Raw genomic sequence first — 56,989 nt, 5'->3', positions numbered from 1 at the left:
CCGTCCTGCGCGGTACGGATCGGGCGCGCCCAGGGCTGGTCGAGCCGGGTCAGCACATCCTGCGCGCGGGCGTCCCGGAGCAATTGCCGGCTGACTTCCAGGCCACCGAGCAGCAAGGCGCTGCCCTGCACACGGGCCTGCTCGGCCTCAAGTGAACGGGTAAACACACTCTGGCGTGTGAGCATGCCAGCGGCGATCACCGCAACCACGGCCGTGATCAGCAAAGCGCTGATAATCGCCATGCCACGCTGTTTCGCCACGGTGGGCGACGGCGGTTTCATGGCGGCGCTTAGAGCTGCCAGGATCCGATATCGGCATTCACACCGTCGCCGTCAGGCTGGCCATCGGCGCCGAGGGAGAAGATATCGACTTCGCCGTTCGCGCCAGGATTCAGGTAATGGTAAGGACGGCCCCACGGGTCGTTGGGCAGGCGCTCCAGATAGGAGCGCCAGTTGGTATTTTTGGCATCTGCGGGGCGCTCGACCAGCACCTTGAGGCCCTGGTTCATGCTGGGATAGGTGCCGTGGTCGAGGCGATACAGCTTGAGTGCCTGCATCAGGCCAGCGACATCTTGCTTCGCCGCAATCGCCCTGGCCTGGTCTGGGCGGTCAAGCACTTTAGGCACGACAATCGCGGCCAGAATGCCGAGGATGACCACCACCACCATGATCTCGATCAAGGTGAAACCTTGCTGGGCGCGGCGGGCGCGAGGCCCACCCTTGCTGCGTGCGAAATCCATATCCACCATCCTTGGCTTGATCCTAATTCGGCGCGCAGTGTAACAAAACTAACTATCTGGATAGCAAAAATAATTGGCCACTGCCGACGGCTCCGCGAGTGCTATTCTGCGGCGTGTTTTTACACCACGAGTGACCCATGGAGCTGTCGCGCAAGGAGCAAGGTTTTACGTTGATCGAGGTGCTCGTCGCCTTGGCGATCATTGCCGTGGCGATGGCGGCGGCGGTGCGCGTGGCGGGCTTGATGACCCAAAGCAATGGGTTGCTGCGCGACCGTTCGATGGCGCTGCTGTCGGCACAGAGCAGGCTCGCCGAACTGCGCCTGGAGGCGCGACTGCCCACCGGACGCAAGGCGTTCGAGTGTGACCAGGGAGCGTTGCAGTTGCGCTGCGAACAACGCATCACTCCCAGCGCCGAAGGACGCCTGATGCGCGTCACCGTGCTGGTGTCGCAGCGCAAGGGCGAGGCACCGCCGTTGGCGCGCCTGGAAACGCTGCTCAACCCACCATCAGGCACACACGAATGAGCCTGCTCAGGGTTGGGTCAATCGCGGCAGCACCAGCGCGTCCGGCAACGTGCTGACCTTGATGCGCTGGGGCTGCGCACCACGCTCGATCACCACGGCATCGCCTTCGATCGCGGCCAGGCGCACACCTTGGGCCAACGACTCACCCACCAGAAAACTGCGCGGTGGGCCATCGTTCAGGCTCAGAATAGCGACCGCACCCCGCGCCCCGGCCATCAACCCGGAGACCTTGATATCCACCGCCGCCGGCTGGCTGGAAAACCACTGCAATGCCGACGTATCAGGGCGTGCGGCCAACACCTGTGGCGTGACCTGCGGCACCTGGGACTCGGCCGGTGTCAGCAACACCGAAGACCAGACCAGCACACCGGCGAGCGCCGTGACCAACGCCACGGCCTGCAACAGGCGCGGCGCCGATAAAGCAAAGAAAGCAACCAAGATACAACCTCCTTGTTGTCCAGCCGGGCAGTCTACAGGAGAGCGTCACAACGAAGGAGCGTTGCGTGATGACCAAGCACAACCAACACGGCTTCACCCTGATCGAACTGATGGTGGTGCTGGTGATCGTCGGCATTGCCAGCGCGGCGATCAGCCTGAGCATCAAACCCGACCCGTTGCAGATGCTGCGCAAGGACGCCAACCGCCTGGTCCAGACCCTGCAAATCGCCCAGGCCGAAGCCCGCGCCGATGGCCGTCCCATCACCTGGCGCGCAGACGCCAAGGGCTTTCGTTTGAGCCGTCGCAACGACACCGGCCCAGGCCTGGATCACTTCATGAACGACCCGCAACTGCGTCCTCGCCCCTGGGAAACACCGTCCATGACGGTACGTGTCATGCCCAGACAACCGGTGGTGCTGAACGCCGAATGGTTCGCCACGCCCTTGCAGTTGCAACTCTCGGACGGCCAGCACCGCCTCACCGTGCAACGCACGGCCACCGGCCAACTACGGGTGGCGAGTGAACCATGAAAACCGACCAGCGCGGCTTCACCCTGATCGAAGTGATGGTGGCGATCATGCTGATGGCCATTGTCAGCCTGATTGCCTGGCGCGGCCTCGACAGCGTGAGCCGTGCCGACAGCCATCTGCAGGCCAGCACCGAACAGACCGAGGCGCTGTTACGCACCTTGAACCAGTTGGACCGCGACCTGGCCCTGCGCGCCAGCGTGGAACTGAGAACCCCAGCCCTGACCCCTGACGAGCAGCCCGAAGGCACCGCCGCCATCAGCCTTCGCAGCGCCGACAATCAGGACTTCCAGTTGAACATCATCCGCAGCGCAGCGTCACCCGAGATCGGTTTGCAGCGCGTGCGCTGGTGGTTGGACGGTGACACGCTGTACCGCGCCACCTCCGTGACCAGGGATCGATACCCGTTGCCGGCGCCGAAAAAAGCGGTAGCGGTGCTGTCCTCCGTCAGCGACCTGCAAGTGCGTATCTGGGAGCCGGGCCAAGGCTGGCGCCAACTCGCCGGCAACCGCAAGGAAGATCCCATCGGCCTGGAGATCAACCTGACTCGCAGGACATTGCAGGGCGAGGAACGCTACCGGCTCGTCGTGGGGCCACTCCAGTAACCTCAGCTGCGTGTTGAGTACGCCGCCAAAGCAGGCACGCCGCAGGCATTGACCGGCGGTATCCGCCCGCGCCAGGGCTGGGCACGTTCCAACTGCGCGGCCAGGGCAAAGAGCGTGGCTTCCTCACCAAAACGCCCGGCGAAGTGGGCGCCCATCGGCAGGCCGGCGGCGCTCCAATACAACGGCACGGACATTGCCGGTTGCCCGCTGGCATTGAACAACGCGGTGAAGGGCGAGTAGCTGTGGAACCGCTCGATCAGTTCATCGAGGCTCAGGCGGTCGTCCTGCAGATCCAACTCACCAATCGGTGCCGGCGCGCGGGCCAGGGTCGGCGTGAGGATCACGTCGTAATCCTGCATGAACACCGCCAACTGCCGTCCCAGCGCGTGTATCCACTCCACGGCACCGGCATATTCGGCACCGCTGACATCGCCCTTGCTGCGCAAGATGATCCGGGTGCGCGCTTCAAGCTCCTCGGGCTGCACCGCAACGCCGCGCATCTGGCCCAGCACGTCGAGATAGTGACGTGTACTGGCGCCGATGATGGTGAAGACCTGATCGAGAAATTCCGGCAGTGCCACCGGCAATTTCACCGGTTCAACCCGATGGCCCAGGGATTGGCACAGCCTGGCCGCCTCCTGCACCGATGCCAGCGCTTCGCTGGAGGTCGGCCAAGGTCCGAGCTGCTCCACCAGCGCGATGCGCAGCGGTCGCGGGTCACGTTGCAACGCCAAGACATAGGGCTGCGCCTGCACCGGTGCCGCATAGGGCGCACCGAGGTCGATCCCGGCCGTTGCATCCAGCAAGGCGGCGCTGTCACGCACCGACAGGGTGATCCCATGGGGCGTGCCCATGCCGGCCCAGCCTTCGCCGACCATCGGCCCTGACGGCAATAATCCGCGACTCGGCTTGAGGCCGAACACCCCACAGCAGGACGCCGGTACACGCAAGGAACCGCCGCCATCGTTGCCGTGGGCGAACGGGACCACACGTGCCGCCACCAGCGCGGCCGCGCCACCGCTGGAACCGCCTGCGCTGTGGCCGGTGTTCCAGGGGTTGCGCGTGGCGCCGAAGCGGGTGGATTCGGTGGAATACGACGTACCGAATTCGGGCGAAGTACTGGTCCCGGCGATCACACAACCGGCCCGGCGCAAACGCGTCACGATTTCCCCTTCAAAGTCGGCGCGGAACCCGCCCAGCGCCACGGAACCATTGGTCATCGCCGCGCCGTTGACCGGCGAAAACAGGTCCTTGATCAAGGTCGGCACGCCAGCGAACACGCCTTGGCCGGGCTGCGCAGTGCGTGAAGCTTCCCGCGCAGAATCGTACAGACGCTCGGCCACCGCGTTGAGCTGCGGCTCCACCCGCTCAATACGATCAATCACGGCTTCAAGCAGCTCGCCGGGTTGCACCTCACCACGGCGGACCCACTCCGCCAGCCCGGTGGCGTCTTCGGTGTCCAACAAATTCTGGATGTGCATGTTCCTCTCCTCTTGATTACGAATGACTTGGCCCGATGGCACCGGGGACCGCTTTGCGTCGCGCATAAAAGCCTGCCAGTGCCCAGACCGATGCCGCGGCAAAACTGGCCAGTGCCAGCCACTGGATGGAGGCGCGCAGGTCGCCGGAGTAGACACTCAGCAGCGCCACCACCAACGGGCTGACAAATTGGCCGAAATACAGGCAAGACGTGAACCCGCCCAGGCCGCGTCCACGTGTCCGGGCGCTCAGGGCATTCATCACCGGCGCCATTACGTTGGGCACCAGCAGCCCGGCGCCCAGGCCGTGAATCAACACCGCCACCAGCACCGCGTTGTAGCTTTGCCCGCGCATCAGCAGCCACAGCCCTGACCCCAGCAAGGTCAGCAACAGCGCGTTGCAACCGGCGATCCCGATGCGTCGACGCAACAGTGGCCAGGCCAGCGAGCCGCCCAGGGTCGCCAGCAGGCCCAACCCCGCCGACAGCCCGATCAGCGTGCTCGACGTCACGCCCAGGCCGACCAGCAGAATCGGCGCCTGGATCGGCACGATAAAACTCAGGACCATACCGCTGAGAATCAACAGGTAACCGAGCACCAGGGGCACCACGGCAACCCTGCCCTCCTCCGGCACGTCGACAGACTGCTGGCGGGTTTGAGGCTCCCACAGCACCTTCATCATCAACGGCACCAGCAGCAATGGCAGCAGGTACAACAGGAACGGCAGGCGCCAGGAATGCTCGCCCAGCGCGCCACCCAGCACGAAGAACAGCGAGCCCACCAGGCCGATGGTCACCACTTGCCGGTTGATGTAGCGCAGCCGTTCCTCACCGTGCCAATAGTCGGCAATCAAGGTGGCGCAACAGGTCATCACCGCCGCTTCGGCGCAGCCGAACAACAGGCGCACACCGACGATGGCCTGCAAGTTGTCCAGCAGTGCCGGCAAGGCGCCGAGCACGGCATACAACAAGGTCGCAATGACCAGCAATGCCTTGCGCCCGACCCGGTCGGCCAGCCACCCGGCCAACGGCGCGCACAGCGCAATCGCCAGCGCCGGGCCGGTGACCGCCAGCGGCACCAGCACGTCGGCGCGGGGTTCCAGTGGGCCAAACGTCGCCCCCAGCTTGGGCAGGATCGGCGCAACCATGACCGCGCCCATGACGGTCAGGCTGCTGCCGAGCATCAGCACCAGCCCTTCGCGGCGACCGCTGGCCTGCCGGGGTGCTGCACACTCAGAACGTGATGGATTCATGACCAGCCCCTTAGAAACTCTGAGAAATACGCAGCGCCACGGTGTAACCCTCGGCACGGTTGCGCGCGTCGGTTTCCTTGTAGGCATGCAGCCAGATCGGAGGCAGGCCCGGCGAGAAGTAACTCACCGCCGGCCCGACCGCCAGCACCCGCGCCCGGTTGCCCGATTGCAGCCCTGGCGCATCGTCATCGCTGAACTGGCGGTAGTAGTAACCACCCACCCCCACCGTCCACGGCCCGAGATGCTGGCCCACGGCAAACTCGTGGCGGTACTCGACACCGTTTTTGTAATCGGTTGCAGGGTTGCGCGTGTTGACGTCGACTTCAAAGCTTGAGGAAACCTCGAAGCCACTGTCGCTGAGGTAGGTGGCGTTGACGATCGGCGAGAACGTCCAGTGATTGAGACCGGGCGAAATCAGCCGGTTCTTGTCGTAGTCACCGGTCGGCGCCTGGATCTGCAATTGCGTGTTGATGAACAGATTCGGCGAGAGGTTCCATTGCAGGATCACCGGCAAGAATTGCACATCAGCCAAGCGAAACGGGTCGGCTTCCAGGCTCAAGGGCCCCATCGGCGTCGGCACCTTGACCGAAGCGTCCATCTTGAAAAACGGCACCACCACGCCAAACCCATAATTGGCACCCAGGATGGTGTGATCGGTCATGCGCATGTAGGCGACGCCAATCGACAAGACGTCCAGCGAGAAATGGTTGTCGACAGAACGGCCGTTGCGGTCTTTCTGCACATTGGCCGAGTAGAACGCCGTGCGCAGGCCCAGGGTGCCGAACGGCGTGGCGGGCGGCATCATCCCCGCGCCAAAGTCATACACCCCGACCGCCGTAGTCGGCGCGCCGTTCTCGGTGGCCTGCACGCCGGCGCAGCAGCCGAGCAGCCCCAGGGTGAACAGCATCTTGCCTGCGGTGCGTGCGTTATTGTTATTGCTCATCGAATGCCCCTCCCATCAAGTGGTGTGGGTCATCCTAGGCAGCAGCGCAGTGGGCGGGTTATCCGTTTTCAGCAGAGTTGCGTGCGACGCAGGGTCTGTGACGGGCTTTCGCCAAACATGGCGCGGTAATCACCGGAGAACCGGCTCAAATGCCAGAAACCCCAGCGTGCGGCCACGTCCTGGACGCCCTGGGATTGCGTGCTCATTCGCAGTTCGCGACGCACTGCATTGAGGCGCAGCGCACGCAAATACGCCACCGGATTGATCCCCAGGGTTTCCTGGAAACAGTATTGGAGTTTGCGCCGGCTGGCACCGATGTGGTTGCACAGGTCGAGGATCGACAACGGCTCGTCGAGGTGACTCAGGGCATATTCGCGAGCACGATCAACCATCCGTTTGCGGGCCGTGGGGGTGAGCGTCGGCGCCTCGTCCGGCGCAATCAATTCGAGCAAGTGCAGCATGACCGCATCGCGCAGGCCACGGCGGATCGAGTCGTGACCCAGCAACGCCTCACGCCGCTGGTCACTGCCCGACAGGTCGTCGAACCACGCCGCGAGTTCACCTTGCACAGACGACTGGCCCAAGCGGTAACACTTGGGAAGATCGGTAATTCGAAAATGGCTGCCCTGGCGTTGCAAGACATGCTCCAGCGCCTGCTCTTCAATCGCCACGCTGAGCAGATCCAGGTGCTGGGGCGTGTGCAGTTCAGGAAGATTATCGCCACGGGCAACCAACAGGCTGGACTCATAAATCGGATGCCCCGAGCAATACACCGGGCCGTGGGCACTCAAGGGAATGCTGAAGGTGATCGCACCGTTCCAGGCCGCACCGCTCTTGATCAAGGCCTGATTAGAGCGGTCGCGCACCAGTTGCATCCAGCCCGAGCGGAACTCGATCAGTTCGCCTTCAAAGGCTCCCGGCGAGACTTGGTCGTAGCTGACGTGCCAACCCCCCAGGTTGCGCGCATGTTCATCGATGTCACGGGTCAGGAAACGCTGGAGAGGTAATGCCGATCCGACACCCGGTACGGGCACAGGCATCTGCCCATTTTTATTATTCATTGACCCCACCTTTCTCGGTTTCACGGTTTACGGTCGGGAATCACGCAAGTTCCATTCCGCGTTCAAGCTGTGCGGCGTATTTGTGCCGAAAACGGATAGCCGGCGCTCGCGGCGCCTCGAACGTTGAACGCGAATTACTGGATCCACAAACAAATAAAACGACCGATAATCGCCCAACAAAACAGCGGATACGCCTTGACTCTTCAACCAGCGAACAATTTAATGGATCCATTAAATAAAAATAACGCTCAGCCTGGAGAGTCACCATGTACCCCAAGAACACGTGGTATGTCGCCTGCACCCCCGATGAAATTGCGCACAAACCCCTGGGTCGACAGATCTGTGGCGAAAAGATGGTGTTTTATCGTGGTCAGGAAGGCGCCGTGGTCGCGGTCGAGGACTTCTGCCCCCACCGTGGCGCGCCGCTTTCGCTGGGCTATGTCGAAAACGGCAACCTGGTCTGCGGTTACCACGGGCTGGTGATGGGCGGCGACGGCAAGACCGTCGACATGCCCGGCCAGCGGGTGCGTGGCTTTCCCTGCAACAAGACCTTTGCCGTGGTGGAACGCTACGGCTTCATCTGGGTCTGGCCTGGCGATCAGGCCCAGGCCGACCCCGCACTGATCCATCATCTGGAATGGGCCGAGAGTGACCAGTGGGCCTACGGCGGCGGCTTGTTTGATATCCAGTGTGACTACCGCTTGATGATCGACAACCTGATGGACCTGACCCACGAAACCTACGTGCATGCTTCCAGCATCGGCCAGAAGGAAATCGACGAGGCGCCGCCCGTGACCACGGTGAACGGTGACGAAGTGGTGACCGCCCGGCACATGGAAAACATCATGGCTCCGCCGTTCTGGCGCATGGCCCTGCGCGGCAACAACCTGGCCGATGATGTGCCGGTGGACCGCTGGCAGATCTGCCGCTTCACCCCACCCAGCCACGTGCTGATCGAAGTCGGCGTGGCCCATGCCGGCAAGGGCGGCTACGACGCCGCGCCCGAGCACAAGGCCGCGAGCATCGTGGTGGACTTCATCACCCCGCAAACCGACACCTCGATCTGGTACTTCTGGGGCATGGCGCGCAACTTCAACCCCAAGGATGAGGCGCTGACCGCGAGCATCCGCGAAGGCCAGGGCAAGATTTTCAGCGAAGACCTGGAGATGCTCGAACGCCAGCAACAGAACCTGCTGGCCCACCCGACGCGCAACCTGCTCAAGCTGAATATCGACGCCGGCGGTGTGCAGTCGCGCAAGATCCTGGAGCGACTGATCGCTCGCGAACGCGCCGGAGAGCCAACATGATCGAGGTCGTGGTGACGTCCCGGCGCACTGAAGCCCAGGACATCTGCAGCTACGAACTGGCCCGCGTCGACGGCGCGCCGCTGCCCCCTTTCAGTGCCGGCGCGCACATCGATGTGCACCTGCCGGATGGGCTGATCCGCCAATATTCCCTGTGCAATCACCCTGAGGAACGTCATCGCTACCTGATCGGCGTGCTCAACGATCCTGCCTCCAGGGGCGGTTCACTCAGCCTGCATCAACAGATCCACGAAGGCAGCCGCCTGACCATCAGCGAACCGCGCAACCTGTTCCCTCTGGCCCACGACGCCCGGCGCAGCCTGCTGTTTGCCGGTGGCATCGGCATCACCCCGATCCTGTGCATGGCCGAGCGGCTGGCCCATACAGGCGCCGATTTCGAACTGCATTACTGCGCCCGCGCCAGTGAGCGTGCGGCGTTTGTCCAGCGCCTCAAGGCGTCGCCGTTTGCCGAGCGGGTGTTCTTGCATTTTGACGAGCAGCCTGACACGGCGCTCGATGCCGCCCAGGTATTGGCGGCCCCCGAGGCCACTGTGCACCTGTACGTCTGCGGCCCCGGCGGCTTTATGCAGCATATCCTCGACAGTGCCCGCGCCCAGGGCTGGCAGGAAGACTGCCTGCACCGTGAATACTTCTCGGCGGCGCCGGTGGACAGCAGCGCTGACGGGTGTTTTTCGGTGAAGGTCGCCAGCAGTGGCCAGGTCTTCGAGATACCCGCCGACAAAAGCGTGGTGCAGGTCCTGGAAAGCCACGGCATCGAGATTGCCGTGTCCTGCGAACAAGGGATTTGTGGCACCTGCCTGACCCGCGTGCTGGAAGGCATACCGGAGCACCGCGACCTGTTTCTCACCGAGCAGGAGCAAGCCGTGAATGACCAGTTCACGCCCTGCTGCTCGCGGGCGAAAACGCCGTTGCTGGTGCTGGATATCTGAACCGCGTCACGACGCGGGCAGGATCACCTTCATGCGCGCGTCGGCGGTGGCTGAGCTGAAAATCTCGGCGTAGCGCAGGGTCGCGTTGGCATGTTCGCGCATGATGGCTTCGGCCCGCGCACCCTGGCGGTTGACCAGCGCGTCGAAGACCGAATGGTGTTGCATATGGGCATAGTTGAAGCGCCGGTATTCGCGAACCATGTCTTCGCGGTCCACCGCCAGCGCGGTCACCGAGGCGAATGGCAGATGGTCATTGCGCGCCAGGGCGTCGGCAATGGCGGGGTTGTGGCTGCCTTCGACAATGACTTGGTGAAAACGCATGTTCAGGTCGTGATAGACCTCAAGATCGTCCTCGGTCACATAGCCTTTTTCGAACAGTTGATCGCCCTCGACCAGGCAGCGCTCCAGCGCGGCGCGTGCCTCGCTGGATAATCCCAGCTCGGCGGTTTGACGTGCAGCCAGGCCTTCGAGCACGCCGCGCACTTCAACCGCGCCGGCGATGTCGCTGGGGCTGACCGAGCGCACCTGATACCCGCGCCCGCCAAACGGCACCAGCAGCCCTTCCTGTTCAAGGGTGCGGAACGCCATGCGCACCGGCATGCGCGACACATCGAAACGTTGCGCCGTGGGGATCTCCATCAGGCGCTCGCCTGCGGCCAACTCCCCGCTGGCGATCATCTTGCGCAGTGCAACCAGCACCAATTGACCGGGCTTGCTCATCCAGGCAACTTCCAGAACTCGTGGGCCGCCATAGTACCGCAAGCGCCTGCCGCCGTCAGACGAACGCCAGCGCGGCCCGCGCGCCGTCTATCGCGCCCAGGTGCTGAGCCAGCCGCGATGGCAGGTAATCAAAAAAGAACCCGGCGCTTTGCAGCTTGGCGCCGCGCACCGGATCTCCTTCGGGCAATGCCCTGGACACCCGTGCGGCCCGCGCCCAGGCAAACGCCAGCAGCGCAACGCCACACAGCTGGAGGAAGTCCGGCGCGGCGCGATAAGGGTATTCGCTGTCTTCCTGGGCATGCTCACGGATGGCACTCACCACCGCATCCAAAGCGTCGCTCAGGCTGCCCAGTGCCAGGCAGAACGCCGCGCATTCGACATGCTCGCTGCCCTGCGCGGCTTCGGCACGCAACTCGTCCAGCAGCAGGCCGAACGAGCGACCTTCATCCCCCAGCACCTTGCGCAGCAACAGGTCATTGGCCTGGATCTCATTGCTGCCCTCGTAGATCATCGCGATACGGCTGTCGCGCAGGGTTTGCTCAATGGCGAACTCGGCGACGTAGCCGTAACCGCCAAAGACCTGCAAGGCATTGCTGGCCTGGCGAAAACCCTGCTCGGTGAAAAACGCCTTGATGACCGGGGTCAGCAACTGCGCCAATGGGTCGGCCTGATCCAGCAGGTGCGCCGCCCAATACCCAATGGCGCGCATGCCCTCGCTGGTGGTGCGCAGCTCCAGCAACACGCGGCGCATGGCCGGGTGATAACGGATCGGGTCGGCCGCCTGGGCTGCCACTTCTTCTGGCCTGGACGGTGCGCGCATCTGCACGCGCTCAGTGGCGTACTGCCGGGCGTTCTGCCACGCCGCTTCGGCATGTCCCAGGCCTTGCAGGCCCACGTGCAGGCGCGCCGAATTCATCATCACAAACATCGCCGCCAGGCCGCGGTTGGCATCACCGATCAGCCAGCCCTGCGCGCCCTCGAACACCAGGGAACAAGTGGCGCTGCCCTTGATGCCCATCTTGTGTTCAAGGCCGTCGCAACGCACGCCATTGGCCTGGCCGTCGTCCAACCGCTTGGGCACCAGGAACAGTGAAATCCCGCGACTGCCCGGCGGCGCATCCGGCAGGCGCGCCAACACCAGGTGCAGGATATCGGGCGTGAAGTCATGCTCGCCGCCAGAAATAAACAGCTTGCTGCCATTCAGGCGGTAACTGCCATCCGCCTGGGGCTCGGCGCGACAACGCAGCAAACCGACGTCGCTGCCGGCCTGGGGCTCGGTCAGGCACATGGTGGGCAAGGCCTGGCCGCTGACGATCTGCGGCAAGTAGCGCGCCTGCAACCAGGGTGCGGCGTGGGTCTTGAGGCACAGGTAGGCGCCGTGGGCGATACCGGTGTACATGGCCCAGGCGTGGTTGCTGGCATAGAGCATTTCTTGCAAGGCCGCGTCCAGCAGCTGCGGCAAGCCCTGCCCGCCTACTGCCTCGGCGCACGCCAGCCCTGGCCAGCCACCGTCGACGTAAGCCTGATACGCCTCGGCAAACCCGTCCGGGGTGCTGACCTGGCCCGCGTGCCAGCGGCAGCCCTGACGATCCCCACTGCTGTTCAGCGGCGCCAGCACGCCCTGGCTGAAGCGGGCGGCCTCCTCCAGCACTTGCATGGCCAGGGGCAGGTCCAGGGTTGCCCACGCAGCGGGCGCCTGCAGCCAATGTTCGAGGACAAACTGCATATCGCGCAGGGGCGCCTCATAGCTCCACATCGGGACACCTCATCGAATTAAAGTCTTGTGTTCAAGCGCGCCAGGCGGGGTTCTCGATCAGCAGCGCCATGCCCTGCCCGCCGCCTACGCACGCGGCGGCAATGCCGTAGCGCAGGTTGTGCCGGCGCAGTTGCCGGGCCAGCGTCATGACCAGACGCAGACCGCTGGCAGCCAAGGGATGCCCCAGCGCAAGTGAGCCGCCCAGGACGTTGAGCCGGGCGCTGTCCAGCTCCAGCTCCTGGGCCACCGCGAGCACTTGGGCGGCCTGGGCTTCGTTGATCTCGACGCGGCCGATTTCGTCCAGGCGCAACCCGCTGCGGTGCAGCAACAGGCGGATCGCCGGGGCCGGGCCGATGCCCATGAACGCCGGGTCCACGCCGACCACTGCGCTGGCCACCAACCGGGCCAGGGCCGGGCGCGTGCAGTCCGAGGCGCGTCCCACCAACGCTGCCGCCGCGCCGTCGACCACCGCACAACTGTTGCCAGCGGTCTGCACGCCATCGGCATGCACGGCGCGCAAACGTGCGAGTGCGTCAAGGTCGGTGGGCCGTGGGTGGCTGTCCTCGGTCACCGCAGCGGCCCGATGGGCCAGGGTGAGGCGCCGGGGTTGGTAACCGTCAAGCTCGAACACCTGGTTATCGACGGGGACGATCTCTTCAACCCAGGCGCCCTCACGCTGGGCCTGCAATGCGCGCTGATGGCTGTCACAGGCGTACCGATCAACCGTCTCGCGGCTCAGGCCATAACGGCGCGCGAGGTTATCGGCGGTGGCAATCATGTCCAGGCCGGGGGCCGGGTCGTAGAGTGCCTCCCACAGAAAATCCTTGAATTGCACCTCGCCCCCCAGGCGAAACCCGCCCCGGTGGGTGTAGGCCGCAATCGGGTTGCGCGACATCGATTCCGCCGCCACGCACAAGGCCAGTTGCACCTCGTCGCGCAGTTGTTCAGCGGCCTGGCGCAGCAGCTCGAAACCGGTGGCGCAGATGCGCTGCACCCCCAGCGCCGGGACCGATTGCGCCACACCGCTGTACAACCCGATGTGCCGTGGCAGCAAGTAGGCATCGAAGCTGGCCTGGGCCATGGAACCCGCCAACACGCTGTCCACCGCCTGCGGATCGATACCGGCCCGGGCCAGCACTTCACGGCCGACCTTGATCCCCAGGTCGATGGGCGACACGTGGGACAGCGCGCCGCCGAGATCGATCCACGGCGTGCGCACCGCCTCGAAAATCGCCGCGTCGGCAAACGCCGAATACTGCCCGGCCCCGCTCAAGGCTTGGGCCCGGCGCGCAGGATCGTTGGATCTTCACCGCGATACAGCGCCTCGACCTTGGCCGCACGCCATTGCAGTACGGCACGCTGGTTGATCGAACCTTTATCGGTGATTTCCCCCCGGTCGATGGATGCCGGCTCGTCGAGCACGGCGATCCATTCCAGGCGACTGGCATTGCCGGTGGCCTCGCGATTCAGGCGCTGCAACCAGTCGCCGAACCATTGGCGCACCGGCGCGCTGGCCAGCACCTCGGCGTCGCTGGCATCAGCGCTCAAGCCCGCCAGACGGCGGCATTCGTAAGCTCTGGGGAACACCAGCGCGCCCAGGCACTCGCGGTCCGGCGCGGCAATCACCAGGTCCTGCACATAGGGCGAGCCTTCGAGCACCGCACGATTGCGCAACGGGCCGACGCTGACAAATACCCCGGACGACAGCTTGAAGTCTTCGGCAATGCGCCCGTCGAACATCAGCCCCAGTTGCGGCTGACGGGGATCGGCAAGCTTGATCGCATCACCGGAACAGTAGAAACCCTGCTCATCGAACACTTCGGCGGTTTGCTCCGGCGCCCGCCAGTAGCCCGGCATGATGTGCGGTCCGCGAAAGCGCCCTTCGAACTTGCCGTCCAGCGGCACCAAAGCCACCTCGCAGCCCGGCGCGGGCAAGCCGATGTAGCCGGCCATGGACAACGGCCCGGTGGTGAAGGTGCAGGACGGCGCGGCTTCGGTCATGCCGAGCCCGGCCATCATGCGGATGCGCTCACCGCAGTGCAGCTCGGAAACCCGGTCGAGGCGGTCCCAGATACTTTGGGACAGGCCCGCCGCGGCGAAGAAGAACAGTTTCATCCGCGCAAAGAACCGTGTGCGCAACTCGGCGTCCTGCTCCAGGGCGCTGACCAGTTCTTCCCAACCCTTGGGCACGGTCAGGTAGGCGGTGGGCGAAATTTCCTTGAGGTTGCGCAAGGTCTCGGCAAACCCCTGGGCCGTCGGCTTGCCGTCGTCGAGGTAAAACGTGCCGCCGTTGTAGAGCACGATGCCGACGTTGTGGCTGCCGCCGAACGTGTGATTCCACGGCAGCCAGTCCACCAGCACCGGCGGTTCCTCACCGAACACCGGAAAGGTCTGCAACAGCATTTGCTGGTTGGCGCAGAGCATGCGCTGGGTGGTGATCACCGCCTTGGGCAGTTTGGTCGAGCCCGAGGTGAAGAGAAACTTGGCGATGCTGTCCGGCCCGGTAGCGTCAAACGCCGCTTGCGCCTCGGCGCCAGCCGGTGTGTTCAGCAAGCTGTCGAAGCTGACCCGAGTGCGCCCGGGCACCTCACCGCGCACCGAGATCAACGGCGTCTCGGCCGGCAATACCGCCTCGATGGCGCGCTGATAGGCAGCCGCATCACTGACAAACACCAGCCCCGGTTGCAGCAGGCCACACACATGCCGCAGCTTGGCGAAATCCTGGGACAGCAGCGAATACGCCGGCGATACCGGGCAATACGGAATACCGGCGTACATCGCGCCCAGCGCCATCTGCAAATGTTCGATGTCGTTACCCGACAACAAGGCCAGCGGCTTGTCCGCCGACAACCCGTAACTCAGCAAACCCTGGGCAATGGAACGCACGCTGTCGAGCATCTCGCGGTAGCTGACGTGGCGCCACTCGCCACCGGCCTGGCGTGCGGCGATAAATGTCTGCTCGGGCCGCAGTTGGGCCCAATGCACCAGGCGGTCGAGCAAGCGCGTGGGCAACTCGGCCAACGGCTCCAGGGAACGCATATGCAACACGCCCTGCTCTTCAGTGACCTGCACCGCTGCGTGGCCGATAGACACTTCGCGGTAGCGCGGCGCGGACGGGGGTTGCGGTCTGAATTCGGAACTCACAAGGGTGTCCTCCATCAAGGCGGATCAACGCCGCCTTGTTTTATTGTTATGTCGCGGTGCCGGCTCAGATCGGGTAGTGCCGTGGCCCGTTCTGCAAGGTCACCCAGCGCAACTGCGTGAAGTGCTCGATGGAGGCCTTGCCGCCAAAACTGCCATAGCCGCTGGACTTGACCCCGCCGAAGGGCATCTGCGCTTCGTCATGCACGGTCGGGCCGTTGATATGGCAAATGCCCGATTCCACCCGCTGTGCCAGGGCCAGGGCGCGGCCGGTGTCACGGCTGAAAATCGCCGCCGACAGGCCGAACTCCGAATCATTGGCCAGGCGCAGCAACGCTTCGTCGCCGTCACCGCGCAGCAGTACCGCCACCGGGCCGAAGGACTCTTCGCGGTACAAACGCATGTCTTCGGTAACGCCATCGATCAGCGTCGGTTGCAGGATGCTGCCGTCCAATTGACCGCCCGCCACTAGCCGTGCGCCCTTGCCCAGCGCATCGTCGATCAGCGCTTTGATGCGTGTACCGGCGCTGGCATCGACCAGAGAACCCAGCACCGAATCCGTCGCCGCCGGATCACCGGCGCGAAGGGACGCCACCTTGGCCGCCAGCTTGGCGACAAAAGCATCGGCAACCTTGGCATCGACAATCAGGCGCTCGGTGGACATGCAGATCTGTCCTTGGTTGAAGTAGGCGCCAAAGGCGGCAGCCTCGACGGCGGCGTCGAGGTCGGCGTCATCCAGCACCAACAACGGCGCCTTGCCGCCCAGCTCCAGCAACGCCGGCTTGAGATGGCGCGCCGAGAGCTCGCCGACGATCCGCCCGACATGGGTCGAACCGGTAAAATTGACCCGCCGTACGGCCGGGTTGGCGATCAGCCGTTCGACGATCGCCGCTGCATCCGCCGGAGCGTTGCTGATGACGTTGACCACGCCATCGCCCAGGCCGGCGTCCTGCAAGACCTGGCCGATCAGGCGGTGCACTGCCGGGCTCAGCTCCGAGGCCTTGAGCACCACGGTATTGCCGCAGGCGAGCGGCATGGCAATGGCGCGGGTGGCGAGGATCACCGGGGCATTCCACGGCGCAATGCCCAGCACCACGCCGCAGGGCTGACGCAGGGCCATGGCGAAGCTGCCGGGCACATCGGAAGGGATGACATCGCCGGTGATCTGGGTGGTCATCGACGCCGCTTCGCGCAGAATGTTGGCCGCCAGGCGCACGTTAAAGCCATACCAGTTGGCCATGGCGCCGGTCTCGCCGGCGGCCGCGATAAATTCATCGCTGCGCGCCTGTAACTGCTCGGCCGCCTTGAGCAACCGGGTACGGCGTTCGTTGGGCGCGAGCGCTGCCCAGGCGGGGAACGCGGCCTGGGCAGCGGCCACGGCGGCGTCGGCATCTTCCAGGGTGGCGGCGGCGACCCGCGAGACCACTTCACCGGTCACCGGGTTGCGACGCTCGAAGGTTCGGCCGTCGCGTGCGGGGCACGACTGGCCGCCAATCAACAGGGGCACGTCCAGCATGGTGATTCCTCTTTATTGTCTTTATCGGGAATACGTTCAAGCAGGGTAAAACGGTGCGGCCCGCAGGCCGCGTCCTTCAGCGTTTATACGCCTGCAGGCCAGGCTTGATGCTCTTGTCGTCGAGGAATTGCTTCATGCCCTGTTCGCGACCGCCTTCGGTGTCGAGCAAGCGCGATTGGTCGAGCTTGGCGTACAGGTAATCCTCGTTCTGCTCCCAGGTCAGTTCGCGGCAGCGCTTGAAGCCATGTTTGGCGGCACGCAGCACCACCGGGTTTTTCTCCAGCAGGTTGCGCGCCAGCTCAATGGTGACTTCACGCAGTTGCGCCAAGGGTACGCTTTCGTTGACCAGGCCCATTTCAGCGGCTTTCTGCCCGCCGAAGGTCTTGCCGGTCATGATGTAGTAAAGCGACTGGCGATGGCCCACGGTGTCGGCCATGGCCTTGCTCACCAGGTTGCCCGGCGGAATGCCCCAGTTGATTTCCGAGAGGCCGAAGGTGGCTTCGTCGGCGCAGATCGCCAGGTCGCACGCCACCAGCGGGCTGAAGCCGCCGCCGAAGCACCAGCCATTGACCATGGCGATGGTCGGCTTGGCGTACATGCGCAGCAGTTTCCACTGCCATTGCGAGGCTTCGCGGCGGATTTTTTCCTGGAGGATCTCCGGGCCGGCGTCCACTTCGCGGAAATATTCCTTGAGGTCCATGCCAGCCGTCCAGGCTTCACCGGCGCCGGTCAGCACCAGCACACCGGCGGCGGGATCCTGTTCCAGGGTTTCCAGCACGTCGATCATTTCCCGGTTGAGGGTCGGGCTCATGGCGTTGCGTTTTTCCGGGCGATTGAGAATGACCCAGGCGATGCCTTCCTCGATCTCAACCTTGACGGTGGTCCAACGGCCTTCGTAATTGCTCATGGCGGTGTGCTCTTGTTCTGGGTTTGAAGATGATTCGAAATTAAACCGCAAATATAGTTATGTCAATTAACTATTAATCAACGTAACCAATATTTAACGGCAGTGAAAAAACCGGCATAGCCACAGCGCGCCAACCCCGGCAAACTAGATAGCCTTCTTAACCGCTACTTTCTGAGGATTGCACTGCCAATGGCCAAGCCTTCCAACATCGCCGCCACCAGCCAGGCCCTGCCCGACAATGACGAGGTACAGCCGCCGCTGGATTCGGCCCTGGACGATCTGATCGGTTATGCCATGCGCCGCGCCCAGCTCAAGCTGTTCCAGAACCTGATCGGCCGACTGTCCGACCACGACCTGCGCCCCGCGCAGTTCTCGGCCCTGGCGATCATCGAGCAGAACCCCGGCCTGATGCAGGCCGACCTCGCCCGCGCCCTGGCCATCGAACCGCCCCAGGTGGTGCCATTGCTGAACAAGCTCGAAAGCCGCGCCCTCGCCGTGCGCGTGCGCTGCAAACCGGACAAGCGCTCTTATGGGATTTTCCTGAGCAAACCGGGCGAAGCCCTGCTCAAGTCCCTCAAGGACATCGCCGCGCAGAGCGACCTCGACGCCACCGCAGCCCTGGACGTCGAGGAACGTGCAGCGCTGCTGCGCTTGCTCAAGAAGGTCTATCAGGACTGATCCCGCGACCTACCACAGCGCCACGGTGTAGAGCACCAGGAAGCGGGTCTGGTTCTCATCGCGAAACGCCGCGCCGCCAGGGAAGTCGTTGCGGTAGATCGATTTGCGCGCCATCAGCCCGACGTTCTTCAGCGGGCCACTCTGGATCACGTAGCCCAACTCCATCTGGAACTCGCGCTCCTTGCGGTCCTCGGCATTGAACGCCGCCAGCTCGATGTTATCGCCGCGCACATAACGCAGCCGCCCCTTCAGCCCCGGCACCCCCGAGGCCACAAAGTCATAGTCGTAGATGGCCTGCCAGGTGCGCTCCTTGGCGTTGAGAAAATCCGAACTCATGGTCAGTTCGCTCATGCCCATCAGCTCGGTGCCGGAGATGTACGGTGTGGCCGTGTCCCCGCTGGAATGCATGTAGCCCAGGCTGACGCGATGCCCACCGAAGCGGTAGCCGAACAGTGCCGAGAGGTTGCGGTTATCTACATTGCCCGCCTTGGCGCTGCCGTCCTCGCGACTGAAAAAACTGCGCAGGTCGCTGGTGAAGACGCCCTCGCCCAGCGGCAGGTTGTGCAGCAACGCCAGGGTGTCCTGTTGGTAGAGGTCCGCCACTTCGGCGTGATAGGCGCGCAGGCTGAGGTCTTTATTGACCTGATAGTCACCGCCGACGTAAGCCAGGTGTGAGGTGGTCGCTGTCGCGTTGAACCGCCGATTGGGCGAGGCGATGGTCATGGCCTGGTAATCGGTGGAGTCGCGCTTGTTGATGCGGTCGATATAGCCGGTATTGAGGGTCAGCCCGTCGATGTCCTTGGAGCTCAACGTGGCGCCACGAAAGGTCTGGGGCAGCAGGCGCGATGGGCTGGCGAAGGCGAATGGCAGGAAGATCGACACGTCACCGGCCTTCACGGTGGTTTGGGCAAACCGCAATTTGGCCGTGGGCGCCAGGCGCGAGTATTCGTCGGCGGCGCGCTTGTCGCCGGCCGACACCGGCAACAGCTCGGTGCCGCTGCGGTCTGGCGACGAGTCGAGCTTGACCCCCATCAGCCCGCGCACATCCAGGCCAAAACCCACGGTGCCAGGGGTGTACCCGGACTCCAGGTTGAGGATGAACGCCTGGGCCCATTCGCGCGCGGCGGTCTTGGCGCCGTCGTCCTTGTAGTCACGGTCCAGGTAGTAGTTGCGCAGCGTCAGGGTGCCATGGCTGTCGTCGATGAACCCCGCCGCCCACAGCGGAGTGGGCAGCACACCGAGCATCAGCAGTGCACTGATCAGGCGTGGAGTGCGATTCGACACACAGCAGGGCGCCGCGACGGCGTCCGTGGGGAGGTTTGGCATGTTCGATGTCCATTTTTTGTTGTTGTTTTTGGGGTGGTACACACTTGGCCCAACGGGCTTGGCGGACAGAGAATGGAAACAGCCGCGGCGCTTCGTCAACCGCCACTGACCGATAATCGAACGTTAATAAACCTACCTATTTTCCTGTTGCCTACCCGCACTCATCCCAAACCGCTGAGTTAGAGGGCTTGCTCCATGATTTCGCGCAGGGGTTCGGCGCCGTTCTTTTTATAGTTATATTTGTTATCTTAATTGCCAGCAGCCGGTCAGGCTCGCCACCACAACAAAAACAACAATGAGGTTTGCCCATGAACAGTCCATCGCGTCGTTCGACGCTGACGATCGCTTTGTGTTTTATCGTTGCGCTGATCGAGGGGTTCGATCTGCAGGCGGCCGGCACCACCGCTGCCGGGCTGCGCCACAGCTTTGCCCTGGATCCGAAAATGCTCGGCTGGGTGTTCAGCGTCGGGATCATTGGCCTGCTGCCGGGGGCATTTTTTGGCGGGTGGATCGCCGACCGCATCGGCCGCAAGAAGATCCTGGTGATCGCGGTGCTGCTGTTCGGGCTGTTCTCCTTGAGCACGGCATTTGTGCAGAGCTACTCAAGCCTGTTGCTGGTGCGCTTCCTGACCGGCCTGGGCTTGGGCGCGGCGCTGCCCAACCTGATTGCGCTGTGTGCTGAAGCGGTGAGCGAGCGCAATCGCGGCACCGCGATCAGTGTCATGTACTGCGGCGTGCCGCTGGGTGGCGCATTGGCCGCCGTGGTGGCGATGTTTTCCAGTGAGCACTGGCAGACCACGTTCATCATCGGCGGCCTTGCGCCTTTGCTGGCCGTGCCGCTGATGATCCTGCTGCTGCCCGAATCCACCGCCTTTCGCCAACAGGTCGACCACACCCAAGGCGCCCGCCCTTCCACGGGCCAGGCGCTGTTCGGCGAGGGTCGCGCCCGTACCACGTTGGCGTTATGGCTCAGTTATTTCTTTACCCTGACCGTGATGTACATGCTGCTTAACTGGCTGCCTTCGTTGTTGCTGGAGCAGGGTTTCAGCAAACCCCAGGCGGGCATGGTGCAGATGCTCTTCAACATTGGCGGCGCCCTCGGCTCACTGCTGGGCGGTGTGCTGCTGGACCGTTGCAATGCGCTCAAAGTGGTGCTGTTCGTGTACGCCGGGTTGCTCGCGGCGTTGGCCGGGGTCGGTTTGTCGGTGGGCATCGTGCCGATGGCCATCGCTGGCTTCGCCGCCGGATTGTTTGTGATGGCGGCGCAATTGGTGCTGTACGCCAGCGCCCCGCCCGCCTACCCCACGGCGGTGCGTGCCACCGGCGTGGGTGCGGCCGTGGCCATCGGCCGACTGGGCTCGGTGGCCGGGCCGCTGGCGGCCGGGCAACTGCTTGCGGCAGGTGCCGGCACCGCCGGCGTGCTGCTGGCGACCTCCCCCGGCGTGGTGATCGCCGCACTGACCATCATCAGCGTGATGGTGCGTGCGGCGCCCCGGAACCTGCCTAGAACTGGTGCAACCAGTTAAGCACCAGCTTGTTGCCCTGAGTGCGGTTCACCGCTTCCTGCTCAAAGTACGCATTCACCGACAGGACATTCTCCTTGTTGAATGCGTACACCAGGCCTGGGCCGATGGCCCAGACCTTTTCCCGCCGCCCACTCACCCCATGCCCGTCCACCTGGGTGTCGGTGATCTGCTTCAACCAATAGCCATTCAAGCCCACGCTCAGTTGCTGGTCGATTGCGTACTGCAGCGTCAGGTTGGCATGCAGCGCCTGCCCGGCCTGGGTGTCGGAAACATCGCCAAAGCTGGCCGACGGTTGGTCATTCTTGCCATTCCACAGGTACATGAACCGCCCGCTCGTCGACCACTTCGGGTTGAACCAGTACGTCGCCGCGTAGTAAGGGTTGAAGGACCAGAAGTTGCTGCCGGGGTTGATCGAGCGCTTGCGGTCATAGGCACCGACCGGAATCGCCACATCGACTTCGACCCGCTGGGTCAGCAGCGGGCTGCCATCGGCGCGGCTCAGGGTCGGCAATTGCAGGAAGGGACCGACGACCACGTCGCCAAAGCCTGCACGGGAACTCAGCGCCGCGTTATTCAAACCATCGTCCACATCCACGTGGGCTAGGGATGTGTTGATCACGGTGAATCCGGGCATCGCACCATTGGCCAGGGGTTGGCCGACATAGATGATCTGCGTGGTAGGCGCCACCACTTCCACGTCCTGCCTGGGCAAGGCCAGCTTGTTGCCGTTGGCATCATTGAAGCGGCTGGCGCGCGAATACGTCAGGTATTCCTCCAGGTACCAACCGGGCCCGGCAGGCGCTGGCGAGCCATCGTAGAAACTGGTGCTGCCCAGGTTGAGTCCGGGCAGGTCGTAAGCGTGTGCAGCGGATGACAGTGCAATAAACGTGATGGCCGCAACCGGCCGCAAGATAGGCTTGAGCATCCTGGATGTCCTGTATTTTTGTTGTTGTTCAAGACCCCCGGCACGGTGGCTCCGCGCCGGGGCATGGCGCTGAAGCGCGCCCTACACGTAGGCGGCCGCCAACCCGCCGTCCACCGGCAGGTTGACCCCATTGACCCAGCGCGCCGCGTCCGAACACAGGAACGTGATCACCGACGCCACCTCATCGGCCAGGGCCGGACGGGTCATGCGCTGGCTGTCCTGGGCCACCCGCTCCGGGCCGAGCATGCTGACGAAATCGCCGAGGATCGGCGTGAACACCGGCCCCGGCGCGACGCAGTTGATGCGCACCGAATGGTCACGAAACCAACCCTGGGATTGCTGCAGGCTCCAGACAATCAGCGCCTCCTTGAAGTATTGATAACAAGTGGCCTGTTCGACCGGATTGGCCGCCAGCCACTGCTGCCCGGCGCTGAAGCTTTCGGTCGCCGCCAGCGCTTTGTGCAACGCCAACCGCTGCGGCCATTGCGCGCCGAGCACCGAGGCCACATTGACGATGCTGCCGCCCTTCGGCATGCGTGGCAGCAGCGCTTGAGTCAGATGGCGCAAGCCCAGGTAATTGACCTCGGCCACCGTTTGCACCGGCGCCGTGCCAGGCACGCCAGCAATGTTGCACAGCGCATCGACCCGCTGCGGCAGACGCGTCACCAGTGCATCGATGCTGGTGGGATCGCTCAGATCAGCATGGAAAAAGCCATCGAGCGTCAACTGTGGTTCATGGCGATCGACGCCGATCACGGTGGCGCCCTGGAAGCGCGCCAAGCGCGCGACCTCCGCACCAATGCCCGAGGCCACGCCGGTCACGATCAGGGTTTTGCGGTACAGGTTCATGTTCAAGCCCTCTTATTGTTTTGTTGTCTAGGCAGGTGTGAGCCGAGGCTCAGAAGGGATAGCGGGGCGGCGAGTTTTTTACGGTGACCCATTGCCACTGGGTGTATTCATCCCAGTCGGCCGGCCCGCCCACGCTGCCGCCATTGCCCGAGGCGCCGCGCCCACCGAAGGGGTTGACGCATTCGTCGGCAACGGTCTGGTCATTGATGTGCAGCAGGCCGCAATCCAGCCGTTCGCCCATGGCCATGGCACGCCCTACCGAGGGCGAAATGATCGCGGCCGAGAGGCCGTACTCCGTGCGGTTGGCCAGTTCGATGGCCTCCTCGTCCGTGGCAAAACTGACCACCGTGGCCACCGGGCCGAACACTTCGTCCTCAAAGGCGCGCATGCCCGGCCGTACGCCACTGAGCACCGTGGGCTGGTAGAACAGCCGGTCATATTCGCCACCGGCCTCAAGCCGTGCGCCTGCCTGCAGGCTGTCGCTGACAATCTCGTGCACGCGCTGCAGTTGGCGCTGGTTGATCAATGGGCCGAGTGCGGCCTCGCCCCGGGCGGCGTTGCCCACGGTGAGTGCCCGGGCCTTGTCCACCAGCTTGCGGGTAAGGCTGGCGGCGATGGACTCATGGACCAGAATCAACCCGGTGGCCATGCAGATCTGCCCCTGATGCAGCCACGCGCCCCACGCGGCATTGCTGGCGGCCAGGTCGAGGTCGGCGTCTTCGAGAATGATCAACGGGTTCTTGCCGCCCAGTTCCAGCGCGACTTTTTTCAGGTGCCGCCCGGCTGTCTCAGCCACTTTGCGCCCTGCCGCCGTAGAGCCGGTGAAGGCGATCATGCGTACATTGGGGTCGCGGCACAGCGCCTCACCGGCCAGCGCGTCGCCGGGCAATACGTGCAGCAGGCCCTTGGGCAAGCCCGCTTCCTCGAAGAGTCGGGCGATGAGAAAACCACCGCTGACCGGCGTCTGCGGGTCGGGCTTGAGCACCACCGCATTGCCTGCCGCCAGGGCCGGCGCCACCGAGCGCAACGACAGGATCAGCGGGAAATTGAACGGCGAAATCACCCCGACTACGCCGTGGGGCTGACGCCGCGCATAGGACAAGCGCCCCGCCTCGCTGGGCAGCACCAGCCCGTGAGGTTGGGACAACAGGCCCGCCGCCTGATGCAGCAACACGATCGCCTCGCGCACTTCGTGTTCGCCCTTGAACAAGGCGCCCCCGGTTTCCCGCGCAACGTACAGCGCCAGCTCGGCGAAGGACTGCTGCGCCACGTCCGCCGCCTTGCGAAACACCTCGGCGCGCTCCCGCGGACCGAGGGCGGCCCAGGCTGACTGGGCCAAGGCCGCGCTGCGACTGGCCACGGCAACATCGGCCGGGCTGGCCATGGCGCAGCGCATCAGCGGTTCGCCGGTGGCGGGTTCGATCACAGGGATCACGGCGCCCGAAGCGGGGATCCAATCGCCGTTGAACAGGCATTCGGACGCAAGGGCCCGCTGTAACAGGTGGGTGGTTTCAGACACTGACATGGCAACTCCCGGTTCTTGTAATTGTCATCGCCTGCACAAGTGCAAACGCCGCATCTGGGCTTGAGCAAAGGCTGTGCCGCTTGCGCACGGCGGCGCTGACATAAACCATCGAGGGCTCTGGGCCGGGGCTTTTCGCACAAAGCTTATTCACCGGCCGCCGGTTGGCGGCAAAAACCGGGGTGCTGGCACTTGTTCAATTGATAAGGTTATGTTTAGTAACTATCTGAGCAGTTACTCATTTCGTTCAATCGCTTTGCAGGGGCATAACAATGACTAATCCCCACAGCACGCCAGCCGATGCGCCCTACCATCCACGGGGCGACAGCCGCCAACTCAGCGACAGCAGCTCGCCGACGCCTGCGGAACTGACCGACTGCCTGTTCTTCTCTCCCGAAGACGGGCGGATCTGGCTCAACGACCAACGCATGCTGCTGCTGCACAGTTCCTCGTTCGGCGCCCTGCGCAGGGAAGTCATCGAGCGCCTGGGCCTGGAGCAGGCGCGTGGCCTGTTCACCCGTACCGGCTACGCCTCCGGTGCGCGGGACGCCAGGCTGATCCGCGAGCGCTGGCCACACGCCGATGCGGCGGCCGTGTTCCGCGCCGGCACGCATCTGCATACCTTGGAGGGCATGACCAAGGTCGAGCCGCTGCACTTCAAGTTCGACGCCGACTCGGGCTTTTATGAAGGCGAGTTTCTCTGGCACCACTCCTGCGAGGCCGATGAGCACGTGGGCGCGTACGGCATCGGGCAGGACCCGGTGTGCTGGACAGAAACCGGCTATGCCATCGGTTTTGTCAGTGGCCTGTTCGGGCAACTGGTGATTTTTCGTGAAGTGGAATGCCGAGGCATGGGCCACAGCAGTTGCCGGGTGGTGGGCAAGACAGCCGAACAATGGGGTGACGTCGAGCAGGACCTGCGTTACCTCAACGTGTCCTCAGCCATCACCCACACCGCCGCCGCCCCCGCACGCCACAGCCCGGTCGACCGCATTGCCGACTCCAGCCCGTCTCAACCCATGGTGGGCGCCAGCGCGGCGTTCAACGCTGCGATGCAGGCCCTGCAACGCGTTGCGCTGACGCCCGCCACCGTGCTGATCAGCGGTGAGTCCGGCGTGGGCAAGGAAATGTTCGCACGCCAGTTGCACCAGCTCAGCCGTCGCCACGATGGCCCGTTCGTGGCGCTCAATTGCGCGGCCATCCCGGACAACCTGATCGAAGCTGAACTCTTCGGTGTGGAACGCGGTGCGTACACCGGTGCCACCCACTCTCGCCCAGGGCGTTTTGAACGGGCGCAGGGTGGCACGCTGTTTCTGGATGAAATCACCTGTCTCAGCCTGGCCGGGCAAAGCAAACTGCTGCGGGCGTTGCAGGAGCGCGAGATCGAACGGGTCGGCGGCGTGCAGGGCATCAAGGTGGATGTGCGAGTGGTAGCGGCCACCAATATCGACCTGCGCAAAGCGGTGGCTGAAGGCACGTTTCGCGAAGATCTGTTCTATCGGCTGAATGTCTACCCCATCGCCCTGCCGCCCTTGCGTGAACGCCGCGATGATATCCCGCTGTTGATCAACGCATTCCTCACCCGCTTCTGCCAGGAATACGCCCGTACGCCCGTGGGCCTGACCATGCGCGCCCTGAAAGTGCTGCTGCGCTACGACTTCGCGGGCAATGTGCGCGAGCTGCAAAACCTGATCGAGCGCGGCCTGATCGCCAGCGACGAAGGCCAGGCCATTGATCTGGTACACCTGTTTCGCAATGAGCCGATGCCGGCGGACCCTTACGGCCTGGACGACCATGGCAGCCTGTCCAACACCGCGCCCTCGCAGCGCCCTGCACTGCTGGACACTCTCGGCCAGTTGGACCAGGGGTTTTCCATCGAAGGCCTTGAATCACGCCTGATCACCGAAGCGCTGCAACAGAACGCCGGCAACCTGGCGGCGGCGGCGAGGCTTGTGGGGCTTAGCCGCGCTCAATTTGCCTATCGGTTGAAGAAGCATCAGCGGCAAACCTCTTGAACGGTAATTAGTGCTTTAAAAGCTTTACCCAATTAAGTATTTTGCAGGCATATCGAGCCCCCTTTGAATCGTGACCAGGAGCACCCGTGACCGGACTGCGTGAACGTCAGAAAGCCGAGCGCCGGCAAGCCATCAGCCAGGCGGCCATCGAACTGTTTGAGCGCCAGGGTTTCCAGAACACCACCATCGAGCAGATCGCCAGCCAGGCTGGCGTGTCGGCGCCCACGGTGTTCAAGTATTTCGGCAATAAGCAGGAGATCATCCTGGAAATCCTGCACCACGCCGACCAGCGCGCAATCACCGACACTCGCAGCCTGATCCATGACTTCGAGGATCCGGTCGATGCGCTGTGCCACCTGGAACGGCTGCTGACGGGCTACGCACTGGAAGTCATGCACCCCAGCCTCTGGCGAGAATTGCTGCCGCTGATCCTGTTCGGCGGCACCAACGCATTACCCGCCGGCTACCGCGCCATGAACGATGCGCTCAGGGCCGAGATCAGCCAACTGCTGCGCGAACTGCAACTGGCCGGCAAGCTGCGCCCGCAACTCGATGTGGAACTGGCGGCGTTCCTGTTGAACGACTATTCACATTTGCAGCTGTTCAGGCTGGTGAATCAGGAGCAACCGGACATTGACGCGCACTCGCTGCAGGTCAGGCGTATTACTGAGCTGTTGTTCTATGGCATGCAGGCTTGAATCCATGGCCGACCTGGCAGCATGGCGGATTGACTGACACCCTGGGATCGGCTGTGTCGCCGACGCAGCCTCGCTTACGCTCGACAGCTACGACGGAGGGGCAGTTACGCGTGATCATAGTGAGGATAGTCGTCTGTCAGGCCGTCACGGGAGCAAAGGTCTCAGTAAAACCGATAACAACGAATCACTACTTGGTCGACACTGGGGTAATGCACCAGGCCGATAAAACTGGAACGCCCAAGCCAATCCAATCGTCCCTTGGGCACCTGGAACACCGGCGTGCAGGTGCAGCGGTATTCCGCCTCCGGAATCGGCCACTGCCCCTCACGTTCCAGTTGGCGCCCGTACTCAGTCATGTTCAGAACACCCCGGTTCCGCAGGTTGATCAACTCGCCCTGGTCGGTTTTGAGGCTGTAGCGCGCATCCAGCTGACCGACGCCATCCGGGCGCAAGACAAACAAGTCTTCGCCGCCCGCCAGGACTTGGCCTCTGACACCGACCCCGTCGAAATCACCGCCCACAATCGGGTAGTTGCAGCGCACGCCTTCAACGCTGTCACCCAGCATCACGCCAGGCCCTATCGCCACGCGCAACGTCAGCACGCGCTGCAGGTTGGGCGCGATATCCAGCAAGTCCAAATGTTCACTCATGGCACCCTCCAGGCCCGGCGCGCACACACCGGGCCACACTGATCAGCGGTTGGTCTTGATGTTGGTCCAGGTGCGAGTACGAATGCGCTCGATCGCGGCTGGAATCGGTTCAAGCGCGAACAGCGTCTTGCGCGCCTCCTCCGGCACGTACATGTTGGGGTTGTTGCGGATATTCGCGTCCACCAGTGCGGTAGCGTCCTTGTTCGGGTTGGGATAGCCGATCTTGTTGCTGATGCGGGCAATCACTTCCGGGCGCAGGATGTAATTGATGAACGCGTGGGCCTCAGCGACGTCGGGAGCATTGGCCGGAATCATCATCACGTCCGACCACATCGGCGCACCTTCCTTGGGCAGTGCCATCTCGACCTTGACGCCTTTGCCGGCGGCATCCGCCAATTGCTTGGCCAGCGCGACGCCGCCGGACCAGCCCACGCCCACACAGATATCACCGTTGGCCAGGTCCATGCCGTAGCGCGACGAGTTGAAGTAGGTGATGTAGGGACGGATTTTCATCATCACCGCCTGGGCCAGCGGATAGTCCTCGCGTTTCTGGCTGTTGGGGTCCAGGCCCTGATAGTGCAAGGCGATAGGCACGATCTCGTTGCCCGCGTCGAGAAAACCCACGCCACAACTGGCGAGTTTGGCGAGGTTCTCTTCCTTGAAGATGACGGCCCAGGTGTCCATTTTGACGTCGGGGCCAAGGGCTTTGCGCACCTTGTCGACGTTGTAGCCGATCAGCGTGGTACCCCACAGGTACGGCGCGGCGTAACGATTGCCTGTGTCACCCACGGCTTCCAGGGACTGCATGAACTGCGGGTCCAGGTGTTGCCAGTTCGGTAACTGCTTGCGGTCCAAGGGCTGGACGGCGCCAGCGGTGATCAGGTGCCCGAGATTCGCGGTGCCGGGGAACACCACGTCATACCCGGAATTGCCCGTCAGCAGCTTGGACTCCATGGTTTCGGCACTGTCAAACACGTCGTAAATCGGGCGAATGCCAGTGTCTTCCTGGAAGCTCTTGAGCACTTCCGGCGGCAGGTATTCGATCCAGTTGTAGATCCGTACGGTTCGTTCTTCAGCCACGCAAACGCCACTGATCAGCAATGAGGCAACCGTACCCAGCAAGGTGTGACGCAAAAACCTGTTCATGATGAAACACTCCAGCGCGGCCACGATGGCTCGCGGCACTTAATAGCGATAGGTGAAATACATTTCCAGCGCACTGAATGTCTGGTCATCGCCAAAGACCTGCTTGGCAGCGGCCAGTGGCTTGACCCAGTTATAGGACAGCGACGTATAGAACGACGGCGTGGGCGTCCAGTCGACAAATACCACGCTCTCATCGGCAAAACGCCGCTCACTGACTGCGGCGCCCAGGTAGTTTTTCTCGTCCAGCCAGAACTGGTAGTGAATCGTGCCGAGGGTCACGGTATCGCTGAGGTGGGTCTTGAGCGAGAACTGCTGGACCTTTTCGTTGCTGTTGAACAGCAGGTAATTGCCGACCACGTCGCCGACGAGCCACGTGCCCCAGTCGAGAAAACCTTTGCTCAGTGGGTCCCAGGCTTTCTGGCGGTTGTCGGTGAGGTTGTCATCCCCGGAAAAGCTCGCGTAGCGATAACCGATGATCGGTGTCAGCGGCAGCGTGCTGAAGGCGTAGTCGGCCTGGGCATACCAGGCGTTGGCAGCGTAATCGGCACCCTCGCCGCTGCCACGCTCCACGGCGTACTCGGCGTTGAGCGTCAGTGCTTGCACACCGGGCACCTTGGCGTTGAGCGCTCGCACGTTGTAGACCTGCATCCCGTCACGAAGACGCGGGAACGTGCTGCCTTTTGGCCCCAAGGCATGGACCTTCATGGCCATCGCCCCTAGGGTTACCTGGTCATCGAGGTTGTAATCGAGGTTGACGCCGGTCATGCGGAAGTCGCCCAAATCGTCGTCGGTGCGCAAGGTAAATGCCTGGGATTTGAATGCGCCATGGTTCCAGGCCAGGATCGCCGAATCCTTGAACGCGGTGCGAGGCCCCAGCCAGTAGGCGGCGTCCTTGTACTGGTCGAGGTTGCCGTCCATGACGATGAACCCCGTACCGATCATGTAGTTCTGGCGGCCTGCGGTGAGCGTCCATTCGCCGGTTCGAACACCCGCGTAGAGTTCTTCGACGGCGGCCTTGCCGTCGGAGCTGCGGGTGAAGCCGCCCGCGTCGCCGTCGCCGAAGGTGCTGGCCGCCACCAGGGAGCCGCCCGCCAGCAGGCTGAAGTCGGGTTGCAGCGCATAATCAAGCTTGACGCCGGGTTTGACGTAGAGCTCTTGCCAGTTGATGTTGGCGCCGCCATTTTTACCGCTGCGGGCATCAACCTGGCCACTGCCGAAGTTGACGCCACGGGTAAACAGCGTGCCACCGCCCGCCGTGAGATTGACTTCACCCTTGAGATTGCCGTCCTCAAAGGTGTAGCCCGCCAGCGCGACGTGGGTGGTCAAGGGTAAGCCGACCGCTAAGAGCGCCCGGGAAAAACGCTTGGTGAAAACCATAAGAAGCTCCTGTGGAATTATTGTTGTTACAGGGCAGTCAATGGCGACGCAGCGCGCCGCCAACACCTGGGCGGGCCAGGTGAATAGAACGCAAGACTCTTATTGTTTGGCGAGTTTCAGTGGTTCAGGTGGGCGGCAATGGCGCGCAGCATGCGCACGCTGTCGGCATCGAACGGGCCGACCGCCTCCGCCAGGGAGGATTGCTTGACGATCACCACGCCGGAGGGCTTGTCGATGAACAAGTACTGGCCGTGAATTCCGCCGGCCATCAGCGCTTGGCTGTGGTCGTTGAACACGTACCACTGGCTGCGATAGGACGCTCCCGGCGTCCAGCTGGAAAACTCGTCATTCTGCGCATAGATCGCCGGATCGGCGCCGGCAGCGATTCGGGCCACGGTGTCAGGCGACAGCAACTCAAGACCGTCGTGACGGCCATCGTTGGCCAGTAACCGACCGAAACGCGCCATGTCTCTCAACGTGGCGCTGAAGCCCGCCCCCGCCACATTGCGTCCCCAGGCATCGGCCATGAAATAACCATCACGGTCGCACCCCAAGCGCTTCCAGATCGCCTCCAGCATCTGACTGCAGGCCTTGCCCGAGGCACGTTCCATGACCCAGGCGAGGGCCTCGGTGGTCGCGGTCACATAGTGGAAAAACCCACCGTGGCTGCCGCGCTTCTTGAGGGACGGCAAGTACTGATACAGGGATTCGAACTGTGCGTAAGTCGCAGGCGCCGGCTGAAAACCGCAGGCGTAACCGTACTGCGAACTCTCTGAGTTGGGATCGTCATAGACCTCGCTGTAGTCGATGCCTACCGCCATGTCGAACAACTGGCGCACGGTGGCATCGCCAAACGCGCTGCCCGCCAGTTCGGGGACGTAGTACGCAGCGGGCAACTCGGGCCTGAGTACACCCTCGGTGACCAGTTGCTCGCCCAAGGTGCCGATTAGCGACTTGGTCACCGAGAACATGATGTGTCGATCACAGGCGCGCTGCCCGTTGAAGTAACGCTCGAACAGCACCGTGTCGCCCTGCATCACCAAAAAGGCGTCGGTCTGGCTGGCGACAAGGTGATCGATAACGCTGATGCTCAGCCCACATTCACTGTCAAAGCACAGCGATTCCAGGGCTTTGGGCGCGTCCTTGAGCGTACCCACGGGACCTGGGCCTGCCGCGACATCAATGGAGGGCCGCAGCCGCGCCAGGTTACGGAACCCCCACTGGTTGAAGGGCGCACGCATCCAGTTGTGCCACGTCACCCGGTGTTTCAGTTCGGCAGGAAAGCCCTGCATCAGTGAGGGGGCAACGCCTGTTGCCAATGACGATTCGTTTGCCTCGACGTAAAGAGTCGCTAGCGAGGACGCGATTGTTTGACTCATCGGGATAACCCTGAAGATGACTCTGCATGACAGCAGATGCCCAGGAATAATTATCCGATAATTTATTTTAGTCAATAAAACTTTTTACGAGGTAATCTGAATTTCACAGGACATCGAGCTACCGCGCTATCACCAGCCAGAGCAGGCATGAACGATTAGCCAAGCCTCATAATTTTACCGACACGTGAGGTTTGAGATAGCCAGAGGACAAACAACGCCAGCCTGGGCTTCAGCGGTTTATCGCAGAAACGAAAAAAGACGCCGTAGCGTCTTTTTCAGTGTGCCCTCATCTGGCGTAAATCGCGCCCTGAAGAAATCATTGCCTGGCTTGGCGAATCACAAGCTGCGTCAGACGGCTCTTGACTCGGAAGCAGAACTCACGAATTTGAAATTGATAAGCCGGCATCACCATATCGTTAATATCCGGGCTTATGGAGTCTTTGATTTCCATGTATTTACCCGTCTTGCTGGCGATTGCCTGGTATTCCGCCTCGTATTTATTGTACGACGCCTTGTTGTAAACCTTCAAAACATCGAGCTCTTTGCGGCATTGCTCAGCGCTATAGATGTTTGAGCTCGCTTCTGGTTCTGGCTGAGTCGTATGGGGCGAGACAGCGACCGGGGCCGCAGCAGCGGCAGACTCATACCGCACCGAATAACCCTCAGATGGGTTTGCGGCTGCAGGGGTGGAGACTTCAGCTGGTGATTGCTGGACGACGACAGGTTCTGGAGTCACTCCAGGTTTTTCTGGAGTTTTCGTAGCGCATCCAGAGAGGGCGAGCCCTACCGATACAACGATGCCACAAATTTTATTCATCGGTTTCACCAAGGGGTAATTATGGTTGGCTGAGTCATTACGTTCGGGGTAAAGGTAAGAACTCATTCAATGATCGAGGGTAAAGTTTCTACCAGCCTCAAGGCACTCAGCCTCTCTTCCTTGAGTGCGCAGCTAACCGATAATAGTAAAAAAACAACGACATGACGAGTAAAAGCTTGTCAAAAACGCCACAAGTACAATGGGACAATTGCTGCGGGTGCCGCGCATCTTGAGGCGAAACCATGAGCGACGCCTGAAACTCCAACTATCAAAATTGGCATCACCTGGTGTGCCTCATTGAGCGGCTGTGCCTTGAGGTGAGTCTTCCAGGAAAAGGTACATGAGCGTAGCGGATTACCCCGGATGCCAGTGGTTTTGCGCAGAAACGAAAAAGACGCGAAGCTTCTGTTTGGTGAATTTCAGGCAAAAAAAAGCCACTCGTTTGAGTGGCTTTTTCTTAATGCTTAGAGCGGGAAACGAGCTTATTACTAAACGTCTATCCCTTTGAAAACGTTGAACTCTTAAGTTCAACAACGCAATCTATGGACAGAATCATGGACTACTTCTTGGGGCACGACAAGCCTGTGAATTGGGCGGCTTACTGCATTAGCCGCTCTCATCGCCTGCGCCACTTCGGGAGACGCCGCAAAGCGCAGTTGACCGGTTAGTCAAGCCTTAGCTTCTCGTGCCTTTACATACGGGAAACTTGGAGCCCCCCAGAACTGACGCCCCGCATGCTTCCCCTTACGTGCGGTACGACGAACCATGGAAGCGCCGCAGCTCGGGCAAGCGTTCGTTGCAGATGAGCGCGTGGTAGTCGACACCGACGAACGAGAGGTCACCGGCGCTGGCTGGGCTCTGCTCGGCTGTATCTGCGTTCTTTTGGGAACAGCACCCGCCAATTGGTGCAGAACCGGATGGCCATGTCTTGCACTTATTCCAGATCTATCTAGAACTCGTCCTCTGAAAGGCCGTATGTCGCAGTGTTGCCGTTAGCAACTTTGTAGAGCGTGAGCGTGATTGCGCTGTATTGGATGTTCCGGCTGCTGGTGGTTTCAGTGATCGTCATTGATTCGGAGCGTGAAAGGCCCCCAGAGGTCAGGTCGCGATACCGAACGTCATAAGCACCAGCAGTGAGATTTTTGATGGTGAAGCGGCTTCGTGCAGGAATGTAAATCTGCCTTGCCGGCCTGGCTACCGCGCCTTGTAGGGAGACGAGTTTTAGAAACACGTCTGAGTTGTTTTGCCCATTGTCGATGGTTACTTCTGAATGGCCGGCTTTGTGCGTTTGTGGCGCATCTACTAGGTAACCGGCAGTACGGGGCCATGGGCGGCCATTGGGCGCGTTTTTTGTCGCACGTAGGCCGGCTTCTTCGCGGCCGCCTCGCGCTGATTTGCAACGCTTATAGGGCGTTGAGCTGCGTTGGTGCCTGAGCCGTTAGAAGCTGTAACCGATGGATCGGCCTGAGCGGAATACGGCATCGGACCACGCGGAGCGGAATAATGCGCTCCGGACGAATTCATTACCGTGATAATGATCACCGCAGCCACTGTAGCGATAGCGCCGAGATGGATGAAGAATCGGCTGTGAATGAAACTCCAACTACTCTTCAAACGATTGTCTTTGTCGCCGCCAAGTTCGTCTATGAAGGCTTCAAGGTTGCTGGTCAGGCTATCTCTTTCGTTGATCCCTGCCTCAGTGCGGCCAAGCGTCTTAGGGATCTTCTTGCAGTACGTTAACGCGTTTTGGGCGATTGACCGTGCTAGGTCTGGACGACAGGTTGAGTAGAAGTAATATGCTTGGTAACCCAACATTCTGGCGTTCTCCAGCGGTGGATGTGATCCACCGAACATGTTGGTGACCAATGCATGAACCGTATACAGCGGGCCCCATGGAAATCCCCACCATCCAAGCAGCCAACTGGTTGCTGACGCCTTGAGAGACTGCTTTTGGGCGCAGGGACTGCAATACACGCCAACGATGGGTTTACGAATTGTTAGTAAGAGTAAGCTCTTCACGGAACGGAACACCACTACTCGTGGCTGGGCTGATACCTTGGCGCAGACGGAGCACACGATGGGATCTGGTACTTTAGACGTCTCGGGTTCTACGGCCCTGCTACGAGTGGTCTGAGTATCGTAATCGGCTTTGGAAGCCGGGTCCGAAAGCACTGCGTACGCCTCATTCAAAAACTGAAATTGCTGAGTCGTGTTGTTGCGAGGGTTGCGGTCAGGGTGCAGCTCCATGGCGCGTCTGCGGTATGCCGTTTTGATCTGCTCGGCGCTGACGATCGATGTTAGACCCAAGACTGCGTAGTAGCCTTTAGGATCGTCCTTATCGTGGTGCATTGAACAGTCCTTGTCGCATTCATGGATAGGCAGAAAATTGGTTTTGAATCGATGGAGGCTATGCCACTTCGAGCCGTCGGCTTGGGGCAGGGCAGGTTTTGTTCAGCGATTGAAGCGGAGTCGCTCTATGAATGCGGCGGCATAGTAGCTAATTGCTATTTTTGGCGTCCAACTGAACCGATTGATGGTCATTACCGGTTTAAAAGATCGTGAGCTAATACGGGCCGACTTTCACAGCAGCTAACCTTACCGTCAGTCCGCTTTCGGCCCAGAGTGTGTAAAAACGCTAAATCGGGTTTTCTATAGTGACGCCAGGAGACCGTGCTCGGGTTTTGCAAACTGATCAAGGCCACGACGTTTCCAAGAACAGTTAAAACGGCTCAGTAGCCTCTTAACGTCCTTTGGATGGGGTAAAAAACCGGTTTTACGCCGTTAACGCTTTCATCAAGCCAGTGGTGCCGATGATTTTCATGACCCGTTTCAGGTTGTAGGCGAGCACATTCAGGCTCATCTCTGCACTCACCCCGTCAAGATTTCGGGTCAGGAAGTGCGTCGCCCCCATCCATTGCTTGAGCGTCCCGAAGGGATGTTCAACCGTCCGTTTTCGGATCCGCATCATTTCCGGCGCATTGCTCAGCCTGTCCTGCATTTCCTCCAGTGCGGCTTCATGCTCCCAGCGTCGAACCCGTCGTTCCGTGCTCGGTGTGCACTGCGGTTTCATTGCACAGCCCCGGCATTTCGAACTCCAATAGCGGTGTAACTTCAGGCCTTTTTCAACGTTGGTATAGCGCCAGATCAACGCCTCTCCCGCCGGACAAATGTATTCGTTTTTTGCCGCGTCATAGATGAAGGCATCGTTATTGAAGCGTCCGTCAGCCTTGGCTCCAGAGGTCATCGGCTTGGGCACATAAGCGCTGATGCCTGCATCGTGACAAGCCAGGATTTCTTCGCTTTTGAAGTAACCCCGGTCGGCCACTACCGACAGTGTTCCTGAATTCATCGCGTCGCGGGCCTGCTTGGCCATCGAGCTGAGTTGATCGCGGTCGGAACCGACGTTGGTGACCTCATGCGCAACGATCAAATGGTGCTGGGTATCGACCGCTGTCTGCACGTTGTAGCCGACGATTCCAGTGCCGCGAGTCATCATTGAGCGGGCGTCTGGATCGGTCAGTGAGACCTGTTTGTCCGGTGACTCGTTGAGCTGAATCTCGATTGCTTGAAGCTCCTTCATTTGAGTCTTCAGCTTGGCGATTTTTTCTTCCAATCGCACGGACTTGGGCTCAGAGGAAGTTGGTTCTTGCCGATCGGCAGCATCGAGCGCAGTCAGGTAACGGCTGATGCTCGATTCAATTTCTTCCAATCGCCGCTTTAGTTTGGCGCTGGTGAAGTTGCGGTCACGATTGTTGACGGCCTTGAACTTACTGCCGTCGATGGCAACCAGATTCTCTCCGAACAATCCTAGCTGCTGACAGAGCACGACGAACTGACGGCAGACTCCTCGGATGGCCTTGCTGTTGTCTTTTCGGAAGTTGGCGATGGTCTTGAAATCCGGCGTCAATCGCCCGGTCAGCCACATCAATTCGACATTACGCCGCGTCTCTCGCTCAAGGCGCCTGCTCGACTGAATGCGGTTGAGATAGCCATAGATGTAAATCTTCAGCAGGATCGCGGGATGATAAGCTGGCCGGCCCGTATCTGCCGGTATGACACCGTCAAAACCCAGCTTGACCAGGTCGAGTTCATCGACGAAAACGTCAACTACACGCACCGGATTGGTATCGCTGACGTAGTCGTCAAGGCCCTCGGGAAGCAAGTTGCTTTGGCCGCGATGTTCGCCTTGGATGAAGCGCTTCATTGACAATCCCTGAGTTAGCTCCCTCGGAAATCATAGCAAAGGTGCGTGGAGGTATAGGCTCCATAGCAGAAGCAGACTTCAGTGACCCCTCTCACCGGTGAACAATTTTTGAGGTGCTGACGATGACCCGCTTACAGGTTGTAAAGATTGACTTAAGTGGTGTGGCGAGTTCCGATGAACTCCATTCCACCTTGAGGGTTGCGCTCGGATTCCCCGGCTGGTACGGCTGTAATTGGGATGCTTTCTGGGACGCAATTACAGGACTAGTGCAAATGCCCGCGCAACTGAAAATTTCAGGGTGGGATACTTTATCCAGACGTTTGCCGGGGGATGCGAAGCTCATGCAAAAATGCCTTGCAGACATGAAGATTGAGTATCCAGAACTCGCATCAGATGTGGAGTTCGACTAAACGATTTTTCAAGCCTACATTCGGCCGGAGCCACGTAAAACCGTCAGCTTCACTCAGGGAAACTTTTAGCAGATCCAGCAACGATATCCTTGGTTCAGTGCCGTCGGCTGATCTGTTTTTACACACTCTGGGCCAATAGCGGTCATCCAGGTCACGAATCTGGCGCGGCGTCTATACACTGTACATACTCTGTCATTCAACTCCGAAATCCCACAGAAGCCGCATCTCTGGTATCAATTCTGAGTCATAAGCGAAATACGCCATGTAAGAGCCATTTTCCTGCTAATCATGGTGCTGCCTGGGGATACTCATCAATTCCGCTGCCCCTTGGTAAGTTGATCCGAGCATTCCCCTAAGCAGACACCTTTTATGCAACCCAAAGATCACTGCTACTAGATGGCAAGCCTGATTGCGTAATATCTACCGCTTCAATAGTTACAGTTGAAAAGTTGACGGCTACGGCTTCTTTGACCTCTCCAGCTTGAGTAAATCGCCCCACCGCAACGATATCATTTTTATTTCGCACATCTGCTAGCGGGTTGGTAAAATTTAGTTCTATTCGCGAGATGCTAAGCTCGTCTAATGAATACAGCTCGCTCACTATGCCGGACTCTTGGTCAAGATCTGTCCAGCTTTGACCGTCATGATTGGCGTCAATCCAAACTTTCACATCAGCCCAGGATTCATCTTGGCTATCAAATACAGCATCATTATTTGTATCTAGACTAAGTAGCGCAAAAAAAGCGTTCTCGAAGGTTTTTATGCTCGCCTCCCCATAACTACCCTGTGCAGCACCAAAATATTCTGAAAAGAGCTCCGATATATTATCAATCTTTTCATTTTTATCGAGATCCATGACTACAATACCCTCCGTAGCTGTGCTCCAACCAGTTTGGATCTTCTGACCATCATTTTTCATATCAAATTTAACAGGAGAATCATAAGCACTTGTAAGCTTTACGCCCGTACCCTCCAGATCCAGAATCAGAGGATCGACTTTGCCCTCCAACTTGCACTTCATTGCTGCAATTTTCTCCGGACTGATGTACTCAAGTCCACCGACGCTTTCTAAAAAAATATCGACACTTGCGGAGGGAGGGTCACCATTTGTCACTGGAGTTCCCCCTCCGGCTCCATAACCATCGGACGCTGAAGTCAAGCCACTTACCCCATTGCCCCCGCCACCTACACCGCCACTAGCACCGCTATCCTCTATAACTGGAAGCGAAATATTGATTTCTTCGTCACCGGCGAGCAAGTCACTCAGGAGAGCCTTTGCTGCGATAGGTATAATCATTGAAGCAGTACCAAAGTGCTTCTCGAAAATCATCCCCATCGCAGCGACGTTTTGTACTATTACAGTAGTCCAATTATCCATGGCTTCAAGAAAAGTATCGCCTGGCACCTCAACAAAATCGTGCCCTAATCCCCCCATCCATATAGGGAAAACATCTCCAAAGGTTCCTCCCCATTGCCATGGCTGTAGGCCTAACCCCTCCACTGCCGCTTTAACGTCTCTATCGATCACTTCTTGAATGGGCAAAATACCCTTGGCGTCGATGAAATCTCTAAACACGGTTCGAGCCAATTCATTAGAAGCATTTTGATACATTGCCCCAGTAAAGTCTCTCCCGGACTGCTCAACTGCATATTTCATGGAGTGCAGAACCATCTCACTCACCCAAGCACCGTCCACGTTATTAATGGACTTGGCTGAAATAAGCCAATTCGCGGTCATTAATAATTGATCTCTCGCAACTTCGTCTTTTTCATTGGGAATGGCTTTTTGGACTAGATCGTATAGGTAGTGGTACCCACCTGCGTAATCGTATACAGATAGCCTGCCTTTTAAAAAGTCAATGTCAGCATTCGAGAGGGGAAGCTGTATCATGTCTTTAGCCTCAACCTAATCAGTCATAAAATTATTTAAGAAGTCTAAAACAAACTCATCGACCTTTTTTATGTCTGAAAGCTTGTGATTGAATGTATATTGAACCATCAACTTATCTTTGTAAGCTCTTTTGCCCACAAAAATGGCTTGCCACTTGACAATATATGCATTCGTTCCATCGCTACCGGCTCGCCTGTAGGTTGTCTCGTTACCCTTTAATAAATCCACCCCATCTACAGAGCCTATGACTTTCATGTCGGAATAAGAGCGATTTATATCAAACGGTGGAACGTTGATCGGTGATATTCTCAATGTTACGACATTGTCAGTCTTATTTTTATAGCTAACTAACTTCATGGCAGGATATTCAACATGAATGGTCACCACGCTCTCGCCATTAAAGTTTATAAGCTTGCAATCTTCTTTAGACACTTTATAAGCAAAGTTATCAACCCCTTTACTGCTAACAAAAGAGCAGTCAGCACTTGCGGAAATTGACAGCATGCCAACAGCAAATATAAATATGCAGTTCTCTACACGCTTGCCCATCATTACTCACATTCTAATAGTTAACGGGGTGGCTATTTCTCAGACGATCGAATCGTTAGGAGAATTAGAATAAAAGTGACTGCAGATGTTACAGAATATTTCTTCTTCGGTCTGTGTCAAACGTGAAGAGTGCCACGAGATACGCGAAGAAATATCCGGTTAAGTGTTTGAGTGTGACATTAGACTGGTAGAAAACAGATCATTGATTTTTCCTATGCACATCTTTCCGATGCAAGCACCTTGGTGAGCCAGGCGCACCAAATTAATGCCATTCTGGGTCAGTTGAATCCCAGACTTTGACCTCGAACGCCTAACAATCTCAATTGACTCTAAAGCTGCGAACGCTGCTTCTGGGAGCTGGGCTCGCTCTTGCACTGGGCGGGGCTGTTGGAGCTATACGCTCGATCATGGAAGAGCGCTCCACGGAATTAACTGATGCCATGACCGGCAGAGAATTTCCGATAAAATGCGGGGGCGATAGGCAGAACCCAGCCAGAAGCAGTCATCCCGTGATCACTCTACAACCTCGACGCGCAGTATCAGCCAAAAGAGCATCAACGCAGTGAGGAACAATACGGTGTGAGCGGTTTATAAAATGCTCTATTGCACAAGCGCGCGGATGGGGATGGATAAGCTGGCATATTTGAGGGTGTGCTGCTGAAAGCCGACGCGATTTTTGCAGAGGAATTCCCTGAAGAGCGGTTTAGATGCCTATTGAGCTGACGGTCGGGTCGTTGTTCGCCGCAATCCGACTTCTGGGCACTTTGCGTGAGACCAGCGTGATGGTTCAGCCTCCAGATGATTCTGCATCGCACAAAAGCTCCAGCAAGTCATTCGCCAGGGCCGCCGCTTCTTGTCGATAGTCGGTATTCCAGCGGCTCGACCAGTTAATAGGCTTTCCCTCATCCTCCCAATGCGCCAACGCAAGCCCGTTGAGTATTTCAAGCTCGAACCAAATACGCTGCTAGGCGACGGCGTCCTGGACTGACGCTGTGTCTTTCCACTGGAATTCTGTTTGCTCGACAAATGCCGCCCATGCGAACACATCTTCTGAGGCTCGCTCGCCGAGCGTTCGGAAGTATTTCGCGCTAGCCAATTAACGATTCCTTGTAGTCGTGCACCTGTCTAGTAAATGTCCATCCCCGGATACAGAGGTTCAGGTGGATGATAATCGGGGTCCTCGAACCTACTGTTCTGGTAATAGGTTTGGGCCGTCGGTCCATCACCGTTGTAGGTCACCTGCGGATTCGGCTTGAGATGCCAACCGTTTCCTTCTGTGTCGCGCTCAATCAGCGATGCGTGCACCCTACAGCTGCCTGATGAGCCGGATGTCAGCCTGAACTGGTAATAGAGGCCGGCTTGGGGAGTAAACTTCGTCGAGATGTGGCAGGAGCGAGTGCGTGATCCCTCCCAGAAAAGATCCACCTGCGTTTCGATACCGGGTCGGATCCGCGTTTCGTAATAGTCCCATGTGAGGTCTTGCCCTGCCTTGGGCATGCCCACGTCTTGTGTGTGGGTGAACGGCAGGGGGCCGGTGCGAACGGCGCCGCCCGAACGTTTGCCGTTTTCGTATTGGTAAATTTCGGCGTGCTGCGTGTAGTCGACGATACGTACCCAGGCAGGGTTGGGCTCGTTTTCGGGCGCGGTGAAGTAGTTGGTGTGGGGCAAATACTGGCAACCTGCGAACAATGGCAGCGTCAGGAAACAGAGGGTACGGCGAATAGACATAAAACAGTCCTTTACGGGATTGTTGTACAGACCACAGAACTGCAGGTGAATTTCAAGGCTGGCTCCACTCTGAAGCAAAGTCAGCCGCCATCTGTGTGTTTCGGTGGGGGCGATGGCAAGGTGTCGGCGTCAAAAGAGGTGATTAACAGCATCAGGGCCACCAGTGCACAGGCGAGCCCGGAAACCATCATTGCCACATGAAACCCGTGCTCCATCGCGGGAACAAAAAGTGCAGAAACAATCAGCGAGTCACTTGATGCCACACCATGAGCAATCACATACCGCGCAATCTCAGGCGCTTTGGCTACCCCTTGATCACGCAACGCGGCAGTTAGCACTCGTGACGCCTCGCTGCTCATGAGCGTGCCCAAAAAGGCGACGCCAATTGTCATGCCCATCTGACGCAACGCGTTCATCGTGGTAGAGGCCACACCCATACGATCAATCGGTGCGGCGGTCATAACCGCCATGCTGGTGGCAGGTACTGCGAGACCGGCTCCGAGCCCCAGAAGCCCGAACAGGGTGCCCACAATCCAATAAGGGGTATGTGCTGTGAAGGTCACCATGGTAGACATCGCCAGCGCCGTCACGCCATAACCGGCCACCAGAAGTCTTCGCGATGTCATCACTGCGCTCAAGCGCCCGTACAAAATCGACACGCAGCCGGTGACCAGAAACTGCGGCATCATTCGCCAACCCGTTTCAACCACCGACAAGCCTTGAATCGTCTGTAAATAGATCGAGAAGAAGAACAGGCAGCTGTAGTACGAAAAACCCAGGGTAAAAGAGGCCAGGTTGACCACGGCAAACGAACGCCTGCGAAACAGCGAAAGTGGCAATAACGGTCGATCTACACACCGCTCTACAAACATAAACAAAAAAAACACCACCGGGGCAACTGCCAGCGCCGCTATGGGTATCAAAGGGTTCAAGCCCGGCTGGCCGATACTGATGAGCCCATAAGTCAGGCTGGCAAGACACACGACGCTGAGCACTTGCCCTGCCGGGTCCAGCGCTGTGCGCGCTTGCTGCTTGCGCTCCCTGATCCCCCAGATGCCCAGGCCTATGGCAATCATCCCAAGAGGCAGGTTGATAACAAAAATACTCTGCCAACCTATGCCATGGAGCAACAAGCCACCCAGCAATGGCCCCAGGATAAGCGCCAATGCGCTGAACGCCGACCAGCCACCAATGACGTGCGCACGCTCTTCAGCGTCTGGAAATGCATGGCTGAGAATTGGCAGGGCACCCGGGATCAGAAGCGCACCGGCGACTCCCTGCACCGCCCTCCCGAACAGCAGTAAATCCAGGTTGGATGCCATAGCGCAAACTGCTGAGCCGACAGTAAACAGCCCCACACCTGCCAGCCAAGCCCGCTTATGCCCATAACGATCGGCGATGGGCCCCGAAGACAAGATGAAGGCTGACAAACAGATCGTGTATGCATTGACGCCCCATTGAAGACCGGAAATATCCGTTTGCAACGCGTCTTGCAGTGTCGGCAGTGCCACGTTCACGATGCTGATATCCAGCGTGGCGAGAAACGTGCCCAAGTAGGCTGCACATAGCGCCGCTATGCGTGGAAAGGGGCGGGTGACCGGGTTATCTGAGGCAGAGCGATCAATGTTCATGCCTCATGATATTAACCGACTGACCGTCGGTCAATGGAGCTTTCCAACTTTTTGCCACCTCGATTGGTTCCCTCCTTTACACTGATTTCATTTGACGACCTGTTCGAAACGAGACGATGAAAACCAAAGCCCCCGTAAAAGCTCCGGTGACCGAACGTGCTCCCAAGCCCCGGACCAAACCCGCCGAAGTACGTCTTGATGAACTGATGGCGGCAGCCGAGAAGCTTTTTCTTGCCCAGGGGGTAGAGGCCACCACCATCAACGAAATCGTTGAGTCAGCTCAAGTGGCCAAGGGCACGTTTTATCACTACTTTTCTTCCAAGAACGAAATGCTTGACGCCCTGGCCGTGCGTTACACCGAGCGCTTCATGCTCAGCCTGGACAATGCAATGGCGCGCTGCGCTGCCGACGATTGGGAAGAGCGTCTTCGCGCCTGGATTCACGCCAACATCGAAACCTACGTCAAGACATATCGTATCCACGATATCGTCTACGTAAACCACCATCATCATGATCGTGCCAACGGCTCGAAAAACGCTATTCTCGAGCAATTGCTTGCGATTATTGAAGGGGGGAAGCTGGCCGGCAATTGGGCACCAGAACACCCGAACGTTGTGGCATTGCTCATTTATGCGGGCGTCCATGGCGCGACTGATCACATCATCGCCGCTAATACCGAGGGCTTCGCCCCGTTTGCCCATGCCGTTGCTGATGCTTGCCTGCTGATGTTACGCAACTGCGTCAAACAAGCCTGATCGGAGTCGGTGCATCGGCCAGAAGCAGACGCTCGCCGGAGCCTTCTCTGCAATCCGATTGCCCTACCCTGCACCGACGCCCTTCACCACCCCCAACGCTATAATTCTCCCCTCCCGCTCCAGCAAAAAACGTGAGCCGGCAGCCGCCGGAACCGGCGCGCTCAGTTGCAGGGACAGATCGCCGGTGTCGCCAGGATTGAGGGCATGGGTCGACAACACGCGTCCTTGGCTAACACATCCGTTTATCCACACTGTCACGGGACTATCTTTTTGCAGTGTCAACGTCAACTCCGACTCTTGCGGCGTAACCAGATAGATAAACGTCGCCAGTTGCTGACCGTTGATAAAAGCGAGAGATTGTTCTGGCCGATCCGGGGTATTTTTGAGGGCATCAAGTGCGCCGCTTAACCCATCGCCACCGCGCCGCAACGTCTTAGCCTTGAATACCGCAGCGCGATCGCCGTTCATATCATAGGCGCTCAGCAACTCCCGGGCCTCCTGCTCTTCCATCTTCAGCAATTGGCTATCTTTCACTTGGTCGGTGTTGACGAACAATAAAGATAGGCTAGGCACTCCCGCCTGCCGGGCGATCTGGATATGTTCACGCGTAATTTGCAGCGGGCCTCGAGTTGCGTCGACCACAATTACCGCATGTTTCGCGCGTTGGGCTAGGGAGGCGACGCTTGAAGCGGCACTACCCAGCGCTGCAGTCGCTACGCTGTTTGCGCCGGAACGGCATGGCTGCGTGCATTGTTTCATCAATAACACACGGGCGTCGTCACCAAGCACCACGATGTCAGGGAGCGCGTTGCTCCATGTGGGCAGTGGAAACATGGCTACCATGCAGGCGATGGCCTTACATATTGTCGAATTCATTAAGTTACTCCTAACGTCGGCTCTAGCGATCAACTGCTTTCTCCTGCCAATGCGCAAAGCTATCCTTTAGCGATTGGACAATAACCTGAGACGCCATGTACGTCCGGGTTGGTTAGAGGGGCGAGACACATCGCGGGTATTCAGCCTCAGCTCATTGTGAAGCGTAGGCCATACGAGGTAGCAGTTTTTGCGTTCATGTCATTACCTCCGTTGATGGAGGTTTAGCATGACCCTGTGCAAGAAGGGCCGCGGTCGGCCACTACCTGCTATGCATGATGTGCGGTATCCGTAGCGTTTTGGATGACTGATAGACAATAGGTTGTAAGGTCCCGGCGTCATATTCAGGGCGAAGCAGATGGGCAGGAAAAACGCTGGCGCATTCAGAAAGGTGCGCCCCCGGATGGTTACGAACGTCGATTATTAGTCGCTTCTCCTCCAACACTCCCGACCCACCCTTGCAATCAGGCCCAAATCACACCACCATTGCGAATAGTTTTCATTAACATGGACGCCACTCGCTGTGTTTCCTACTCATCCGGCAAACCAAGATCCCCGCCAGCAGGCGCTCCATCGCCTGTTCGGCGAGCACCACAGCTGGCTGCTCGAACGCCTGCGCCTGCGCCTCAACTGCCGCGAGGATGCCGCCGATATGGCTGCCGAAACCTTCGCTCAGGTTGTGGCACTGCCGGATCCCCATGCCATTCGCGAGCCCCGGGCGTTGTTGAGCCTCATTGGCAAGCGGCTGATGTTCGCCCGCTGGCGGCGCAATGATGTCGAGCGTGCCTATCTCGACGCCCTCGCTTCCCTGCCCGAGCCGACCGCGCCTTCGCCCGAGGAGCATTGGGTGGTGATGGAGGCATTGATGGCGGTCGATCAGTTGCTGGATGGCTTGTCGTCCAAGGCCCGCGCGGCGTTTCTGTATAGCCAGATCGATGGCCTGACTTACGCGCATATCGCCGAGGAGTTGGGGGTGTCGGTGACGCGGGTGCATCAGTATGTGGTGCAGGGATTGACGGCGTGTTACCGGGGTGCGTCGTGACGACGGTGTCCGCGGCGGCGGCGCAGGCGATCGAGTGGTATGCGCGGCGTGCTTCGGGTGTGTTCACCGAGCAGGATCAGCAGCAATTGCTTGTGTGGCTGGCCGCCGACCCGAGTCATCTGCGCGCCTGGCAGACCCTGCAACAGCAGTTGAACCGAAGCGTGACGCCGTTGGTGCAGCAGCAGGCCGCCATCCATGCGCTGTGCGACGCCGGGTACAGTCGTCGTCGCATGCTGCGTGGCGCTCTCGGCTTGGGTGCCCTGGCTGTCGGCGGGCAGTTGTTGACCATGCCGGGTGGGCCGTTACACGCACGTTTGCGCGCCGACCTGGGCACATCGACCGCCCAACGCCGAACGTTCACCCTTGATGACGGCTCGACCTTGCAACTCAATGCGCAGAGTTCCGTCGATCTGAATTTCGACCCTCAGCAGCGTCATGTCCAACTGTTGCGCGGCGCGGTGCAGGCCCAGGTGCGCAGCGATCCGGCGCGGCCGTTCGTGCTGGCATGCCCGTGGGGCGAGGTCTGGCTCGACAGTGGGCAGTGCCTGCTGGCGATGCAGGCCAGTCAGCCACAAGTGTGGGCGCTGGAAGGCTCCTTGCAGTTGCGCACGCCCCATCACAATCAGCACCTCGTTGCCGGACAGGGCCTGGCATTCAATGGCAACCGTTGGCAGGACCTGCCGTCGCATTATGTTGACGAGCGTAGTTGGACCAGAGGGCTGCTCGAAGTGCATGACCAGTCTCTGGGCCAAGTGATCGAGCACCTTGCGCCGTACCACCAAGGGCTGCTGCACGTTTCGGCAGCGGCGGCGGCGTTGCGGATATCCGGGGTGTTCACCCTGGATGACACGCGCGGCGCGCTGGCCGCGCTCAAGGATGTGCTGCCGTTGCGCATCGATACCTGGCTGGGCGTGTGGACGCGAATCGAGCGTGTCTGAATTTTTTCCTGACACCCTGAAAATATCCGGGACTCGCGTCACATATCTGATAGACGCGCGAATTCCGCGCACTCGTTTCCGTACTTCTGCGAGCCCGCTCATGCATCCCAACCTCCTTTTGCCGCTGTTTGCCGGCTGCTTGGCCAGCTTTACCCTGCAGGCGGCCGAAACCGCCTATGACTTCAACCTGCCCGCCAGCGCGGTGAGTAATACTCTGATCGGCATTGGCCAGGTGAGTGGCCAGCAGGTGCTGTTTATTCCGGCGGATGTGGCGGGTCGCCAGGCACCGGCGGTGCGTGGGCACCTGAGTGCGAGTGAAGCGGTGCGCCGGAGCCTGGCGGGCACCGGCCTGAGTGTAATGGTCACCACGAGCGGTGCCTTGAGCGTGCAACGAACCGGCGACGGCCTGACTCTGGACGCCATCAACATTGATGCAACCCGACAGGGCGGAGAAAGCGCCGACGTCGGCTATGTGGCGCAACGTTCGTCGGTTGGCACAAAAACCCGCACGGAACTGGTAAAAATCCCACAATCCGTGTCGGTGGTGACCCGCGAAGAACTCAACGCGCGCAAAAGCGACAACCTCTCCGACGCGCTCAGATACACCCCCGGATTCAGCAGCCAGCCCGCCAGTTTCAGCCGCACGGCCGACGACTACACCCTGCGCGGCTTCAACGTCGGCGCCGGTACCGGAGGCATCCTGCGTGATGGCATGAAACTGCAATCGAACCCCTACGACGGCAGTGTCGAAGCCTATGGTCTGGAACGCGTCGAGGTACTCAAGGGCGCCTCGTCCGTGCTGTATGGCCAGCTCTCACCGGGCGGCATGATCAATACCGTGAGCAAGCGTCCTACCGAAACGCCGCTGCACGAAATCGGACTGGAACTGGGCAACTACGACCGTCGCCAATACACCATCGACCTCGGCGGCCCTCTGGATGACCAAGGCCAGTTCAGCTACCGCTTGACCGGCCTTTGGCGCGACAGCGGTACCCAGGTTGACCACGTCGATGATGATCGTCGCTACATCGCCCCGGCCGTGACTTGGAAACCAGACGACGATACCTCGCTGACCGTCCTCGCCAGCCACCAGGACACCTATACCGGTTTCTCGCCGCCGATGAGCTACGCGCTTAGCAGCTACAGCAACACCGCCGGCTACAAGATCGGCCGCAATCAGTTTGTGGGTGAACCCGGCTACGACCACTTCACCAACCGCATGGACACACTCGGCTACCTCTTCGAGCACCGCTTCAACGACAACCTCACCGTCAACCACAGTCTTCGTTACTTCCAGGCCAATACGAATTGGGACTACCTGATTCCCGTGTCTGTCAGTGGTAGCCGACTGCTGCGCCGCTACAGCGCCCGCGAAGAGCGTTCCACTGGCTGGACCAGCGACAATAACCTCAACTTCACCTTCGACAGCGGGCGCTGGCAGCACGACTTGGTGCTGGGCGTGGACTACTACCACAAGACCTACGATTCGCACCGCTTTATCAGCTCGACCCTTGCCCAACTGGCACCGTCGTTGAACCTGGCCAACCCGCAATACACCGGTGTCGGCGCGAATACTGCTGCCGACACCGGCAGTGACCTGCACAGCAGCCAGGCTGGCATCTACCTGCAAGACCAGATCACCTTCGACGACAAATGGGTACTGCTGCTCGGCGGCCGCCAGGACTGGGCTGAGAGCGTCACCACCACCTTTGCCACCGACGCCCGTGCTACCCGCAACGACAAAAAAGCCACCGGCCGTGTAGGTCTGGTCTACCTCGCGGACAACGGCCTGGCGCCCTATATCAGCTACAGCCAATCATTCCAGCCGGCCAGCGTCAGCAACCCGGCCTTCGGCAACGCCTTTGCCCCGCTGGAAGGCGAACAATACGAAATCGGCCTGCGCTACCAGCCGCCCGGCACCGATACTCTACTAAGCGCCGCCGTTTACCAGCTCGACCAGGACAACTCGCTGAGCCTCGACAGCCTCACCAACACCTACGTGCAATACGGCAAGACCCGCTCCAAAGGCTTGGAGTTAGAAGCTAAAGGCAACCTTACCGAAAACCTTCAATTGAGTGTCGGCTACGCCTACACAGATACCCACGTGCTGGAAGATCAAACCGCTAGCAACGTCGGCAAACGCATCGAGGGCGTGCCCTATAACACCGCGAGCCTGTGGGCTAGCTACCGGCTGGCGAGCCTCGGCCTGGAGCGCCTGCGCGTGGGGGCTGGCGCCCGGTACATAGGGACTACGCGGACTACACCGAGTGTTTATGACGGAAAGATTCCGGCTTATACGCTGGTAGATGCGCTGGTTAGTTATGATGTGGACAGCAATTGGCAACTGCAGGCTAAAGCGCAGAACCTGTTTGATAGGAAATATCTGTACTGCAACACCACGTGCCGGTATGGCGATGAACGTAGCTTGATTGGTTCGGTTACGTATAAGTGGTGAAAGCCCACAGGCGGATGCTTTTTTGATCAACTGCCTAATGCCTCAATCGCTGGACCACTTTCGCGTAGCGGCGTTCGAACTCCGAAGTCGCTTCGCGCAAGTGAGGCGGTCGGCGACGCCTCAGGATTGGCCGAACCGAAATGGCAGCTTCCGGCCGAGGCTGTGTAAAAACAGTTTTGAGCGCGACAGCTACTCAAAACCTGACTGAAAATCGCGTTTCTACGCGAAATCCATATCTGCTGACGTGCCGATAAATTTCAGATTTGACGTAGGCGCGCACACTTCAATTTTGGCGAAGCGTTTTTACACAATCTGGGCCAAAAGCAGCCCGTGCCGACTGGCAAAAATGGCCGATAGCGTTCACTCACCTGAGCATGCTATTCGAAGGAAACGTTAGCTGCACCTCATCGCTTTCTCGTAACTCAGCATCTCCGTCCAGGTAGAACTCATCTAATTGCGGCGGTGCGACACGGGTGCCCGACAGCATTGTGTGAACCTGTCCCCGGTGATGGATCTGATGTTGAAACACGTGCAGTAGCAGCCGGTCTATGTGCTCCATGACGATTCCTTGGGGCCTTGCGACGCCTACACGTTGGCTTAATGCAGGCTGATCCAACCGCTCACAAAACGCTATCAGTTTATCGTCCAAGGCCGATTGAAGCCTTACGATCTGCTCCAGCGACATGTTCTCAAGCAGCACTTGATTTTGCGCCTCAAAATCAGAATTCAACGCCGCCAGGTAGAATTGGTCTACGTCGAGAATATGGAGCAGTGTTCGCTCTATGGAAGGAAAAAAGCCTGTCCGCATGGCGACGTATTCCTCATAACTCAACGCAAGACATGCCGAAAGTAATCGCCGATTCGCCCACTGGTTATTTTGTGCTTGCGCTAGAAAGTAGTTCACTCGCAATTGCTCACAGTGCCCGTTTGGGTTTAAGAATAGCGTTGATAGCAAATCTATGGCTGGCAACTGGTGAGCCTAGGCGAAACTTACGTGTTGCGAGCAAGCCATTCGCTCCGCGTATCGCCGTGGTATCGGCCAGTTGCAAGGGTGTGAGAGGTAAGGCGTGGGGTATCCAGTGTCGGCGTGCAATCCATTGCAGGAAGTCCTGTTCGAGTGTTCTGGAAACTTTGTCAGACCCCTCGCCCGGATGTCTAGGGGCTAGGGCTAGGGTTTAGTTCTGGCCGACTTCTGCCAATGGCCACGGGCTGCTTATGGCCGGTTAGCGACGGCCTGACTTCGACCGTCGCTATGCATGATCAAACCTCAGTCTGTTCCGCCATCTCCAGGGCGTCATCGACCTCAATCCCCAGATATCGAACAGTGCTTTCCAGCTTCGTATGGCCGAGCAGCAACTGAACCGCGCGTAGGTTCTTCGTTCTGCGATAGATTAGTGATGCCTTCGTACGTCTCATTGTGTGAGTGCTATACATGGCTGGATCAAGGCCTACGGCTTTCACCCAGCCTTTGACGATACGAGCGTATTGACGAGTGGATAAATGGTCTGAGGTATGTAGCCGACTAGGAAAAAGGCAGTCCTCGCTGCGAAGTTGTGCCTGACGTATCCAGGCCACGAGAGCTGACCGTGTTTGCTCAGTGATCTCAAACTGCACTGGTCGCTGCGTTTTCTGCTGCATCACCATGGCTCGTGATGATACGTGCTCGCCATGGGCGACATCGCGCACGCGGAGCTTGGTTAAGTCGCAGGCTCGAAGCTTACTGTCGATGGCCAGATCGAAGAGAGCCAGATCCCGGGTTCTTTTCGCTATTTGAAGCCTTACTCGGATGGCCCAGATATCTCTCAGTCGGAGTGGGGCTTTCTGCCCGACTAGTTTTCCTTTGTTCCAGGGCTGACGGCCGCAGGTAGCGATGATGTTCATGACAAGTCCTCCATGTGTGGAAAGACAAGGATGGCTAATCAGAGAGACGGTCGCTAACCGGCCAATAGCTGCCTGTCGTATCAACACCTTCTGGGACTTAACCATTTCGTAGTGCATAAGGGCCAGAACTTAGGTGTGCACTCAGAAACTCCAGGCATACCCTGATCTTCATCGATCCAGAAGCCCGAATGGTAGTGACTGCGGACACGTCCGCCGGCTGGAAATGTTCAGGCAGGATATGAATGAGCGTCCCATTCCTGATGCTCGGGGCCACATCCCAGGTTGATGCCATGATGATGCCGAAACCATCATGTGCCCACTCTCGAACGACATCACTGTGGTTGGACGCCATTGGCCCTGTGACTTTCACCGACTCAAGACCGTTTGGCCCCTCAAGCCGCCATACACCAAAGCTTTGATCCCTCCCACGAAACAACAGACAATCGTGGCGTTGAAGCTCGCTCAGAGAGCTTGGATTACCGCGCTCTTCCAGGTAGCTCGGAGCCGCACAGAGTATCCTCTGGCTATCCGCGATTTTGTGAATAATCAGATTTTGCTCGTTAACTTCTCCAACTCGGATATCGATGTCGAACTGCTCGCCAATAAGATCAGTTCGACGGTCAACCAGCTCAAGCCAGACCTCTAATTTTGGATAGCGTTTACGAAGCAAGGCCAGAACTGGAGCGATGTGAAATCGTCCCATTCGCTGGCTTGTGCTGATACGCAACGTGCCTCTGGGCTCGACCCGGTCTCCTAGTGATGTTTCAAGCATTCCATTGACGTTGTCCATGATCGTCTGCGCCCAAACGAGCATCGTCTCGCCATCTTTGGTGATCGAAACCCGCCTGGTTGTCCGGTTAAAAAGCTTGCAGCTAAGCGTTTCCTCCAACGCCAAAACACGCTTGCTGACATGCGCGGGAGAAATTCCAAGCTCTGTCCCGGCCGCGCTAAAACTCCCGCGTTTCGCGATGACGGAGAACAGAAGCAGATCCCGAAGGAAGGGATCATTATTCACTATGGGAGAATTCTGATTTTCCATATGGCTCAATTATAGCCTTACAGGTTGATAGTAACCTTGATCCTAGCAGATCGAATCACGACCTCAAGACGTCGAGATTCAAAACAATAACGCTCGCGAAGATCAAAGCATGTCCAAAATCAGAATTGCGGTAGCGGGTGCCGGCCTCATCGGTCGACGCCATATCGAACTTATCCAAGCGAGTTCTTCTTGCGAACTGGCAGCCGTTATCGATCCGTTCGAACTTGATGACTCATACCTAGACTCGCTGGGCGCCTCGCAGTATGAAAACCTTCTGGCTTGTTTCGCCGAGGACAAGCCTGATGGCGTGATTCTCGCCACTCCAAACGCCCTACATGTCGCACAGACATTGCAGTGCATTGAGGCTGGTGTTGCCGCGTTGATCGAGAAACCGGTGGCGCACAGCGTTGAGGAGGGCAAGCGATTACTCGCTGTCGCCGATGCAACTGACGCCAAACTGCTCGTAGGGCATCATCGGGCGCATAGCCCAATTCTTGCCAAGGCGCGAGAGATCATCCGAGACGACATTCTTGGAGACATCGTCGCTGTACAAGGCAGCGCTCTGTTTTACAAACCAGATGACTATTTCGACGCTGCCATCTGGCGACGCCAGGAAGGCGGTGGCCCTATCCTGATCAATATGATCCATGAGATCGGCAACCTGCGTTCGCTGTGCGGTGAAATTGTTGCTGTTCAAGCAATGCAGTCCAGTGTCGCACGTGGATTTCCTGTCGAAGATACCGTTTGTATCGGCCTGCGCTTTGAGAATGGAGCACTCGGTTCCTTCTTGCTTTCCGACAGCACCGGATGTGCCCGCAGCTGGGAACAAACATCACAAGAAAACGCGAGCTATCCGTCCTACGAGGATGAGGATTGCTACGTAATCAGTGGGAAGAACGGCTCACTTTCAGTGCCCACAATGCGTCTCAAATACTACCCGAAGGCCGAAGACAGATCATGGTGGAAGCCCTTCCAAACGGGCCAATGCGCTGTAGACCGCACAGACCCCCTTGAGATCCAGCTTGAGCACTTCTGCAACGTCATACGAGGTACGGAAACGCCTCTGGTCTCCGTGCGCGACGGCCTGCGGAATCTGATCATCACTGAGGCTATCTCACATGCCGCAAAAAGCGGCTCGATCATAGAAATCGACCGTATTTAAGCCTGGCATGGCTTCAGTCATGCCCTGTTTTACGTGTACCGGGGCGGTTTTTGCTGCCCTGCCAGATCTATAAAAACAATATCTGGAGTAGTCAGATGAACACAGCAACAGCGACAGAGCAGCATCGTTCCAAGCAAGCGAAGAAAGCCACCGCAAGTGGTTGGATTGGTTCCGCGTTGGAGTATTACGACTTTTTCATCTATGCCCAAGCGGCAGCACTGATCTTTCCACAACTCTTCTTCCCCTCAACCGATCCAAAAATTGCCATCGTGGCGGCTATGGCGACTTACGGGGTTGGGTACATTGCTCGCCCTATCGGCGCATTCTTCTTGGGTCACTGGGGTGATACCCGTGGCCGCAAGAACGTACTGCTGCTGTGCATGTTCCTGATGGGGTTCGCCACCATGGCGGTAGGCCTGCTGCCGACCTACCATCAGATTGGTATATGGGCACCTATCCTGCTTGTAGTACTGCGACTAGTGCAGGGGTTTGCTGTAGCGGGAGAGATCTCGGGAGCCAGCTCAATGATTCTGGAGCATGCACCCCAAGGGCGAAGAGGATACTTCGGCAGCTACACGCTTCAAGGGGTACAGGCAGGCCAGGTTCTCGCAGCAGCCATTTTCTTGCCTCTCGCCTATTTCATGTCCGATGAAGCCTTCAATAGCTGGGGCTGGCGTATTCCCTTTCTTTTGAGTGCTGTAGTGCTGATCGCTGGCTTCATCATTCGCAGGGAAGTTGAGGAACCGCCAGCATTCGTAGAGCAGACAACCAAAGATGAGAAGTCTGAATCGCCGATTATCGGAGCCTTCAAACACAGCTGGAGAGGCATGCTGGTCGTAGTTGGGGTTTCGTTGATGAATGTTATTCCAGTCATTACGACTGTGTTCGGAGCGGCCTATGCGGTACAACCTGCCTATGGCATCGGCTTCGATAAAAGCGTGTACCTGTGGATCCCGGTCGTTGGCAATATCGTGGCCGTGCTGTGCATCCCTTTCGTGGGCAGTCTCTCTGACAAGGTGGGGCGCCGGCCTCTGATCATCGCAAGCGCCTTTGGTTGCGGGCTGATGTCCTTTGCCTATCTATACGCAATCAGCATTCACAACCTCCCGCTCGCTTTCGGCGCATCACTGCTGATGTGGGGAATGATCTACCAAGGTTACAACGCGGTGTTCCCATCCTTCTTCCCAGAGCAATTTGAAACGCGCTACCGAGTGTCGGGGATGGCAATTTCGCAAAACAGCGGACTGTTCATCACCGCAATGTTACCTGCTCTGTTTGCCCTGATCGCAGGCCCTGGTACTGAAAACATACCGTTGATTGTCGGTGGGATCGCCTGTGTGTGCACGTTGCTAGCTGGTATCGCGGCCTGGTGCGCACCTGAGACCTCTCGAATTCCCACAGCCGACCTCGGTAACCGCGATGCCCAATCCACAGAAGCCGATGAATATCATAAGGCACGCCTGGCAGCCATGAGTACCGCGAAGAATTGAAGCGACTCACGAGGATTAAATGATGAACACCATTCTAGTTTTGAACGGCCCAAATCTGAACATGTTGGGACTGAGAGAGCCCGAGGTGTATGGGCGGGAGACATTGGCCGACGTTGAGCAGACGTGTCGGCAGTACGGCGAAAGACTTGGGTTTGTAATTGAGTTCCAGCAAACCAACCACGAAGGGCAAATGATTGAATGGATTCACCTGGCCCGCGGTAGGATAGCGGGGATTGTGATCAATCCAGGAGCATGGACTCATACATCGGCCGCCATCCACGATGCGTTGATTGCAGCCGAGGTACCGGTGATTGAGGTTCACATCTCAAATGTCCACAGGCGTGAAGATTTTAGGCACTTTTCTTACGTGTCACGCGTTGCTAAAGGCGTGCTCGCGGGGTTCGGCACCGATGGGTATCGAATGGCGATACAACACCATGCAAGCTGCCTTGAGCAATCAAAGACCTAACCGCGAGTCCCCGGTTCAGTGATCTGCTAGTGGTGTGTGGTATCTGTTGAATAAGCGCTCTCAATCCACGCAGCCCATGTTTACGGGGTAGTGGAGTCTGCAAGGATTGATAGTCGCTTGCTGGCACTGCCTAGAGCCAGCAAATTGACGAACTCGGCAGTACCTATCGCGAAAGCGGCTAGTGTGAGAATCCATACCTGAAAAGGCATCTTGGTTGTGGTGTACACAAGGGTGTCCAGAATCGCGGGTTATTGTCGTTCAGTTGTGTTTAAACGCTGGGCCGGGGAAAACGGTTTCCAACAACTGCCCGCCTGGGATGCGTAAAAAAATACGCCGCTCGTTAAGGCTAGGGATCTCTGTCGTTCTGTAGGCAATCCCGAGGTGCTCAAGTTTTGCTTTGAACGTGTCGTAGGCGCCCATGCGCAAACCGACGTGATCAATGAACTCGGCTGCTCTAAGCAGTCCTTGGCCGCGAGCCTCAATGATGTGAGCCAGAGGCAGGCCATCGCTGTACAACCAATGGCCGGGGATGCCGCTGATTTCGGTGGGACGACGACCTTCCTCCAGGTCAAAAACTCGCATCATGAAATCGCGAGTCCCTCTGAGGTCTTGGGTACGCAGAGTTACGTGATCGAGAACCATGACAGGTTCCTCATTAAGTCAATGAAGTAACGATATCGATGATTAACCTGGCGTAGAATCCGGCTGAAAGCGCAATCATATTCAGGGAAATCCGGATAATGCTCCTCGAGAATCTGGCACTGTTTTTGTTGATCGTCGAGAAAGGTGGTTTGTCCGCCGCAGGCCGTGAGATAGGGCTTTCGCCGACGTCTGTCTCGGAGCGGCTAGGGGCGCTGGAGAAGCATTACGGGGCGACATTGCTGACCCGCACCACCCGCTCGATCAGCCTGACTGACGAGGGCCGAATGCTGGTGGATGGCGCGCGTCGAATACTTGCCGACGCTGAAGACATCGAGAGCAATATCAAACTAGGGACAGAGCGTATTTCCGGCCTCATACGGCTGAGCGCACCGGTTGACCTGGGACGAAATCGTATCGTGCCCATCCTGGATCAATTTCTCGAAGATAATCCCAGCGTCAGCCTGGATCTGAATTTGACTGATGGCTTTCTGGATCTTGCTGGACAAGGCATCGACTTTGCCATTCGCTATGGTGCGTTGTCCGACAGCACGCTGCGTGTTCGAAAACTCAGCGAGGGGCGGCGTGTTGTGTGTGCATCACCGGCCTTATCTAAGCCCACCATTTTCATGGACTAGATTCTGGACTAAAAACGTCCGGATACCCGTGGCTTTCAGTGGATGTTGACGGAACGAAAAAAGACGCCGAAGCGTCTATTTCGTTGATCTTCAGAATCCAGTGGACGTCTGTAGATCTATATTTGGAGCGGGAAACGAGACTCGAACTCGCGACCCCGACCTTGGCAAGGTCGTGCTCTACCAACTGAGCTATTCCCGCTTGGTGATGCGCATTCTATAGAATCTTGAGCACCCGTCAACCTCTTGATTCAAAAAAGTTTTATTTCTTTTCAACCTCAGTGCGCAGATGCGGCCAGGCGGCGCGCAGATACTGGAGCATCGACCACAGGGTCAAGCCGGCGGCGATGAGCAGCAAGGCGTAGCCCAGCAGGACCCAGAAGGTGAAGTCCGACGGGTTTGCCAGCAGGATCACCAGCGCGAGCATTT

52 protein-coding genes and 1 tRNA gene (2 of these 53 only partly in view) are annotated in these 56,989 nt (G+C 59.2%); 18 read left to right on the top strand and 35 right to left on the bottom strand.

Going from position 1 to position 56,989, the window contains the following annotated elements:
• Together gspK and gspG are read right to left on the bottom strand one after the other, a co-directional pair.
• Positions 1-281, bottom strand: partial view of a type II secretion system minor pseudopilin GspK gene (gene gspK, locus DNK50_RS14020; protein ID WP_112194610.1) — the 5' end (the start) only. It extends 643 nt beyond the left edge of the window; 281 of the gene's 924 nt are visible here — the first part of the coding sequence; the start codon lies at positions 279-281; its stop codon lies off the left edge, out of view.
• A gap of 8 nt (positions 282-289) precedes the next feature.
• On the bottom strand, positions 290-739 hold the full coding sequence (gspG, locus tag DNK50_RS14015) for a type II secretion system major pseudopilin GspG (RefSeq protein ID WP_099585038.1): 450 nt from the start codon (positions 737-739) through the stop codon (positions 290-292).
• Positions 740-876: 137 nt separating this feature from the next.
• Here gspG and gspI point away from each other — a divergent pair, with 137 nt between their 5' ends.
• Positions 877-1,263, top strand: coding sequence for a type II secretion system minor pseudopilin GspI (gene gspI, locus DNK50_RS14010; protein ID WP_112194608.1), 387 nt, complete (start codon positions 877-879; stop codon positions 1,261-1,263).
• Positions 1,264-1,269: 6 nt separating this feature from the next.
• Here the strand turns inward: gspI and DNK50_RS14005 are convergent, their stop codons facing one another.
• Positions 1,270-1,701 carry a type II secretion system protein N gene (locus DNK50_RS14005; protein ID WP_112194606.1) on the bottom strand — a complete coding sequence of 144 codons (432 nt, stop codon included), beginning with the start codon at positions 1,699-1,701 and terminating at the stop codon, positions 1,270-1,272.
• A 68-nt stretch (positions 1,702-1,769) separates the two neighbouring features.
• On the opposite strand from DNK50_RS14005, the gene gspH reads away from it, so the two are divergent.
• Both gspH and DNK50_RS13995 read left to right on the top strand, forming a co-directional pair.
• Positions 1,770-2,231 carry a type II secretion system minor pseudopilin GspH gene (gene gspH / locus DNK50_RS14000; RefSeq protein ID WP_112194604.1) on the top strand — a complete coding sequence of 154 codons (462 nt, stop codon included), beginning with the start codon at positions 1,770-1,772 and terminating at the stop codon, positions 2,229-2,231.
• Positions 2,228-2,833, top strand: a complete 606-nt coding sequence (locus DNK50_RS13995; protein WP_112194602.1) for a type II secretion system protein GspJ — start codon at positions 2,228-2,230, stop codon at positions 2,831-2,833. Before gspH ends, DNK50_RS13995 begins: the two co-directional genes overlap by 4 nt.
• A 2-nt stretch (positions 2,834-2,835) precedes the next feature.
• Here DNK50_RS13995 and DNK50_RS13990 read toward each other — a convergent pair whose 3' ends face one another.
• From DNK50_RS13990 to DNK50_RS13975, 4 genes are all read right to left on the bottom strand, one after another.
• Positions 2,836-4,314, bottom strand: a complete 1,479-nt coding sequence (locus DNK50_RS13990) for an amidase (RefSeq protein WP_112194600.1) — start codon at positions 4,312-4,314, stop codon at positions 2,836-2,838.
• A 16-nt stretch (positions 4,315-4,330) separates the two neighbouring features.
• Positions 4,331-5,563, bottom strand: a complete 1,233-nt coding sequence (locus tag DNK50_RS13985; protein ID WP_112194599.1) for an MFS transporter — start codon at positions 5,561-5,563, stop codon at positions 4,331-4,333.
• 10 nt (positions 5,564-5,573) lie between these two features.
• Complete coding sequence (locus DNK50_RS13980) at positions 5,574-6,506, bottom strand: transporter (protein WP_099585045.1); 933 nt, start codon at positions 6,504-6,506, stop codon at positions 5,574-5,576.
• Positions 6,507-6,574: 68 nt separating this feature from the next.
• Positions 6,575-7,567 carry a helix-turn-helix domain-containing protein gene (locus DNK50_RS13975; RefSeq protein ID WP_112194597.1) on the bottom strand — a complete coding sequence of 331 codons (993 nt, stop codon included), beginning with the start codon at positions 7,565-7,567 and terminating at the stop codon, positions 6,575-6,577.
• A 266-nt stretch (positions 7,568-7,833) separates the two neighbouring features.
• Here DNK50_RS13975 and DNK50_RS13970 point away from each other — a divergent pair, with 266 nt between their 5' ends.
• Positions 7,834-8,874, top strand: a complete 1,041-nt coding sequence (locus tag DNK50_RS13970; RefSeq protein ID WP_112194595.1) for an aromatic ring-hydroxylating dioxygenase subunit alpha — start codon at positions 7,834-7,836, stop codon at positions 8,872-8,874.
• The gene (locus tag DNK50_RS13965) at positions 8,871-9,821 is read left to right on the top strand and encodes a PDR/VanB family oxidoreductase (RefSeq protein ID WP_099585048.1); all 951 of its coding nucleotides are present in this window, start codon (positions 8,871-8,873) and stop codon (positions 9,819-9,821) included. The genes DNK50_RS13970 and DNK50_RS13965 overlap by 4 nt, the downstream gene beginning before the upstream one ends.
• 6 nt (positions 9,822-9,827) lie before the next feature.
• Here the strand turns inward: DNK50_RS13965 and DNK50_RS13960 are convergent, their stop codons facing one another.
• The 6 genes from DNK50_RS13960 to DNK50_RS13935 all read right to left on the bottom strand — a co-directional run bounded on the left by DNK50_RS13960 (position 9,828) and on the right by DNK50_RS13935 (position 17,861).
• Positions 9,828-10,541 (bottom strand): GntR family transcriptional regulator, encoded by a 714-nt coding sequence (locus DNK50_RS13960; protein WP_112194593.1) that lies wholly within the window; start codon positions 10,539-10,541, stop codon positions 9,828-9,830.
• 55 nt (positions 10,542-10,596) lie between these two features.
• Entirely contained in the window at positions 10,597-12,297 is a 1,701-nt protein-coding gene (locus DNK50_RS13955; RefSeq protein ID WP_112194591.1) for an acyl-CoA dehydrogenase, read from the bottom strand.
• Between the two features lie 31 nt (positions 12,298-12,328).
• On the bottom strand, positions 12,329-13,570 hold the full coding sequence (locus tag DNK50_RS13950; RefSeq protein WP_112194589.1) for a thiolase family protein: 1,242 nt from the start codon (positions 13,568-13,570) through the stop codon (positions 12,329-12,331).
• On the bottom strand, positions 13,567-15,441 hold the full coding sequence (locus DNK50_RS13945; RefSeq protein WP_112196939.1) for a feruloyl-CoA synthase: 1,875 nt from the start codon (positions 15,439-15,441) through the stop codon (positions 13,567-13,569). Before DNK50_RS13945 ends, DNK50_RS13950 begins: the two co-directional genes overlap by 4 nt.
• Positions 15,442-15,505: 64 nt before the next feature.
• Positions 15,506-16,954 carry an aldehyde dehydrogenase gene (locus tag DNK50_RS13940; protein ID WP_112194587.1) on the bottom strand — a complete coding sequence of 483 codons (1,449 nt, stop codon included), beginning with the start codon at positions 16,952-16,954 and terminating at the stop codon, positions 15,506-15,508.
• Positions 16,955-17,030: 76 nt separating this feature from the next.
• Positions 17,031-17,861, bottom strand: coding sequence for a p-hydroxycinnamoyl CoA hydratase/lyase (locus DNK50_RS13935; protein WP_010567568.1), 831 nt, complete (start codon positions 17,859-17,861; stop codon positions 17,031-17,033).
• A gap of 189 nt (positions 17,862-18,050) precedes the next feature.
• Here DNK50_RS13935 and DNK50_RS13930 point away from each other — a divergent pair, with 189 nt between their 5' ends.
• The gene (locus DNK50_RS13930) at positions 18,051-18,539 is read left to right on the top strand and encodes a MarR family winged helix-turn-helix transcriptional regulator (protein ID WP_112194585.1); all 489 of its coding nucleotides are present in this window, start codon (positions 18,051-18,053) and stop codon (positions 18,537-18,539) included.
• Between the two features lie 9 nt (positions 18,540-18,548).
• Here DNK50_RS13930 and DNK50_RS13925 read toward each other — a convergent pair whose 3' ends face one another.
• Positions 18,549-19,865 carry an OprD family porin gene (locus tag DNK50_RS13925; RefSeq protein WP_112194583.1) on the bottom strand — a complete coding sequence of 439 codons (1,317 nt, stop codon included), beginning with the start codon at positions 19,863-19,865 and terminating at the stop codon, positions 18,549-18,551.
• 308 nt (positions 19,866-20,173) lie between these two features.
• Here DNK50_RS13925 and mhpT point away from each other — a divergent pair, with 308 nt between their 5' ends.
• Positions 20,174-21,391, top strand: coding sequence for a 3-(3-hydroxy-phenyl)propionate transporter MhpT (mhpT, locus tag DNK50_RS13920; protein WP_112194582.1), 1,218 nt, complete (start codon positions 20,174-20,176; stop codon positions 21,389-21,391).
• Here mhpT and DNK50_RS13915 read toward each other — a convergent pair.
• From DNK50_RS13915 to DNK50_RS13905, 3 genes are all read right to left on the bottom strand, one after another.
• Complete coding sequence (locus DNK50_RS13915) at positions 21,369-22,316, bottom strand: transporter (RefSeq protein WP_112194580.1); 948 nt, start codon at positions 22,314-22,316, stop codon at positions 21,369-21,371. The two genes, mhpT and DNK50_RS13915, sit on opposite strands and share 23 nt — an antisense overlap.
• Positions 22,317-22,397: 81 nt before the next feature.
• Positions 22,398-23,165 carry a coniferyl-alcohol dehydrogenase gene (locus DNK50_RS13910; protein WP_112194578.1) on the bottom strand — a complete coding sequence of 256 codons (768 nt, stop codon included), beginning with the start codon at positions 23,163-23,165 and terminating at the stop codon, positions 22,398-22,400.
• Between the two features lie 49 nt (positions 23,166-23,214).
• Positions 23,215-24,690 carry a benzaldehyde dehydrogenase gene (locus tag DNK50_RS13905; RefSeq protein ID WP_112194576.1) on the bottom strand — a complete coding sequence of 492 codons (1,476 nt, stop codon included), beginning with the start codon at positions 24,688-24,690 and terminating at the stop codon, positions 23,215-23,217.
• Positions 24,691-24,959: 269 nt separating this feature from the next.
• On the opposite strand from DNK50_RS13905, the gene DNK50_RS13900 reads away from it, so the two are divergent.
• Together DNK50_RS13900 and DNK50_RS13895 are read left to right on the top strand one after the other, a co-directional pair.
• The gene (locus tag DNK50_RS13900) at positions 24,960-26,702 is read left to right on the top strand and encodes a sigma-54-dependent Fis family transcriptional regulator (protein ID WP_112194574.1); all 1,743 of its coding nucleotides are present in this window, start codon (positions 24,960-24,962) and stop codon (positions 26,700-26,702) included.
• 86 nt (positions 26,703-26,788) lie between these two features.
• Positions 26,789-27,400, top strand: a complete 612-nt coding sequence (locus tag DNK50_RS13895) for a TetR/AcrR family transcriptional regulator (protein ID WP_099585060.1) — start codon at positions 26,789-26,791, stop codon at positions 27,398-27,400.
• A gap of 161 nt (positions 27,401-27,561) precedes the next feature.
• Here DNK50_RS13895 and DNK50_RS13890 read toward each other — a convergent pair whose 3' ends face one another.
• From DNK50_RS13890 to DNK50_RS13860, 7 genes are all read right to left on the bottom strand, one after another.
• On the bottom strand, positions 27,562-28,050 hold the full coding sequence (locus DNK50_RS13890) for a DUF3237 domain-containing protein (protein WP_099585061.1): 489 nt from the start codon (positions 28,048-28,050) through the stop codon (positions 27,562-27,564).
• 42 nt (positions 28,051-28,092) lie between these two features.
• The gene (locus tag DNK50_RS13885) at positions 28,093-29,196 is read right to left on the bottom strand and encodes a polyamine ABC transporter substrate-binding protein (protein ID WP_112196938.1); all 1,104 of its coding nucleotides are present in this window, start codon (positions 29,194-29,196) and stop codon (positions 28,093-28,095) included.
• A 39-nt stretch (positions 29,197-29,235) separates the two neighbouring features.
• The gene (locus DNK50_RS13880) at positions 29,236-30,573 is read right to left on the bottom strand and encodes a hypothetical protein (protein WP_099585062.1); all 1,338 of its coding nucleotides are present in this window, start codon (positions 30,571-30,573) and stop codon (positions 29,236-29,238) included.
• A gap of 116 nt (positions 30,574-30,689) precedes the next feature.
• On the bottom strand, positions 30,690-31,952 hold the full coding sequence (locus DNK50_RS13875) for a serine hydrolase (protein ID WP_112194572.1): 1,263 nt from the start codon (positions 31,950-31,952) through the stop codon (positions 30,690-30,692).
• A gap of 316 nt (positions 31,953-32,268) precedes the next feature.
• Positions 32,269-32,835, bottom strand: coding sequence for a hypothetical protein (locus DNK50_RS29145; protein WP_244643838.1), 567 nt, complete (start codon positions 32,833-32,835; stop codon positions 32,269-32,271).
• A gap of 1,236 nt (positions 32,836-34,071) precedes the next feature.
• The gene (locus DNK50_RS13865; RefSeq protein ID WP_256595602.1) at positions 34,072-35,118 is read right to left on the bottom strand and encodes a J domain-containing protein; all 1,047 of its coding nucleotides are present in this window, start codon (positions 35,116-35,118) and stop codon (positions 34,072-34,074) included.
• A 424-nt stretch (positions 35,119-35,542) separates the two neighbouring features.
• Entirely contained in the window at positions 35,543-36,973 is a 1,431-nt protein-coding gene (locus DNK50_RS13860) for an IS1182 family transposase (protein WP_112194570.1), read from the bottom strand.
• A 122-nt stretch (positions 36,974-37,095) separates the two neighbouring features.
• Between DNK50_RS13860 and DNK50_RS13855 the strand changes: the two genes are divergently transcribed.
• Positions 37,096-37,383 carry a barstar family protein gene (locus DNK50_RS13855; protein WP_105642014.1) on the top strand — a complete coding sequence of 96 codons (288 nt, stop codon included), beginning with the start codon at positions 37,096-37,098 and terminating at the stop codon, positions 37,381-37,383.
• 367 nt (positions 37,384-37,750) lie between these two features.
• On the opposite strand, the gene DNK50_RS13850 is transcribed toward DNK50_RS13855, so the two are convergent.
• From DNK50_RS13850 to DNK50_RS13830, 4 genes are all read right to left on the bottom strand, one after another.
• Positions 37,751-39,274 carry a hypothetical protein gene (locus DNK50_RS13850; protein ID WP_256595601.1) on the bottom strand — a complete coding sequence of 508 codons (1,524 nt, stop codon included), beginning with the start codon at positions 39,272-39,274 and terminating at the stop codon, positions 37,751-37,753.
• 15 nt (positions 39,275-39,289) lie between these two features.
• Positions 39,290-39,823, bottom strand: a complete 534-nt coding sequence (locus DNK50_RS13845; RefSeq protein WP_162633377.1) for a hypothetical protein — start codon at positions 39,821-39,823, stop codon at positions 39,290-39,292.
• A 1,125-nt stretch (positions 39,824-40,948) separates the two neighbouring features.
• A complete protein-coding gene (locus tag DNK50_RS13835; RefSeq protein ID WP_112194566.1) occupies positions 40,949-41,551 on the bottom strand; it encodes a hypothetical protein in 603 nt (200 codons plus the stop codon).
• Between the two features lie 80 nt (positions 41,552-41,631).
• Positions 41,632-43,182 (bottom strand): MFS transporter, encoded by a 1,551-nt coding sequence (locus DNK50_RS13830; protein ID WP_112194564.1) that lies wholly within the window; start codon positions 43,180-43,182, stop codon positions 41,632-41,634.
• A 116-nt stretch (positions 43,183-43,298) separates the two neighbouring features.
• Between DNK50_RS13830 and DNK50_RS13825 the strand changes: the two genes are divergently transcribed.
• Positions 43,299-43,937 (top strand): TetR/AcrR family transcriptional regulator, encoded by a 639-nt coding sequence (locus tag DNK50_RS13825; protein ID WP_112194562.1) that lies wholly within the window; start codon positions 43,299-43,301, stop codon positions 43,935-43,937.
• A 63-nt stretch (positions 43,938-44,000) separates the two neighbouring features.
• Here the strand turns inward: DNK50_RS13825 and DNK50_RS13820 are convergent, their stop codons facing one another.
• Positions 44,001-44,813 (bottom strand): GTP-binding protein, encoded by an 813-nt coding sequence (locus DNK50_RS13820; protein ID WP_112194561.1) that lies wholly within the window; start codon positions 44,811-44,813, stop codon positions 44,001-44,003.
• Between the two features lie 520 nt (positions 44,814-45,333).
• Here DNK50_RS13820 and DNK50_RS13810 point away from each other — a divergent pair.
• The 3 genes from DNK50_RS13810 to DNK50_RS13800 all read left to right on the top strand — a co-directional run bounded on the left by DNK50_RS13810 (position 45,334) and on the right by DNK50_RS13800 (position 49,245).
• On the top strand, positions 45,334-45,852 hold the full coding sequence (locus tag DNK50_RS13810; protein WP_112194560.1) for a sigma-70 family RNA polymerase sigma factor: 519 nt from the start codon (positions 45,334-45,336) through the stop codon (positions 45,850-45,852).
• Positions 45,849-46,790 (top strand): FecR domain-containing protein, encoded by a 942-nt coding sequence (locus tag DNK50_RS13805; RefSeq protein ID WP_256595600.1) that lies wholly within the window; start codon positions 45,849-45,851, stop codon positions 46,788-46,790. The genes DNK50_RS13810 and DNK50_RS13805 overlap by 4 nt, the downstream gene beginning before the upstream one ends.
• A gap of 100 nt (positions 46,791-46,890) precedes the next feature.
• Positions 46,891-49,245 carry a TonB-dependent siderophore receptor gene (locus DNK50_RS13800; protein ID WP_112194558.1) on the top strand — a complete coding sequence of 785 codons (2,355 nt, stop codon included), beginning with the start codon at positions 46,891-46,893 and terminating at the stop codon, positions 49,243-49,245.
• Positions 49,246-49,609: 364 nt separating this feature from the next.
• Here the strand turns inward: DNK50_RS13800 and DNK50_RS13795 are convergent, their stop codons facing one another.
• The 3 genes from DNK50_RS13795 to DNK50_RS13785 all read right to left on the bottom strand — a co-directional run bounded on the left by DNK50_RS13795 (position 49,610) and on the right by DNK50_RS13785 (position 52,165).
• Complete coding sequence (locus tag DNK50_RS13795; RefSeq protein WP_112194557.1) at positions 49,610-50,149, bottom strand: DinB family protein; 540 nt, start codon at positions 50,147-50,149, stop codon at positions 49,610-49,612.
• Positions 50,150-50,505: 356 nt separating this feature from the next.
• Positions 50,506-51,126 carry a tyrosine-type recombinase/integrase gene (locus tag DNK50_RS13790; protein ID WP_112194556.1) on the bottom strand — a complete coding sequence of 207 codons (621 nt, stop codon included), beginning with the start codon at positions 51,124-51,126 and terminating at the stop codon, positions 50,506-50,508.
• A 97-nt stretch (positions 51,127-51,223) separates the two neighbouring features.
• The gene (locus DNK50_RS13785) at positions 51,224-52,165 is read right to left on the bottom strand and encodes a LysR family transcriptional regulator (protein ID WP_112194555.1); all 942 of its coding nucleotides are present in this window, start codon (positions 52,163-52,165) and stop codon (positions 51,224-51,226) included.
• A gap of 109 nt (positions 52,166-52,274) precedes the next feature.
• Between DNK50_RS13785 and DNK50_RS13780 the strand changes: the two genes are divergently transcribed.
• The 3 genes from DNK50_RS13780 (at position 52,275) to aroQ (ending at position 55,286) form a co-directional block, all read left to right on the top strand.
• Positions 52,275-53,327, top strand: a complete 1,053-nt coding sequence (locus DNK50_RS13780; RefSeq protein ID WP_112194553.1) for a Gfo/Idh/MocA family protein — start codon at positions 52,275-52,277, stop codon at positions 53,325-53,327.
• A 95-nt stretch (positions 53,328-53,422) separates the two neighbouring features.
• Positions 53,423-54,817: an MFS transporter gene (locus DNK50_RS13775; RefSeq protein ID WP_112194551.1), complete on the top strand. Its 1,395-nt coding sequence runs from the start codon at positions 53,423-53,425 to the stop codon at positions 54,815-54,817.
• 19 nt (positions 54,818-54,836) lie between these two features.
• A complete protein-coding gene (gene aroQ / locus DNK50_RS13770; protein ID WP_112194549.1) occupies positions 54,837-55,286 on the top strand; it encodes a type II 3-dehydroquinate dehydratase in 450 nt (149 codons plus the stop codon).
• A 258-nt stretch (positions 55,287-55,544) separates the two neighbouring features.
• Here aroQ and DNK50_RS13765 read toward each other — a convergent pair whose 3' ends face one another.
• Positions 55,545-55,928, bottom strand: coding sequence for a glyoxalase (locus tag DNK50_RS13765; RefSeq protein WP_112194547.1), 384 nt, complete (start codon positions 55,926-55,928; stop codon positions 55,545-55,547).
• A gap of 98 nt (positions 55,929-56,026) precedes the next feature.
• Between DNK50_RS13765 and DNK50_RS13760 the strand changes: the two genes are divergently transcribed.
• Positions 56,027-56,563, top strand: coding sequence for a LysR family transcriptional regulator (locus tag DNK50_RS13760; protein WP_112194545.1), 537 nt, complete (start codon positions 56,027-56,029; stop codon positions 56,561-56,563).
• 123 nt (positions 56,564-56,686) lie between these two features.
• Here DNK50_RS13760 and DNK50_RS13755 read toward each other — a convergent pair.
• Positions 56,687-56,762 (bottom strand) — tRNA-Gly (locus DNK50_RS13755).
• A 60-nt stretch (positions 56,763-56,822) separates the two neighbouring features.
• Positions 56,823-56,989, bottom strand: partial view of a CDP-diacylglycerol--glycerol-3-phosphate 3-phosphatidyltransferase gene (gene pgsA, locus DNK50_RS13750; protein WP_099585065.1) — the end only. It continues 394 nt past the right edge of the window; only the last 167 of its 561 coding nucleotides appear in the window; the start codon falls outside the window, past its right edge; the stop codon is at positions 56,823-56,825.

The sequence above is a fragment of the Pseudomonas sp. LG1E9 genome (genome assembly GCF_003290225.1).
Taxonomy (GTDB): domain Bacteria; phylum Pseudomonadota; class Gammaproteobacteria; order Pseudomonadales; family Pseudomonadaceae; genus Aquipseudomonas; species Aquipseudomonas cyclaminis.
Note: the sequence above shows the minus strand (reverse complement) of the source record. Positions and strands in the feature narration are given on the sequence as shown.

What these genes read in the sequence shown, in the direction of transcription:
- DNK50_RS13865 (WP_256595602.1), bottom strand. Translation starts at nt 35,118, where the DNA reads ATGCACCACGATAAGGACGATCCTAAAGGCTACTACGCAGTCTTGGGT.
- DNK50_RS13955 (WP_112194591.1), bottom strand. Translation starts at nt 12,297, where the DNA reads ATGTGGAGCTATGAGGCGCCCCTGCGCGATATGCAGTTTGTCCTCGAA.
- DNK50_RS13930 (WP_112194585.1), top strand. Translation starts at nt 18,051, where the DNA reads ATGGCCAAGCCTTCCAACATCGCCGCCACCAGCCAGGCCCTGCCCGAC.
- DNK50_RS13830 (WP_112194564.1), bottom strand. Translation starts at nt 43,182, where the DNA reads ATGAACATTGATCGCTCTGCCTCAGATAACCCGGTCACCCGCCCCTTT.
- DNK50_RS13880 (WP_099585062.1), bottom strand. Translation starts at nt 30,573, where the DNA reads ATGGTTTTCACCAAGCGTTTTTCCCGGGCGCTCTTAGCGGTCGGCTTA.
- mhpT (WP_112194582.1), top strand. Translation starts at nt 20,174, where the DNA reads ATGAACAGTCCATCGCGTCGTTCGACGCTGACGATCGCTTTGTGTTTT.
- DNK50_RS13980 (WP_099585045.1), bottom strand. Translation starts at nt 6,506, where the DNA reads ATGAGCAATAACAATAACGCACGCACCGCAGGCAAGATGCTGTTCACC.
- DNK50_RS13960 (WP_112194593.1), bottom strand. Translation starts at nt 10,541, where the DNA reads ATGAGCAAGCCCGGTCAATTGGTGCTGGTTGCACTGCGCAAGATGATC.
- DNK50_RS13825 (WP_112194562.1), top strand. Translation starts at nt 43,299, where the DNA reads ATGAAAACCAAAGCCCCCGTAAAAGCTCCGGTGACCGAACGTGCTCCC.
- DNK50_RS13835 (WP_112194566.1), bottom strand. Translation starts at nt 41,551, where the DNA reads ATGTCTATTCGCCGTACCCTCTGTTTCCTGACGCTGCCATTGTTCGCA.
- DNK50_RS13850 (WP_256595601.1), bottom strand. Translation starts at nt 39,274, where the DNA reads ATGATACAGCTTCCCCTCTCGAATGCTGACATTGACTTTTTAAAAGGC.
- DNK50_RS13915 (WP_112194580.1), bottom strand. Translation starts at nt 22,316, where the DNA reads ATGCTCAAGCCTATCTTGCGGCCGGTTGCGGCCATCACGTTTATTGCA.
- DNK50_RS13775 (WP_112194551.1), top strand. Translation starts at nt 53,423, where the DNA reads ATGAACACAGCAACAGCGACAGAGCAGCATCGTTCCAAGCAAGCGAAG.
- DNK50_RS13995 (WP_112194602.1), top strand. Translation starts at nt 2,228, where the DNA reads ATGAAAACCGACCAGCGCGGCTTCACCCTGATCGAAGTGATGGTGGCG.
- DNK50_RS13845 (WP_162633377.1), bottom strand. Translation starts at nt 39,823, where the DNA reads ATGGGCAAGCGTGTAGAGAACTGCATATTTATATTTGCTGTTGGCATG.
- DNK50_RS13990 (WP_112194600.1), bottom strand. Translation starts at nt 4,314, where the DNA reads ATGCACATCCAGAATTTGTTGGACACCGAAGACGCCACCGGGCTGGCG.
- DNK50_RS13985 (WP_112194599.1), bottom strand. Translation starts at nt 5,563, where the DNA reads ATGAATCCATCACGTTCTGAGTGTGCAGCACCCCGGCAGGCCAGCGGT.
- DNK50_RS13780 (WP_112194553.1), top strand. Translation starts at nt 52,275, where the DNA reads ATGTCCAAAATCAGAATTGCGGTAGCGGGTGCCGGCCTCATCGGTCGA.
- DNK50_RS13970 (WP_112194595.1), top strand. Translation starts at nt 7,834, where the DNA reads ATGTACCCCAAGAACACGTGGTATGTCGCCTGCACCCCCGATGAAATT.
- DNK50_RS13860 (WP_112194570.1), bottom strand. Translation starts at nt 36,973, where the DNA reads ATGAAGCGCTTCATCCAAGGCGAACATCGCGGCCAAAGCAACTTGCTT.
- DNK50_RS13785 (WP_112194555.1), bottom strand. Translation starts at nt 52,165, where the DNA reads ATGGAAAATCAGAATTCTCCCATAGTGAATAATGATCCCTTCCTTCGG.
- DNK50_RS13800 (WP_112194558.1), top strand. Translation starts at nt 46,891, where the DNA reads ATGCATCCCAACCTCCTTTTGCCGCTGTTTGCCGGCTGCTTGGCCAGC.
- gspH (WP_112194604.1), top strand. Translation starts at nt 1,770, where the DNA reads ATGACCAAGCACAACCAACACGGCTTCACCCTGATCGAACTGATGGTG.
- gspI (WP_112194608.1), top strand. Translation starts at nt 877, where the DNA reads ATGGAGCTGTCGCGCAAGGAGCAAGGTTTTACGTTGATCGAGGTGCTC.
- DNK50_RS13905 (WP_112194576.1), bottom strand. Translation starts at nt 24,690, where the DNA reads ATGTCAGTGTCTGAAACCACCCACCTGTTACAGCGGGCCCTTGCGTCC.
- DNK50_RS29145 (WP_244643838.1), bottom strand. Translation starts at nt 32,835, where the DNA reads ATGAGTTCTTACCTTTACCCCGAACGTAATGACTCAGCCAACCATAAT.
- DNK50_RS13965 (WP_099585048.1), top strand. Translation starts at nt 8,871, where the DNA reads ATGATCGAGGTCGTGGTGACGTCCCGGCGCACTGAAGCCCAGGACATC.
- DNK50_RS13925 (WP_112194583.1), bottom strand. Translation starts at nt 19,865, where the DNA reads ATGCCAAACCTCCCCACGGACGCCGTCGCGGCGCCCTGCTGTGTGTCG.
- DNK50_RS13790 (WP_112194556.1), bottom strand. Translation starts at nt 51,126, where the DNA reads ATGAACATCATCGCTACCTGCGGCCGTCAGCCCTGGAACAAAGGAAAA.
- DNK50_RS13820 (WP_112194561.1), bottom strand. Translation starts at nt 44,813, where the DNA reads ATGAATTCGACAATATGTAAGGCCATCGCCTGCATGGTAGCCATGTTT.
- DNK50_RS13940 (WP_112194587.1), bottom strand. Translation starts at nt 16,954, where the DNA reads ATGCTGGACGTGCCCCTGTTGATTGGCGGCCAGTCGTGCCCCGCACGC.
- DNK50_RS13975 (WP_112194597.1), bottom strand. Translation starts at nt 7,567, where the DNA reads ATGAATAATAAAAATGGGCAGATGCCTGTGCCCGTACCGGGTGTCGGA.
- DNK50_RS13765 (WP_112194547.1), bottom strand. Translation starts at nt 55,928, where the DNA reads ATGGTTCTCGATCACGTAACTCTGCGTACCCAAGACCTCAGAGGGACT.
- DNK50_RS13855 (WP_105642014.1), top strand. Translation starts at nt 37,096, where the DNA reads ATGACCCGCTTACAGGTTGTAAAGATTGACTTAAGTGGTGTGGCGAGT.
- DNK50_RS13875 (WP_112194572.1), bottom strand. Translation starts at nt 31,952, where the DNA reads ATGAGTCAAACAATCGCGTCCTCGCTAGCGACTCTTTACGTCGAGGCA.
- gspG (WP_099585038.1), bottom strand. Translation starts at nt 739, where the DNA reads ATGGATTTCGCACGCAGCAAGGGTGGGCCTCGCGCCCGCCGCGCCCAG.
- aroQ (WP_112194549.1), top strand. Translation starts at nt 54,837, where the DNA reads ATGATGAACACCATTCTAGTTTTGAACGGCCCAAATCTGAACATGTTG.
- DNK50_RS13910 (WP_112194578.1), bottom strand. Translation starts at nt 23,165, where the DNA reads ATGAACCTGTACCGCAAAACCCTGATCGTGACCGGCGTGGCCTCGGGC.
- DNK50_RS13885 (WP_112196938.1), bottom strand. Translation starts at nt 29,196, where the DNA reads ATGAACAGGTTTTTGCGTCACACCTTGCTGGGTACGGTTGCCTCATTG.
- DNK50_RS13760 (WP_112194545.1), top strand. Translation starts at nt 56,027, where the DNA reads ATGCTCCTCGAGAATCTGGCACTGTTTTTGTTGATCGTCGAGAAAGGT.
- DNK50_RS13890 (WP_099585061.1), bottom strand. Translation starts at nt 28,050, where the DNA reads ATGAGTGAACATTTGGACTTGCTGGATATCGCGCCCAACCTGCAGCGC.
- DNK50_RS13900 (WP_112194574.1), top strand. Translation starts at nt 24,960, where the DNA reads ATGACTAATCCCCACAGCACGCCAGCCGATGCGCCCTACCATCCACGG.
- DNK50_RS13935 (WP_010567568.1), bottom strand. Translation starts at nt 17,861, where the DNA reads ATGAGCAATTACGAAGGCCGTTGGACCACCGTCAAGGTTGAGATCGAG.